61 protein-coding genes (2 of these 61 only partly in view) are annotated in these 57,671 nt (G+C 46.2%); 59 read left to right on the forward strand and 2 right to left on the reverse strand.

The window, feature by feature from the left end:
• From JNUCC31_RS26880 to trmD, 19 genes are all read left to right on the forward strand, one after another.
• Positions 1–71 carry the 3' end of a YceD family protein gene (locus JNUCC31_RS26880; RefSeq protein ID WP_192266234.1) on the forward strand. 436 nt of this gene lie to the left of the window's left edge, so the window shows 71 of its 507 coding nt (coding positions 437–507); the start codon falls outside the window, past its left edge; its stop codon occupies positions 69–71.
• Between the two features lie 65 nt (positions 72–136).
• Positions 137–310 carry a 50S ribosomal protein L32 gene (gene rpmF, locus JNUCC31_RS26885; RefSeq protein WP_017689233.1) on the forward strand — a complete coding sequence of 58 codons (174 nt, stop codon included), beginning with the start codon at positions 137–139 and terminating at the stop codon, positions 308–310.
• Positions 311–758: 448 nt separating this feature from the next.
• A complete protein-coding gene (gene fapR, locus JNUCC31_RS26890; protein WP_267132530.1) occupies positions 759–1,307 on the forward strand; it encodes a transcription factor FapR in 549 nt (182 codons plus the stop codon).
• Entirely contained in the window at positions 1,304–2,299 is a 996-nt protein-coding gene (gene plsX, locus JNUCC31_RS26895; protein ID WP_192266235.1) for a phosphate acyltransferase PlsX, read from the forward strand. Before fapR ends, plsX begins: the two co-directional genes overlap by 4 nt.
• A gap of 8 nt (positions 2,300–2,307) precedes the next feature.
• Positions 2,308–3,297, forward strand: coding sequence for a beta-ketoacyl-ACP synthase III (locus JNUCC31_RS26900; RefSeq protein ID WP_192266236.1), 990 nt, complete (start codon positions 2,308–2,310; stop codon positions 3,295–3,297).
• Positions 3,298–3,324: 27 nt separating this feature from the next.
• Complete coding sequence (gene fabD / locus JNUCC31_RS26905) at positions 3,325–4,266, forward strand: ACP S-malonyltransferase (protein ID WP_192266237.1); 942 nt, start codon at positions 3,325–3,327, stop codon at positions 4,264–4,266.
• 210 nt (positions 4,267–4,476) lie between these two features.
• Positions 4,477–5,226, forward strand: coding sequence for a 3-oxoacyl-[acyl-carrier-protein] reductase (fabG, locus tag JNUCC31_RS26910; RefSeq protein WP_192266238.1), 750 nt, complete (start codon positions 4,477–4,479; stop codon positions 5,224–5,226).
• Positions 5,227–5,378: 152 nt separating this feature from the next.
• A complete protein-coding gene (acpP, locus tag JNUCC31_RS26915; protein ID WP_024630176.1) occupies positions 5,379–5,612 on the forward strand; it encodes an acyl carrier protein in 234 nt (77 codons plus the stop codon).
• A gap of 180 nt (positions 5,613–5,792) precedes the next feature.
• Positions 5,793–7,031, forward strand: a complete 1,239-nt coding sequence (gene fabF / locus JNUCC31_RS26920) for a beta-ketoacyl-ACP synthase II (RefSeq protein ID WP_024630177.1) — start codon at positions 5,793–5,795, stop codon at positions 7,029–7,031.
• 13 nt (positions 7,032–7,044) lie between these two features.
• Positions 7,045–7,743, forward strand: a complete 699-nt coding sequence (gene rnc / locus JNUCC31_RS26925) for a ribonuclease III (RefSeq protein ID WP_192266239.1) — start codon at positions 7,045–7,047, stop codon at positions 7,741–7,743.
• Between the two features lie 190 nt (positions 7,744–7,933).
• Positions 7,934–11,503 (forward strand): chromosome segregation protein SMC, encoded by a 3,570-nt coding sequence (gene smc / locus JNUCC31_RS26930; RefSeq protein WP_192266240.1) that lies wholly within the window; start codon positions 7,934–7,936, stop codon positions 11,501–11,503.
• Between the two features lie 74 nt (positions 11,504–11,577).
• The gene (gene ftsY / locus JNUCC31_RS26935) at positions 11,578–12,591 is read left to right on the forward strand and encodes a signal recognition particle-docking protein FtsY (RefSeq protein ID WP_192266242.1); all 1,014 of its coding nucleotides are present in this window, start codon (positions 11,578–11,580) and stop codon (positions 12,589–12,591) included.
• Positions 12,592–12,725: 134 nt separating this feature from the next.
• The gene (gene trhA / locus JNUCC31_RS26940; protein ID WP_053783770.1) at positions 12,726–13,373 is read left to right on the forward strand and encodes a PAQR family membrane homeostasis protein TrhA; all 648 of its coding nucleotides are present in this window, start codon (positions 12,726–12,728) and stop codon (positions 13,371–13,373) included.
• Between the two features lie 262 nt (positions 13,374–13,635).
• Entirely contained in the window at positions 13,636–13,986 is a 351-nt protein-coding gene (locus JNUCC31_RS26945; RefSeq protein WP_192266244.1) for a putative DNA-binding protein, read from the forward strand.
• Between the two features lie 65 nt (positions 13,987–14,051).
• Positions 14,052–15,428 carry a signal recognition particle protein gene (ffh, locus tag JNUCC31_RS26950; RefSeq protein WP_024630183.1) on the forward strand — a complete coding sequence of 459 codons (1,377 nt, stop codon included), beginning with the start codon at positions 14,052–14,054 and terminating at the stop codon, positions 15,426–15,428.
• A 54-nt stretch (positions 15,429–15,482) separates the two neighbouring features.
• On the forward strand, positions 15,483–15,755 hold the full coding sequence (gene rpsP, locus JNUCC31_RS26955) for a 30S ribosomal protein S16 (protein ID WP_024630184.1): 273 nt from the start codon (positions 15,483–15,485) through the stop codon (positions 15,753–15,755).
• 23 nt (positions 15,756–15,778) lie between these two features.
• A complete protein-coding gene (locus JNUCC31_RS26960; protein ID WP_024630185.1) occupies positions 15,779–16,009 on the forward strand; it encodes a KH domain-containing protein in 231 nt (76 codons plus the stop codon).
• A 142-nt stretch (positions 16,010–16,151) separates the two neighbouring features.
• On the forward strand, positions 16,152–16,664 hold the full coding sequence (gene rimM / locus JNUCC31_RS26965) for a ribosome maturation factor RimM (protein ID WP_192266246.1): 513 nt from the start codon (positions 16,152–16,154) through the stop codon (positions 16,662–16,664).
• Between the two features lies 1 nt (position 16,665).
• Positions 16,666–17,433 carry a tRNA (guanosine(37)-N1)-methyltransferase TrmD gene (trmD, locus tag JNUCC31_RS26970; RefSeq protein ID WP_192266248.1) on the forward strand — a complete coding sequence of 256 codons (768 nt, stop codon included), beginning with the start codon at positions 16,666–16,668 and terminating at the stop codon, positions 17,431–17,433.
• A 403-nt stretch (positions 17,434–17,836) separates the two neighbouring features.
• On the opposite strand, the gene JNUCC31_RS26975 is transcribed toward trmD, so the two are convergent.
• Positions 17,837–18,802 (reverse strand): polysaccharide deacetylase family protein, encoded by a 966-nt coding sequence (locus tag JNUCC31_RS26975; RefSeq protein ID WP_192266250.1) that lies wholly within the window; start codon positions 18,800–18,802, stop codon positions 17,837–17,839.
• 388 nt (positions 18,803–19,190) lie between these two features.
• Between JNUCC31_RS26975 and rplS the strand changes: the two genes are divergently transcribed.
• From rplS to JNUCC31_RS27025, 10 genes are all read left to right on the forward strand, one after another.
• A complete protein-coding gene (gene rplS, locus JNUCC31_RS26980; RefSeq protein ID WP_024630190.1) occupies positions 19,191–19,532 on the forward strand; it encodes a 50S ribosomal protein L19 in 342 nt (113 codons plus the stop codon).
• Positions 19,533–19,789: 257 nt separating this feature from the next.
• Entirely contained in the window at positions 19,790–20,410 is a 621-nt protein-coding gene (gene lepB, locus JNUCC31_RS26985) for a signal peptidase I (RefSeq protein WP_192266252.1), read from the forward strand.
• Between the two features lie 180 nt (positions 20,411–20,590).
• Positions 20,591–21,454, forward strand: coding sequence for a ribosome biogenesis GTPase YlqF (ylqF, locus tag JNUCC31_RS26990; protein ID WP_192266254.1), 864 nt, complete (start codon positions 20,591–20,593; stop codon positions 21,452–21,454).
• A 427-nt stretch (positions 21,455–21,881) separates the two neighbouring features.
• Complete coding sequence (gene rnhB, locus JNUCC31_RS26995; RefSeq protein ID WP_192273371.1) at positions 21,882–22,553, forward strand: ribonuclease HII; 672 nt, start codon at positions 21,882–21,884, stop codon at positions 22,551–22,553.
• Between the two features lie 22 nt (positions 22,554–22,575).
• A complete protein-coding gene (locus tag JNUCC31_RS27000) occupies positions 22,576–24,627 on the forward strand; it encodes a TrbL/VirB6 family protein (protein ID WP_228469265.1) in 2,052 nt (683 codons plus the stop codon).
• Positions 24,624–24,932, forward strand: coding sequence for an EscU/YscU/HrcU family type III secretion system export apparatus switch protein (locus JNUCC31_RS27005; protein WP_094936429.1), 309 nt, complete (start codon positions 24,624–24,626; stop codon positions 24,930–24,932). Before JNUCC31_RS27000 ends, JNUCC31_RS27005 begins: the two co-directional genes overlap by 4 nt.
• Complete coding sequence (locus tag JNUCC31_RS27010) at positions 24,926–25,324, forward strand: YraN family protein (protein WP_192266259.1); 399 nt, start codon at positions 24,926–24,928, stop codon at positions 25,322–25,324. Before JNUCC31_RS27005 ends, JNUCC31_RS27010 begins: the two co-directional genes overlap by 7 nt.
• A 501-nt stretch (positions 25,325–25,825) precedes the next feature.
• Positions 25,826–25,987, forward strand: a complete 162-nt coding sequence (locus JNUCC31_RS27015) for a paeninodin family lasso peptide (protein ID WP_192266261.1) — start codon at positions 25,826–25,828, stop codon at positions 25,985–25,987.
• 66 nt (positions 25,988–26,053) lie between these two features.
• Entirely contained in the window at positions 26,054–27,274 is a 1,221-nt protein-coding gene (locus tag JNUCC31_RS27020; protein WP_192266264.1) for a carboxypeptidase-like regulatory domain-containing protein, read from the forward strand.
• 273 nt (positions 27,275–27,547) lie between these two features.
• Positions 27,548–28,099, forward strand: a complete 552-nt coding sequence (locus JNUCC31_RS27025; protein ID WP_192266266.1) for a nitroreductase family protein — start codon at positions 27,548–27,550, stop codon at positions 28,097–28,099.
• A 220-nt stretch (positions 28,100–28,319) separates the two neighbouring features.
• Here the strand turns inward: JNUCC31_RS27025 and JNUCC31_RS27030 are convergent, their stop codons facing one another.
• Complete coding sequence (locus JNUCC31_RS27030; protein ID WP_192266268.1) at positions 28,320–29,924, reverse strand: YifB family Mg chelatase-like AAA ATPase; 1,605 nt, start codon at positions 29,922–29,924, stop codon at positions 28,320–28,322.
• A gap of 437 nt (positions 29,925–30,361) precedes the next feature.
• Between JNUCC31_RS27030 and JNUCC31_RS27035 the strand changes: the two genes are divergently transcribed.
• The 30 genes from JNUCC31_RS27035 to fliR form a co-directional block, all read left to right on the forward strand.
• Complete coding sequence (locus JNUCC31_RS27035; protein WP_192266270.1) at positions 30,362–30,817, forward strand: MarR family winged helix-turn-helix transcriptional regulator; 456 nt, start codon at positions 30,362–30,364, stop codon at positions 30,815–30,817.
• A 246-nt stretch (positions 30,818–31,063) separates the two neighbouring features.
• Entirely contained in the window at positions 31,064–32,224 is a 1,161-nt protein-coding gene (gene sucC, locus JNUCC31_RS27040) for an ADP-forming succinate--CoA ligase subunit beta (RefSeq protein WP_024630201.1), read from the forward strand.
• Positions 32,225–32,303: 79 nt separating this feature from the next.
• The gene (gene sucD / locus JNUCC31_RS27045) at positions 32,304–33,233 is read left to right on the forward strand and encodes a succinate--CoA ligase subunit alpha (RefSeq protein WP_076289497.1); all 930 of its coding nucleotides are present in this window, start codon (positions 32,304–32,306) and stop codon (positions 33,231–33,233) included.
• Positions 33,234–33,477: 244 nt separating this feature from the next.
• The gene (gene dprA, locus JNUCC31_RS27050; protein ID WP_192266272.1) at positions 33,478–34,608 is read left to right on the forward strand and encodes a DNA-processing protein DprA; all 1,131 of its coding nucleotides are present in this window, start codon (positions 33,478–33,480) and stop codon (positions 34,606–34,608) included.
• Positions 34,609–34,728: 120 nt separating this feature from the next.
• On the forward strand, positions 34,729–36,819 hold the full coding sequence (gene topA / locus JNUCC31_RS27055) for a type I DNA topoisomerase (protein ID WP_192266274.1): 2,091 nt from the start codon (positions 34,729–34,731) through the stop codon (positions 36,817–36,819).
• 32 nt (positions 36,820–36,851) lie between these two features.
• On the forward strand, positions 36,852–38,186 hold the full coding sequence (gene trmFO, locus JNUCC31_RS27060; RefSeq protein WP_192266276.1) for an FADH(2)-oxidizing methylenetetrahydrofolate--tRNA-(uracil(54)-C(5))-methyltransferase TrmFO: 1,335 nt from the start codon (positions 36,852–36,854) through the stop codon (positions 38,184–38,186).
• A 26-nt stretch (positions 38,187–38,212) separates the two neighbouring features.
• Positions 38,213–38,755: an ATP-dependent protease subunit HslV gene (hslV, locus tag JNUCC31_RS27065; RefSeq protein ID WP_062326042.1), complete on the forward strand. Its 543-nt coding sequence runs from the start codon at positions 38,213–38,215 to the stop codon at positions 38,753–38,755.
• A 139-nt stretch (positions 38,756–38,894) separates the two neighbouring features.
• The gene (hslU, locus tag JNUCC31_RS27070; RefSeq protein WP_192266278.1) at positions 38,895–40,295 is read left to right on the forward strand and encodes an ATP-dependent protease ATPase subunit HslU; all 1,401 of its coding nucleotides are present in this window, start codon (positions 38,895–38,897) and stop codon (positions 40,293–40,295) included.
• 986 nt (positions 40,296–41,281) lie between these two features.
• Positions 41,282–41,689 (forward strand): flagellar basal body rod protein FlgB, encoded by a 408-nt coding sequence (flgB, locus tag JNUCC31_RS27075; RefSeq protein ID WP_192266280.1) that lies wholly within the window; start codon positions 41,282–41,284, stop codon positions 41,687–41,689.
• A gap of 5 nt (positions 41,690–41,694) precedes the next feature.
• Positions 41,695–42,147 carry a flagellar basal body rod protein FlgC gene (gene flgC / locus JNUCC31_RS27080; RefSeq protein WP_192266282.1) on the forward strand — a complete coding sequence of 151 codons (453 nt, stop codon included), beginning with the start codon at positions 41,695–41,697 and terminating at the stop codon, positions 42,145–42,147.
• A 59-nt stretch (positions 42,148–42,206) separates the two neighbouring features.
• Complete coding sequence (gene fliE, locus JNUCC31_RS27085; protein ID WP_192266283.1) at positions 42,207–42,518, forward strand: flagellar hook-basal body complex protein FliE; 312 nt, start codon at positions 42,207–42,209, stop codon at positions 42,516–42,518.
• Between the two features lie 138 nt (positions 42,519–42,656).
• Positions 42,657–44,240, forward strand: a complete 1,584-nt coding sequence (gene fliF, locus JNUCC31_RS27090; RefSeq protein WP_192266284.1) for a flagellar basal-body MS-ring/collar protein FliF — start codon at positions 42,657–42,659, stop codon at positions 44,238–44,240.
• Between the two features lie 2 nt (positions 44,241–44,242).
• The gene (fliG, locus tag JNUCC31_RS27095; protein ID WP_411835243.1) at positions 44,243–45,268 is read left to right on the forward strand and encodes a flagellar motor switch protein FliG; all 1,026 of its coding nucleotides are present in this window, start codon (positions 44,243–44,245) and stop codon (positions 45,266–45,268) included.
• The gene (locus tag JNUCC31_RS27100) at positions 45,261–46,121 is read left to right on the forward strand and encodes a FliH/SctL family protein (protein WP_192266285.1); all 861 of its coding nucleotides are present in this window, start codon (positions 45,261–45,263) and stop codon (positions 46,119–46,121) included. The genes fliG and JNUCC31_RS27100 overlap by 8 nt, the downstream gene beginning before the upstream one ends.
• A complete protein-coding gene (gene fliI / locus JNUCC31_RS27105; RefSeq protein ID WP_192266286.1) occupies positions 46,108–47,427 on the forward strand; it encodes a flagellar protein export ATPase FliI in 1,320 nt (439 codons plus the stop codon). Before JNUCC31_RS27100 ends, fliI begins: the two co-directional genes overlap by 14 nt.
• Positions 47,428–47,438: 11 nt before the next feature.
• The gene (gene fliJ, locus JNUCC31_RS27110) at positions 47,439–47,891 is read left to right on the forward strand and encodes a flagellar export protein FliJ (protein WP_192266287.1); all 453 of its coding nucleotides are present in this window, start codon (positions 47,439–47,441) and stop codon (positions 47,889–47,891) included.
• A 42-nt stretch (positions 47,892–47,933) separates the two neighbouring features.
• Complete coding sequence (locus JNUCC31_RS27115; RefSeq protein ID WP_192266288.1) at positions 47,934–48,872, forward strand: MotE family protein; 939 nt, start codon at positions 47,934–47,936, stop codon at positions 48,870–48,872.
• Between the two features lie 41 nt (positions 48,873–48,913).
• On the forward strand, positions 48,914–50,296 hold the full coding sequence (locus JNUCC31_RS27120; RefSeq protein ID WP_192266289.1) for a flagellar hook-length control protein FliK: 1,383 nt from the start codon (positions 48,914–48,916) through the stop codon (positions 50,294–50,296).
• Between the two features lie 20 nt (positions 50,297–50,316).
• Positions 50,317–50,874: a flagellar hook capping FlgD N-terminal domain-containing protein gene (locus tag JNUCC31_RS27125; RefSeq protein ID WP_192266291.1), complete on the forward strand. Its 558-nt coding sequence runs from the start codon at positions 50,317–50,319 to the stop codon at positions 50,872–50,874.
• Positions 50,871–51,254: a TIGR02530 family flagellar biosynthesis protein gene (locus tag JNUCC31_RS27130; protein ID WP_192266293.1), complete on the forward strand. Its 384-nt coding sequence runs from the start codon at positions 50,871–50,873 to the stop codon at positions 51,252–51,254. Before JNUCC31_RS27125 ends, JNUCC31_RS27130 begins: the two co-directional genes overlap by 4 nt.
• An 81-nt stretch (positions 51,255–51,335) precedes the next feature.
• Positions 51,336–52,154, forward strand: coding sequence for a flagellar basal body rod protein FlgG (gene flgG / locus JNUCC31_RS27135; protein WP_192266295.1), 819 nt, complete (start codon positions 51,336–51,338; stop codon positions 52,152–52,154).
• Positions 52,155–52,220: 66 nt separating this feature from the next.
• Positions 52,221–52,442: a flagellar FlbD family protein gene (locus tag JNUCC31_RS27140; RefSeq protein WP_056700597.1), complete on the forward strand. Its 222-nt coding sequence runs from the start codon at positions 52,221–52,223 to the stop codon at positions 52,440–52,442.
• Positions 52,442–52,903, forward strand: a complete 462-nt coding sequence (locus JNUCC31_RS27145) for a flagellar basal body-associated FliL family protein (RefSeq protein ID WP_192266297.1) — start codon at positions 52,442–52,444, stop codon at positions 52,901–52,903. Before JNUCC31_RS27140 ends, JNUCC31_RS27145 begins: the two co-directional genes overlap by 1 nt.
• Positions 52,904–52,942: 39 nt before the next feature.
• Positions 52,943–53,941: a flagellar motor switch protein FliM gene (gene fliM, locus JNUCC31_RS27150; protein WP_192266299.1), complete on the forward strand. Its 999-nt coding sequence runs from the start codon at positions 52,943–52,945 to the stop codon at positions 53,939–53,941.
• Positions 53,931–55,217 carry a flagellar motor switch phosphatase FliY gene (gene fliY, locus JNUCC31_RS27155; RefSeq protein ID WP_192266301.1) on the forward strand — a complete coding sequence of 429 codons (1,287 nt, stop codon included), beginning with the start codon at positions 53,931–53,933 and terminating at the stop codon, positions 55,215–55,217. Before fliM ends, fliY begins: the two co-directional genes overlap by 11 nt.
• A gap of 28 nt (positions 55,218–55,245) precedes the next feature.
• Positions 55,246–55,611 (forward strand): response regulator, encoded by a 366-nt coding sequence (locus tag JNUCC31_RS27160; RefSeq protein ID WP_017689175.1) that lies wholly within the window; start codon positions 55,246–55,248, stop codon positions 55,609–55,611.
• Positions 55,612–55,622: 11 nt separating this feature from the next.
• A complete protein-coding gene (locus JNUCC31_RS27165) occupies positions 55,623–56,159 on the forward strand; it encodes a flagellar biosynthetic protein FliO (protein ID WP_192273372.1) in 537 nt (178 codons plus the stop codon).
• Entirely contained in the window at positions 56,156–56,911 is a 756-nt protein-coding gene (gene fliP, locus JNUCC31_RS27170) for a flagellar type III secretion system pore protein FliP (RefSeq protein WP_192266304.1), read from the forward strand. Before JNUCC31_RS27165 ends, fliP begins: the two co-directional genes overlap by 4 nt.
• Positions 56,912–56,936: 25 nt before the next feature.
• Positions 56,937–57,206 (forward strand): flagellar biosynthesis protein FliQ, encoded by a 270-nt coding sequence (gene fliQ / locus JNUCC31_RS27175; protein WP_024630226.1) that lies wholly within the window; start codon positions 56,937–56,939, stop codon positions 57,204–57,206.
• A gap of 10 nt (positions 57,207–57,216) precedes the next feature.
• On the forward strand, positions 57,217–57,671 hold the 5' portion of the coding sequence (gene fliR / locus JNUCC31_RS27180) for a flagellar biosynthetic protein FliR (RefSeq protein WP_192266306.1). Its footprint extends 334 nt past the window's final position; the window shows 455 of its 789 coding nt (coding positions 1–455); the start codon lies at positions 57,217–57,219; its stop codon lies beyond the right edge, outside the window.

Raw genomic sequence — 57,671 nt, forward strand, 5'->3', positions numbered from 1 at the left:
AAGGTGACTGCGGTTGTGATAACCAAGTTATCGATCCGCGGCTTGCAGGGCTCAAGGATTTTTTTAAATGAGCATGAGTGAAAATCGAACGTAACAACTACCTGCAAAGGTTGATTTTGATAAGGAGGTGGGAATAATGGCAGTACCTCAACGGAGAACGTCCAAGACGCGTCGCGACAAACGTCGCACTCACTTTAAATTGGCTGTACCGGGCATGGTGAAATGTGAACAATGTGGCGAACTGAAGCTTAGTCACCACGTGTGCAAAGTGTGCGGAACGTACAAAGCAAGAGAGATCATCTCTCAATAATAGCTAGACATCAAGTAGCACTTCATTTCGATGAGGTGCTACTTTTTTTGGATTATAGAGTTGAAAAGTGTTCGCAAGTTGCTCGTTGTCTCTTCTTTGAGAAATCCCGGCAGAAGATTTTTAATGTTCATCCGTCTTGCGATCGGATATGTTAAGTACGTTGAAGCTAGGCTTTACGAAACGGGATTGTTTTTGCTCGGCCAGCCTTTCTTTTTGACACGGGATGAGATATACTATAGTTTAGTACCAGGTTCTAAGATTTGACGTTACATATACATGAACCATAATCCGTGTGAGAACGACCCTGCATAGGAACAGGGATGCAGTTATAGAAGCAACGAAGAAGAATGTTGAACTGACCGGATGGGCGGTTCCGTAAACGATACAGCGGGGGGTGTCAGGCATCGAACGTGTACCGAAGAGGCAGAGGCAGCAGCAGTTAACCAAAATGATCGAAGACAACCCGTTTGTGACGGACCAGGAACTTACACGCCAGTTAAAGGTGAGTATTCAGACGATCCGTCTCGACAGGCTTGAACTTGGGATTCCCGAGCTGCGGGAGCGGATGAAACTGATGGCGGAGCGTTCCTACGATCAGGTGCGCTCCTTGCCCCTACATGAGATTATCGGTGATATTGTAGACTTACAGCTGGACAAGAGCGGGATTTCCTTGTTTGAGATTAAGGAAGAACACGTATTTTCGAGAACAGGCATCGCTCGGGGACATTATGTTTTTGCACAAGCCAACTCGCTAGCTGTAGCCGTTATCAATGACGAGATTGCTTTGACTGCTTCCGCAGACATTCGTTTTGTTCGTTCGGTTCATTTGGCAGAGAAATGTATTGCGAAGGCTTATGTGAGATCGATCTCCGGTCAAAAAGGCAAAGCAAAAGTGGAAGTTTTCACGTATGTGGGTGAAGAAATGGTGTTTCAAGGCAACTTTGTAATCTACCGTTCAGGTGGAGAAGACAGCGTAGAAGGAGGTCATTTGGGATGAAAATCGTCATTGATGCCATGGGAGGCGATAACGCACCTGTGGCAACAGTAGAAGGTGCGATCGCCGCGGCTACGGAATGGGCGGATACACAGATCGTCCTGGTCGGCGATGAAGCCAAGCTGGAACCTCTTCTGAGTCAGTCAGGTGCCAAACCTGCTAATCTGACTATTCGGCATGCTTCCGAAGTGATCGGTTCGGATGATGAACCGGTGAAGGCGGTCCGTCGCAAGAAGGATGCCTCCATGGTGGTTGCGGGTCGGATGCTGAAGGAAGGCGAAGCAGATGCCATGATCTCTGCGGGCAATACCGGAGCGCTGATGACAGCCGGGTTGCTTGTGGTAGGTCGTATGGAAGGCATTGAGCGCCCGGCACTTGCGCCCATGATTCCGACGATCGATGATGTGGGTGTACTGGCACTTGATCTCGGCGCGAATATGGATGCGAAACCGGAACACCTTGCACAGTATGGTCTGATGGGTAGCTTATATCGGCAAAAAGTGCAGGGAATTGCATCGCCGAGAGTCGGCCTGCTTAATGTGGGAACGGAGCCGGGTAAGGGGAATGAGTTGACCAAACATGCATATCCTTTGCTGGAGCAGCTTCCGATTCGTTTTGTAGGTAACGTAGAGGCCCGTGACGTACTTACAGGCGCGTGTGATGTGCTTGTATGTGATGGATTTGCCGGTAATATATTGCTGAAATCGCTCGAGGGCACAGCAGGGGCCATTTTTGCTCTGCTTAAGGAACAATTCTCATCATCGCTCAAAAGTAAACTGGCTGCCGCGGTGCTCATGCCTGAGCTGCGCGGTTTGAAACGGAAACTGGATTATACAGAGCATGGTGGTGCACCGCTCCTCGGTTTGAGCAGACTTGTGGTGAAGAGTCATGGATCAGCTGATGGCAATGCCATCAAAAACGCTGTGCGCCAGGCACGGATTGCAGTACAGAACCAGCTGGTGGAGAGCATATCTAAGGAAATTAGCGGGAAGTGAGTGACGACATGAATAATTTACGCCCGGTAGGGGTTATCGGTACAGGTAAATATGTACCTGAGAAAATTTTGACAAACAGCGATTTGGAGAAAATGGTCGATACGAATGATGAGTGGATTGTCAGTCGTACAGGAATCAAGGAGCGTCATATTGCTGCACCGGAACAGGCAACTTCGGATCTGGCATACGAGGCGGCGATCAAAGCACTTGAATCAGCTGGTATGACTGGCAGTGATCTCGATCTGATTATTGTAGCAACCATCACACCGGATTCTTCATTCCCTTCTACAGCTTGTATATTGCAAGATAAGCTTGGTGCCAAGGGCGCTGCGGCATTTGACTTGTCTGCTGCCTGCTCCGGATTTGTATACGGTCTGGCCACAGCAACGAGTTTCATCCAAAGCGGTATGTACAACAATGCGCTTGTTATTGGTGCGGATTGTTTGTCTCGCATTACGGACTATACGGATCGTAACACCTGTGTACTGTTTGGCGATGGCGCAGGGGCGGTCGTTGTTGGAGAGGTGCCGGAAGGACGTGGATTCAAGTCGTTCGATCTTGGAGCCGAGGGGGCAGGTGGCAGCCTGCTTCAAATGGAAGGCGGAGGTTCCCGTCTGCCTGCATCCGCAGAGACGGTTGAGAATAAAAAGCATTACATTTACATGAATGGCCGTGAAGTGTTTAAATTTGCGGTACGGGTGATGGGTACAGCGACAATTGAAGTGCTTCGCAAGGCAGGTCTGGAACGTACGGACGTGGATCTGTTTGTTCCTCACCAAGCCAATATCCGGATTATCCAATCTGCAATGCAGCGACTCGAACTTCCTGAAGAGAAAGTTGTAGTCAACGTGGATAAATACGCCAACACATCCGCGGCTTCCATTCCGCTTGCTCTGGTAGAAGCTGCTGAAGAAGGCCGTATGAAAGCCGGAGATACCGTGCTTATGGTTGGTTTCGGCGGCGGATTGACGTGGGGCGCATCGGTACTCGTGTGGTAAACTAGACAGCTGGGAGAGATGAATGGGATGGGGAAAATAGCATTTGTATTTCCCGGACAGGGATCACAGGCTGTGGGCATGGCCAAGGATGCGTATGAGTCTGTGCCTGCGGCAACAGAGATTTTTCGCACAGCCGATGAAACGCTGGGTTTCTCGCTGAGTAATCTTGTTTTTGAGGGACCAGAGACCGAGTTGAAACAGACATCGAATACACAACCGGCTCTGCTGACAGCAAGTATTGCATTGCTTGAGGCTTTTAAAGAAAAAGGAATTCAGCCTGATTATACGGCCGGACATAGTCTCGGTGAATACAGTGCACTGGTCGCGGCGGACGTTCTATCGTTTGCGGATGCGGTAAGCCTTGTACGGGCACGTGGTCAATATATGGAACAGGCTGTGCCTGGTGGACAGGGTGCGATGGCTGCTGTTCTGGGTGCGGATCGGGAAGCGCTGGGGGTGCTTTGCCGGGACGTATCTGAAAGTGGCCATGTCGTTGAACTTGCGAATATAAACTGCCCGGGACAAATCGTAATTTCCGGTGTGAAGGAAGGGGTAGCTGCTGTCGCTGAACGGGTCAAAGAAGCAGGCGGCAAGCGTGCCATTACACTTGAAGTGAGCGGTCCGTTCCATTCTTCCTTAATGAAGGACGCAGCCGAGAAGCTGGCCGAGAAACTGAAAACTGTTTCGTTCTCATCCGGTACGGTCCCTGTAGTCGCGAATGTGACTGCCAGACCAGTGGAGGATGGTAAGCTTCAAGATTTGTTGACGGCACAGGTCTATTCTCCGGTTTTATGGGAAGACAGTGTGACATGGCTTATTGAGCAAGGTGTGGATACATTTATTGAGATTGGATCTGGCAGTGTATTGACCGGTTTGATTAAAAAAACAGATAAAACCGTTAAACTATACAATGTAAACAGTCTTGAGACGCTCGAAGCAACGGCAAGTGAATTAGAAGGAGTTATATGAGTTAAACTAAACTTTTTACACGAGAACGGAGAGGACAGAAAAAAACTGAAGAAGCGGAGCGTTCGCCTTTATCACCGGATTTTCCCTTTAGAAAAGGGAATCAAAAAATCTGGGGATAACAGCGATCGGAAGTTTATTCTGTCATCGGAGTGGCAAGTGTAAACATTCTTTGGTTGAACTGATATAGATTTGGGGAAAGGAGGAATGATTATGTCTAAACCACTGCAAGGTAAGAACGCGCTCGTTACTGGCGCATCCCGTGGCATTGGGCGCAGTATTGCACTGGCTTTGGCCGAGGCTGGCGCCAATGTGGCTGTGAACTATGCAGGCAGTCAAGCGGCAGCTGAGGAAGTAGCAGAAGCGATTCGTGCCAAAGGTGTTGAAGCGATTACGATTCAAGCGAATGTAGGCCTGATGGACGAAGCTGAACAAATGGTCAAAGCCACGATTGAAGCGTGGGGCAATGTGGATATCCTTGTCAACAATGCAGGGATTACCCGTGATAACCTGATCATGCGTATGAAAGAAGAGGAATTCGATCAGGTGATTGAAACCAATCTCAAAGGGGTGTTTAACTGCCTTAAGGCGGTTACACGTCCGATGATGAAGCAACGGTCAGGAAGAATTATCAATATTTCCTCGGTTGTGGGCGTACTCGGAAATGCTGGACAAGCCAACTATGTTGCTGCCAAAGCAGGGGTCATTGGTTTGACGAAGGCGTCTGCACGTGAGCTAGCTTCCCGCGGCATCACAGTCAACTGCGTTGCACCGGGATTTATTGAGACCGATATGACCAAGGAGTTGTCTCAGGAGTTGGTAGATGGCATGCTGAGTGGTATTCCGTTGTCCCGTCTGGGCCAGCCGGATGAAATTGCCGGTGTTGTCTCGTTCCTGGCTTCAGAAGCTTCATCTTATATGACAGGGCAGACACTGCATGTTGATGGTGGCATGTACATGTAATTTCTTCCCGGACTTGAACAATAGTCGGGGAACAGGCGCTGGACGATCCGAAATGCCGGAAAAAGGCCGGGTTCCCCGGCCGGGAGCCGCATATGTCTTCTATGGCATTTTGCCTGCGATTCTCGTATAATACCAAGGAGGAGGTGAACCGGATGTCCGATGTATTGGAGCGTGTAAAACGCATCGTCGTCGACCGCTTGGGCGCAGACGAAGCTGAAGTTACACTTGAAGCATCTTTCAAAGAAGATTTGGGTGCTGATTCTTTGGATGTAGTGGAATTGGTCATGGAATTGGAAGATGAATTCGATTTGGAAATCTCTGATGAAGATGCAGAAAAAATCACGACCGTAGGTGAAGTTGTAAACTACATACAATCTCATACCTAAAGTCAATTCAGTCCCGCACCTGTTTTCGAACAGGCGGGACTTCTCATCATTCATTGGTTTTTCTCATTCCGCAAGCGGGTACCGGTCAACGGATCTTCGGATCATGCTTGGCTAGACGTCTGCTTGCGGATATTCCCACAAAATACTTGCGTAATGCAGTCGATATAGAGGTGAGTCGGTTTGAAACAAAGAGTTGTAATTACCGGAATGGGCGTAATGACATCGCTCGGAAAAGATTTGGAAACGTTCTGGGGCAGTTTAATGGCAGGCAAGTCCGGAATCTCTCAGATTGAGGCGTTTGATGTAAGTGAATACACCACTCAAATTGCAGCCGAGATCAAGGATTTCAACCCCGAAGAGTATATGGATCGCAAAGATGCACGTAAAATGGACCGTTTTGTTCAATTTGCTGTAGCAGCTGGCTTCAAAGCCGTTGAAGACAGTGGTCTGAAAATTGACGAGAACATTGATGCAGAGCGTTTCGGTGTGTCGATCGGATCGGGTATCGGTGGATTGGGTACTTGGGAAGACCAACATAATGCCTTGTTGCAAAAGGGTCCTAAACGCGTAAGCCCATTTTTCATTCCGATGATGATCTCCAACATGGCTTCTGGCCAAATGTCGATTTCTCTTGGGGCGAAAGGACCTAATATCAACGTGGTAACCGCATGTGCTACAGGAACACACTCCATTGGAGACTCCTTCAAGCTGATTGCAAACGGAGATGCGGACGCGATGATCTGTGGTGGTGCAGAAGCGACCATCAGACCAACTGGTCTGGCTGGGTTCTGTGCAATGCGTGCCATGTCTACACGTAATGATGATCCGGCTAAGTCGAGCCGTCCTTTTGATACAGAACGTGACGGGTTTGTTATGGGCGAAGGCGCGGGAGTTCTGATCCTTGAATCCCTTGAACATGCTCAAAAACGTGGTGCCCGTATTTATGGTGAAGTCATTGGTTACGGTCTCACTGGCGATGCACATCACATGACAGAGCCTGATCCGGACGGAGCAGCTCGTTGCATGAAGATGGCTCTGCGTAATGCTGGTATCGAACCAGAAGAAGTGGATTATATCAATGCACACGGAACATCAACACCTGTAGGTGACAGATCCGAAACGCTTGCGATCAAAAAAGCGTTTGGCGATCATGCGTACAAGCTTGCGGTGAGTTCAACCAAATCCATGACAGGTCATATGCTTGGTGCTGCGGGTGGCGTGGAAGCCGTAATCTGCGGATTGTCGCTGACCCATCAGACGCTTGCTCCAACAATCAACCTGGAAAATCAGGACCCGGAATGTGATTTGGATTATGTTCCAAACGTTCCGCGTCAAACTAAAGTTAATATTGCCATGTCCAATTCATTTGGGTTCGGCGGTCACAATGCCACCATTATTCTCAAAAAATTTGAAGCATAAGGGGCTAGTTCGTTTGAGTGAAGATCTGAAGCAGTTACAACACAAACTTCAAATCAAATTTGACAACAGGCAGCTTTTAAAACAAGCGTTTACCCATGCTTCATATGTAAACGAACACCGATTCAGTCAGCATCAGGATAACGAACGCCTGGAGTTTTTGGGCGATGCGGTGCTGGAACTGACTGTATCGGAATACTTGTATCATTTGTATCCTAATCGCCCGGAAGGTGAATTAACTAAGCTGCGGGCATCCATTGTCTGTGAGCCTTCCCTCGTCAAATTTGCTGAAGCATTGGGTTTTGGACAGTATGTACTTCTTGGTAAAGGTGAGGAACTGACGGGAGGACGAACAAGGCCAGCTCTTCTGGCGGACGTGTTTGAATCTTTCATCGGTGCATTATATCTGGATCAGGGATTGGCGCCTGTCCGGGCATTTCTGGATCAGCATGTATTTCCGTTGATCGTTCTGGGCAGCAAGTTGCAAATGAGCGATTTCAAAACGGAATTGCAGGAACTCACTCAGCACCACAATATGGGAGCGCTGGAATACCGTATCGTTGAGGAACGGGGCCCTGCCCATGAACGGGAGTTTGTCTCCGAGGTCCATATGGGTCAAGAACGGCTTGGCAGAGGTACAGGACGTTCCAAAAAGGAAGCCGAACAACAGGCTGCATCCGCAGCACTGGATCGACTGAAACTTCCGGAAGCCTGAGCTTTACCGTAAGGCGCATAGACAAACGAAGAGCAAAGAGCAGCCCGCGGGTCCGCCTGGCGGAATTTATCGGCCGGACTGCTTTTTGCTCTTTTTTTTGTAAGGAGGTTCAGGAGCTGTTTTTCCTGATCGATAACTAGGCGCTGAATGCAACACTTGAAATTTGCAAGAGGAGGTGACGGGAGACCCTATGTTTTTGAAACGGATTGAACTGGGTGGATTCAAGTCATTCGCCGACAAAACGGAAATGGAATTTGTTCGTGGCATAACCGCGGTTGTAGGACCGAACGGAAGTGGGAAAAGTAACATTTCAGACGGCATACGCTGGGTTCTTGGGGAACAAAGCGCCAAATCATTGCGTGGCGGCAAGATGGAAGATATCATTTTTGCCGGTAGTGATGCACGCAAGGCTGTTAATTATGGTGAAGTTTCGCTGACGCTGGATAACGAAGATCATGCGCTTGCTTTGGATTTTGGAGAAGTAACGGTGACGCGTCGTGTACATCGCAGTGGAGACAGTGAGTATTTTATCAACAAGCAGTCGTGTCGTTTGAAGGATATTACGGAATTGTTCATGGATACCGGGATCGGCAAGGAAGCTTACTCGATTATTGGGCAGGGACGAATCGAAGAGATTCTGAGTACCCGTTCAGAGGATCGCAGGGGGATCTTTGAAGAGGCATCAGGTATTGTTAAATATAAATCTCGCAAACGGGATGCTACCCGTAAACTGGATGAGACAGAACAGAATTTATTGCGTATTCATGACCTGGTCACCGAGTTGGAAGACCAGATTGGTCCGTTAAAGGAACAATCGGAGAAAGCCATCCACTACAAGGAATTGCGTGGGCAGCTGAAGTCACAGGAAATCTCCATGTATGTGTATCAGATCGAACAGATTCATGCATCCTGGAGCAAAGCCAATCAACGGCTTGAATCTTTAAAACAGGAAGAAGTCGGCTTGGCCGCCATCGTGTCTACTCATGATGCGAAGCTGGAAAGTGACCGGAACGCACTGCGTACGCTGGAAATGGAAACAGAACAGCTGCAGTCGGCTTTATTGCAATTCAGTGAAGCAACAGAGAAGAGCGAAGGGCTTGGGGAACTGCTCAGGGAGCGTTCGCGCCATCTGCAGACAAACCAGGAACAGCTGAAAGTGACGCTTGCAGCAAGTGAAGAGAGACATCGGGAACGTGAAGCTGAGTTACTTGCATTACGCGAGAAGTTTGCCAACCTTGAGCTTGAACTAAGTGACGTAAGAAATCGTCTGTCCGAGGAAGAGGCCAAGCTCATCGGTGTGACTGGCGGGATTAGCCAACAGCAGGAGGAAAGCCTTAAAGGTAACTTGCTGGAACTGATGAATCAGATGGCTCAGACGCGAAATGAGATTCGTTATGCAGACCAGCAGAAAGAAACGCTGGAACGGCGAATGAATCGAGCTGCTGAGGAATCCGGCAAATGGGAAGGCCAGAAGGAAACACTGGAAGCCCGAAAAGCGGATATTGAGAAAAAGGTTGTTCGTCTGGGCAAGGAAATCAGTGATCTTCGCGGTGGCTATATTACGGAAAGTGAACGGCTTCAGTCGTTGCAGAAACTGCTGGAAGAAAGCAGGGGTACAGTCCGTAAATGGGAGCAGAAGCGTGAAGCCCAGGTATCTCGTCGCGATACAATGAAGGAAATGCAGGATGACTTTGACGGTTTCATGCTGGGTGTCAAAGAAGTTCTTAAAGCATCACGCAAAGGTACACTGAACGGGGTTCATGGAGCTGTTGCAGAGCTCGTTAAAGTGCCTGAGAAGATCGAGCTTGCGGTAGAGACAGCGATGGGCGCTTCCCTTCAGCATGTCGTCATGGAGAATGAATCAGTCTCCAGACAAGCGATCGCTTTTCTGAAACAACGCCAATTGGGCAGAGCTACGTTCCTCCCGCTGGATGTTATTCGTGCACGTACCATTGGTGCGGGTGAACGTTCGATGATCGAAGGCATGGATGGTTTTGTGGGCATTGGGGCGGATCTCGTACAATACGAATCCCGTTATGCTTCGATCATTGGAAGCCTGCTCGGAAATGTCATTATTGCGGAAAAGCTGGAGGATGCCAATAAAATCGCGGCTCGCTGCCAATATCGTTTCCGGGTGGTAACCCTGGAAGGCGATGTGGTTAACGCGGGTGGTTCAATGACTGGTGGTAGCCAGCATAAAAAAAATGTGAGTTTGCTCAGTCGAAAACGGCAGCTGGACCAGCTCGATCAAGATATTATGGACACTGAAAATCAGATTGTAAAACTGCATCGAAGTGTGGATGATGTAAAAACTCAACTGGAGCAGTGTCAGGATAAACTGGACGAACTGCGTCAGTCTGGAGACGACACCCGGAATGCAGAACAGCAGGCTTCAATGGAAATGAAGCAGGTTGAGCATGAGCTGCGTCACGTGCTGGAACAGGTTGCGGTAGCCGGGCAGGAAAAGAGCGGGTTTACCGAAGAAATCAAAGAGATGGATACAGCCCGCGAGGTCGCTGTGAAGAAGCTGGAGCAGCTTGAGGAAGAAGAGAAGGCGACTCATCGTGCCATTCATGCCGCAGAATTCGCGCGTAAAGCGAATGAATCTGCGAAGGAGGAATTGCAGACCCAGCTCACCGAACTGAAAGTGCGAGAGGGGAAACTGGATCAGGAGCGATTCTCCAACGAGGAGCAATTGCGGCGTCTGGAGCGTGAAGTGGATTCACTGGTGAAGGATTTACGTCAAAATCGCACGCTGCTGGCCTCCATGGAAGCCGATCTGAAGAAAACAGAGACTGAGAGTGTCAAACAGATTGAGGATCTCAACCAATACAAGCTGAAAAAAGCGGAATCTGCACAGGAGCTGGACTTCAAGCGCGCTGCCCGAAGCGAGCTGTCGAAGAAGCTTGAACTTGCCGAGAGTGAAACGAAGGAACAGCGCACACAGCTCAAAGCTGTGGAGGAGCAGATGCGCCAGACGGAAATTTCCGTGAACAGACTTGACGTTGAGTTAGAGAATATTTTGCGCAAGCTGATGGATGAGTATGAACTCGGCTATGAACTTGCCAAAGAGCGTTATCCTGTTCCGGAAGATGTGGAAAGCACACAGGCAGAGGTGCAGAAGCTGAAGCGAAGTATAACTGCTCTAGGTGATGTCAATCTGGGAGCGATTGAGGAATTCCAGCGGGTTAATGAGCGGTATGAATTCCTCAGTACGCAGAAGAACGATCTTGTTGAAGCGAAAACAACGTTGTATCAGGTCATTCGGGAAATGGAAGACGAGATGGCCAAGCGATTCAAGATGACATTTGATGCGATTCGTCGGGAGTTCGGCACGGTGTTTACCAAGCTGTTTGGCGGGGGACGCGCGGATCTGGTCTTAATGGACCCTGAGCGTCTGCTGGAAACGGGAATTGATATCGTCGCCCAGCCACCAGGCAAGAAACTGCAAAATTTGCAGCTCTTATCCGGTGGAGAACGAGCGTTGACTGCGATGGCATTGTTATTCGCCATTCTGCATGTGAAGCCTGTACCGTTCTGCGTACTGGATGAAGTCGAAGCGGCGCTGGATGAAGCCAATGTGGTGCGTTTTGCCCAGTATTTGCGTGAGTTCTCGGAACAAACCCAATTCATCGTCGTTACACACCGCAAAGGCACAATGGAAGAAGCCGATGTGTTATATGGCGTCACAATGGAAGAGGGCGGAGTATCCAAGCTCGTTTCGGTTAAACTGGAAGATGAGGAAGCTGTCATTGCCTAATCTTTGAGAGATTGTCACACATGAACTCATCTAATATCATTTAAACCAAGAAATGTACACGATGGAGGGGCTTTATGAGTTTTTTTAAAAAGCTGAGAGACAGCATTGCAAGCAAAACGGAGTCGGTCACCAAACAGTTCAAGGATGGATTGGAAAAGACACGTAAAGGGCTTGTGGAGAAGGTATCGGACCTCGTTATCCGTCGCAAAAAAATCGACGAAGAATTCTATGAGGAATTGGAAGAGATTCTGATTGGAGCCGACGTAGGTGTCAATACGGTCATGAAACTAATTGAAGACCTGCGTGATGAAGTCAAAAAACGCAAAATCGAGGATGCGGCCGAACTACAGCCTGTATTGTCCGAAAAACTGACGGATCTGCTCCGCGGCGAGCAGAACAACGAACTGAAAATGAACCCGGATGGGATCACGGTCATTTTGTTTGTCGGTGTTAATGGTGTGGGTAAAACAACAACGATTGGTAAGCTGGCCCATCGCTTTAAGCAGCAGGGCAAAAAGGTCATCATGGCGGCAGGCGATACGTTCCGTGCGGGAGCGATTGAGCAACTCGAAGTATGGGGGCAGCGTGCCGGCGTGGAAGTTATCAAGCAGCAATCGGGCTCTGACCCTGCCGCTGTAATGTATGATGCGGTCCAGGCTGCGAAGCAGCGGGGTGCGGATGTATTGCTCTGTGATACAGCGGGCCGTTTGCAGAATAAATCCAATCTGATGGATGAACTCAACAAAATCTATCGTGTTATCCAGCGTGAAATTCCGGAAGCTCCACATGAAGTACTGATGGTACTGGATGCAACAACAGGCCAAAATGCCTTGAATCAGGCTAAACTTTTCGGTGAGAAAAGTGGCGTGACTGGCCTCGTACTGACGAAACTGGATGGAACGGCCAAGGGTGGTATCGTTGTTGCGATCCGTCAGGAGCTGGACTTGCCAGTGAAGCTCGTGGGACTAGGTGAGAAAATCGATGATCTACAACAATTTGATTCAGAGCAATTCGTGCACGCTTTGTTTGCGGGATTGATCCAGGAACAGCCAGAGCAAAGCACTGAAGAAGAGAAATCCAATTCGTAGTCGTTCAATAAATCAATATGGTTGACCGTATTGCCACTGATATACGTGATAAGTGTCACGTGTTATATCAGTGGCAATACGTGTATAATGAAATAAAAGAGGCAATTCCAATAGGGTTAGAAAGGACGGTTGAAATGGCCAATACCTATACCTATTCCCGCCGTGAAGAAGTCGCCAATGCGGTGACACATGGTATCGGCGCTGCGCTCAGTGTAGCTGCACTGGTGCTATTGATTGTATTTTCCAGTATGAAAGGCACAGCTTGGCATGTGGTCAGTTTCACGATCTACGGGATCACGATGCTGCTGCTTTATACAAGCTCAACACTCGTGCATGCATGGAAAGATGGCAAAGTAAAAGATTTATTTGAAATTTTCGACCATTCTTCAATTTATTTGTTTATTGCGGGATCATACACTCCGCTTTTGTTTATTGCTGTTCGCGGCACGCTCGGCTGGAGCTTGTTCGGTGTGATCTGGGCAATTGCATTATTCGGCGTGATCTTTAAGGCGTTTTTCACGAAAAAGTTTCTATTCATGTCCACGATTTTCTATATTGCGATGGGCTGGCTCATCATTATTGCCTGGCAACCGCTTGTGGCTGCCATTCCTACAGGCGGAATCGTGCTGCTGGTTGCTGGAGGACTGATGTATACGCTGGGTACACTTTTTTATGTGTGGCGTGGTTTTCCGTACCACCATGCGATCTGGCATCTCTTCGTGCTGGCAGGCAGTATTCTACATTTCTTTATGGTATTAATATACCTGACCCCTCTTCGCTAAGGGCGTGGTAGGGAATCTGAAACGAATCGGCTCCACCTGTGGAGATGCGTTCGTTTTTTGTTCTATATAAAGGCACAAAACAGGGTGTTTCTTGTTGTAGAGAACTGCTGAACATCAGCCATGTGGAAACGAAATAGGCTTGCCAAATGAGAGTTTTTATTGTGACAAGTATTTTTGCTTGACAACCTGATTTGTTTTAGGTATTATTAGGAACGTTGCAAGAGTGTAAAGTGTTTTTCCTTGACGAAGGGAGTGCCCCGATATGAGTCAAGAAAACCGGCTTGAGAAGACAAACCGGATTAACTTGCTGTTTGCTTTCTATGAATTGTTACTTACCGAGAAACAGCAGACTTTTTTAAAGTATTACTTTCATGATGATTTCTCGCTGGGCGAGATTGCAGCCGAGTTCGAGATCAGCCGCCAGGCGGTATATGAGCACATCAAGCGTGCCGAACAAATGCTGGAAAATTACGAAAGCAAGCTTGGCTTGCTGGAGAAGCATGAACGGCGCAACCGTAATCTTGAGGATTTGCAAAATGCATTGGAGCGCGCAGGTGTTTCCATTGATAACAACCAACAAATAAACGATATCGTGCATCAGCTCAGAGAATAGTTCACAAGAGCGAAACGAAACGTATCGGTCCTGAAAACAGTATTACAGCTTAAGGAGGTGGGATCATGGCATTTGAAGGATTAACGACCCGATTGCAGAATGTGTTCAGCAAGCTGCGCGGCAAAGGCAAGGTGTCTGATGAAGATGTTGCCGAAGCGATGCGCGAGGTACGTCTGGCATTGCTCGAAGCGGATGTAAACTTCAAAGTGGTCAAGGAATTCATCGCCAAGGTGAAAGAGAAGGCTGTTGGCAAAGAAGTGATGGAGAGCTTCACGCCAGGAATGGTCATTATTGACATTGTAAACAAGGAACTGACGGATTTGATGGGTGGAAGCCAGTCGAAGCTGGCCAAAGCCAACAAACCGCCTACGGTACTGATGATGGTTGGTTTGCAGGGTGCGGGTAAAACGACCACATCCGGTAAATTGGCCAAGATGCTGCAAAAGCAAAATAGCAGACCGTTACTTGTTGCAGGAGATATTTATCGTCCAGCAGCAATCAAGCAGCTGCAAGTCCTCGGCGAGCAGATCAAAGCGCCAGTATTTACACTTGGCGACCAGACAAGCCCTGTAGAGATCGCACGTCAGGGTCTGCAGCACGCCAAGGATAATGGTAATGACTATGTCATTATCGATACTGCAGGACGTCTGCATGTCGATGAAGAACTGATGGAAGAACTTCGTCAGATTCACAGCGTAGTGAACCCGGATGAAGTATTGCTTGTCGTGGACAGCATGACAGGTCAGGATGCGGTTAATGTGGCGGAACACTTTAATCAGCAGCTTGATCTGACCGGAGTAGTTCTGACCAAACTGGATGGAGATACGCGTGGTGGTGCCGCGCTTTCAGTTAAAGCAGTTACCGGTTGTCCAATCAAGTTTGCCTCCCTTGGAGAGAAACTGGACGCACTTGAGCCTTTCCATCCAGAACGTATGGCTTCTCGTATTCTGGGTATGGGTGACATGCTCTCTCTGATTGAGAAAGCACAGTCCAACATTGATACCGAAAAAGCCAAGGAAATGGAACGTAAGATGCGTAATGCAGAATTCACGTTCGAAGATTTCCTGGAGCAGATGGATCAAGTGAAGAAGCTGGGGCCAATCGATCAGATCATGGATATGATTCCTGGAATGGGCAAAATGAAACAAGCCAAGGATCTGAAGGTTGATGATAAACAGATGGGCCGGATCGAAGCGATCGTGTACTCCATGACGACGGAGGAGAAACGTAACCCGGATATGATTAACCATAGCCGCCGGAAACGGATTGCTACAGGTAGTGGAACATCCTTGGCCGAAGTGAATCGTCTGATCAAGCAATTTGATGAGATGCGCCGCATGATGAAACAGTTCTCGGATATGATGGGACCTAAAGGCGGCAAAAACAAAGCGATGAAGCAGCTTAAGGGTCTGGGCAAAGGAATGAAATTTCCTTTCCGTTGATTCCAATTGCAGCTGAACGATATACAGATTTCATTGAAGGAGGTGAATTTTCAAATGGCAGTTCGTATTCGTCTGAAACGTATGGGTGCTCACAAAGCTCCTTTCTACCGCGTAGTGGTATCGGATTCCCGTTCCCCACGTGACGGTCGTTTTATCGAGGAGATCGGTTACTACAACCCGGTTGAACAACCGGCTGTTGTTAAGATCGATGAAGATAAAGCATTGCAATGGCTTCAAAACGGTGCGCAAGCATCCGACACTGTCCGCAACTTGCTGAGCAAAGCGGGCGTGATGAAGAAGTTCCACGAGTCTAAATTGACTAAATAAGGTGCTGATTCGGAGGGTCATCTATGGAAGAATTAGTAAGCATAATTGCTAAGGCTTTGGTCGATCATCCGGAAGATGTGGCGGTTCGGACGGTTGAGAAAGATCGGCTTGTCGTATATGAGTTAACCGTTCACCCTGACGATGTCGGGAAAGTGATTGGTAAACAGGGACGAATCGCAAAGTCTCTTCGTACGGTCGTCACATCAGCAGCAGTTAAGATGGATAAACGGGTAACCGTCGATATCATATCTTAAAGATATACGAAAGGGGGTTAGGATGCATGTCCTAGCCCCTTTTCGTGCATGCTGAAATTATTAATAAAACCCAAACCCATTAAATAGATTGATGCTAGGATTAAGGACTGGAATTTTATAGAATTAAAAGCAGGAGGAACTTATGGCAGAGTTTATGAATGTAGGTAAAATCGTCAATACACACGGCATTCGTGGTGAGTTGAGAATTATGCCTTTAACCGATTTTCCGGAAGTGCGGTTCGCTAAAGATGCAGAACTTTTTCTTTTTACACCAGATAATCATCCCGTATTGGTTAATGTGGAATCTGCACGATTGCATAAAAATATGTACATTCTTCGTCTGAAGGAATACGGAAATATCAATGAAGTGGAAAAGTTCAAGGGTGGCATGGCCAAGGTGTTGAAAGAAAATTTGGCTGAGCTGGAGGAAGGTGAATACTACTTCCACCAAATCATTGGGTGTTCTGTGATCACCGAAGAGGGTGAAACACTCGGAACGATCTCTGAAATCTTGACTCCAGGTGCCAATGACGTATGGGTTGTCAAAACGCCAGCAGGTAAAGAAGTCCTGATTCCGGTTATCGATGATGTCGTGCTTGATGTAGATATCGAGCAGCAGCAGGTCAAGATTCACTTGATGGAAGGGCTGCTTTAACATGAAAGTGGATGTATTAACCCTGTTCCCCGAAATGTTTGACGGCGTATTTGGAACCAGCATTTTGGGTAAAGCCCAAACCAAGGGGCTTGTAACCCTGGGAGCAACAAACTTTCGAAATTATGCGACCAATAAACACAATACAGTGGACGATGCACCTTACGGTGGTGGGGGAGGCATGGTGTTAAAGCCAGATCCTATCTTTGCTGCTGTCGAGGATGTATTGGAGCAACGTGGCGAAGCCGCGGCAACGATGAAACCGCCACGTATTATTCTCATGTGCCCACAAGGGGAGACGTTCACACAGGCAAAAGCAGAAGAACTTGTTCAGGAGGATCATCTGATTTTCATATGTGGACATTATGAGGGCTATGATGAGCGTATCCGTGAATTTCTCGTGACGGACGAATTGTCGATTGGTGATTACGTGTTGACTGGTGGCGAACTGCCTGCGATGGTAGCGATCGACAGCATCGTACGTCTTATTCCGGGGGTGCTTGGTAATGAGACGAGCGCAGTTACGGATTCATTCAGTACCGGATTGCTCGAATACCCGCACTACACACGTCCTCCTGAATTCAGAGGGATGAAGGTGCCGGATATGTTATTATCTGGACATCACCTGAATATTGAGGCATGGCGCAGGGAGCAGTCCTTGCTTCGGACGCTGGAACGCAGACCGGATATGCTGGAGACAGCAGACCTGACGGATAAAGAGCGAATTTGGATAAACAAACTTCGTTCCGATCGTGAAAATAGTGTGGAGTAGCCTTTTTACGGTACAAACATGAAGTAAAATTAGTTGAAAGATTGAAGGCCAGCCTGGTATAACTAGGTTGGCCTTTTGGTTATGGGAAATAGAAAGAACTGAATCGTACCCATACTTAAGTCATTGATGATGAAGCGAGGGCTGATGAAGGAGTAAGACGGTTCTATATCCATGACCCTTGAAAAACGACTTGAATTCCTAGAATGGATGAGGTCATAAGCCATATCAGGCTTGAGAGGGTAGTAGTACAGAAAAATGGAAGTATAGATCATCGTAATGTTCATGATCAGGCGTGCTGGGTTAGTCGGCAGAAAACCCGTTAGAGCCCAGCTTCAACCGAAAAGGCTGCATAGCTCGACTCTATCAAGGGTAGGGAGGTATTAAGCTGCGTTAATGATCAGAGTTAATGACTAATTTCTTCCACAGGAAGTGTGTCCTGTTGCTCTGTTTCAGGATGAAGCAATGCTGCCAGGTCTGTTCCAGTGGTAACGGTTAGTCGGGGCAGCTTCATGGGATTATCCCCTGGTCGTACAAATCCGGATCGAACGGAAAAGGCCATGCGATACCCATTTTGCTGCAGCTGATAGATCATCTGTGTGCTGGTATAGCCGAAAGGATAGGCCAGATATGGTGTATCAATACCGATGTCCTTCATCAGCTTGATGTCGTCATTCAGCAGACTTGTATCAAGTCCCACAGGCACGTTGTCACCGCAACGCATAAATCCTTTATGGTGCAGATTATAAGTATGGCTGTTAAACTCAAAGACATCCTTAGCCGCCTGCATCTCCTGCTTGGAAATAAATGATTTTTTGGCGGGATCAAAGTCCGAGGGCTGATCCTGAATTTTGCTGCCAATGACAAACAGGGAAGCATGGAAATTATACTTTTTCAGAACAGGGTAGGCTAACGTATAATTGTTCTGGTATCCATCATCAAAGGTGATAACAATGGATTTTCGGGGCAATGGGATCTGTCCGTTGACGTATTGCTCAAGTTGCTCCAGCGTAATCGTGTGATAACCTTCTTCATGCAGATACTTCATGTTTTCTTCAAAATCTTCCAGATTAATGATGGATTTGTTGCCTGTTTCACGATTGTTCACTTTGGGCTCTATGTAATGATACATCAGTACAGGAACTTCGGTTGCTGTGCCTTGTTTAATCTGAAAGGTAGCCAAATCCAGTACAGGCTTGCTGGAATAGTCGGAGTGAGACATTAGAAACGCCTTGCGCTTTACCATGTCCCAGGACGTACATGCTTTGTGGGATAGGGCATTGGTAGGGTGAGTCACGGCGTATGCGTACATTGTAACGGTGCAAGTCAGTAAAGCGAGTGCGGCAAGAATGATTTTTTTCCAGCGTTTCATAGGTTAACGGGTTCTCCTTTTACATTGTTATCTCTTCTTTATTTATTCGAAACATAAGTGCATAATCCAGCACGTAATCCAACAAGCTATATCATAGACGATCTTCCATAACATAAAGTTACAGGATTTTCCCATTTAAAAGGTTGACTTATTAAAAAACTGCTGATCATGGTGACCCCATAAGAATAAGTCACAACATATACGGTGCAAAAGTTGCAAAGTTGTGGCTGGTTCATAAGCAATATGTTTATTTATTCTTGTGTTTTGATATGCTGCGTGATACAATAAGTCTGTTATGTGGAATACGGCGGTCCTCTATGGATAATGAAGGAGACAAGGTGATCTCTGGAAGAAGTATGAACGCCTGTACGGAAGGAGGGAGTCATAGATGAATATCGTTCAAGCGATTACACAAGAACAACTTCGTAAGGATATTCCGAGTTTTCGTCCTGGTGACACTTTGAAAGTGCACGTTAAGGTAATCGAGGGAACTCGTGAGCGTATCCAATTGTTCGAAGGTGTTGTGATTAAACGCCGTGGTGGTGGAATCAGTGAGACTTTTACAGTTCGTAAAATTTCTTACGGTGTAGGTGTGGAAAGAGCTTTCCCGCTTCATTCCCCTAAAATCGATAGAATCGAAGTGGCTCGCCGTGGTAAAGTGCGTCGTGCGAAGCTTTATTATCTTCGTGAACTACGCGGTAAAGCAGCGAGAATTAAAGAAATTCGTTAATATAACGGATACCGGAGAGGGCTTGGAGACAAGCCCTTTTCGTTTTTGTCCGGGAAAAGTTGAACCGGGGGTACACTTCCGAGTAAAATGGTATGGCGGCACACGTACGAATAGTCCGGGAGGCTTGTAAAATCAGTTATTGAAGGACATTTGAATTGTGGATTGAATGTACTGGTAATGCTTGCGTGAGAGATTACATAACTGATGGATGTGTAAAAACTGCTATAACATGTACTGTGAAGAGAGGAAGATCATTAATGGAACAGGAAGTTCAACAAGACCAGGGCAATCCTGCCGAAGAGAAAGGCAGTCGATCCAAAAAGGCCAAAAATGAAATTGTTGAATGGCTCAAAGCCATCGTGATCGCATTGGTACTTGTCATTTTGATTCGGTGGTTGCTGTTCAAACCGTTTGTTGTGGACGGACCTTCCATGCAGCCGAATTTTCATACAGGTGAACGTGTGATCGTCAATGAGATTTTGTATGATATCAGGGAACCACAACGCGGAGAAGTTATCGTATTCCACGTGCCATCTGAAGGTCGTGATTTCATTAAACGTGTCATTGCTGTCGCTGGCGATACCGTTGAGGTTCAGGACGATACTGTTCTGGTCAATGGAAAAAAAGTCGATGAGACTTATATTCAGGGAGCTATTGATGCTGCAGAAGCGAATGGCGGAACCTATAACGTGAAGGACTTCCCGAATGAACAATTCCCGGATGGGAAAGTACCGGAGGGTCATGTTTTTGTCATGGGCGATAATCGTCCGAACAGTACAGATAGCCGCATGATTGGTTATGTGTCGCTGACGGATATTGTAGGTCGTGCAGATGTGATTTTCTGGCCGATCGGCGATATCAAGTGGATTAACCATTAATATGAATGCAGGATATATAAGCAAAATATAAAATGTGCACTATAAAGGTGAGGGCAGAGCCAATCTGATCATGTAGAGCGGAAAGCACTTGTAATAAAGCGGCTTCCAACGAACAGACTCGCCTTAATGTAGATTTTATGGTCCAGCTTGTATATCAACAAATAATGAGGTGAAGACAAGGTGACGATTCAATGGTTTCCAGGTCATATGACCCGAGCCAGACGCCAGATTCAGGATAAGTTAAAGCTGATTGACGTGGTCATCGAACTGCTGGATGCCCGTCTGCCTGTCTCCAGCCGCAACCCGATGATTGATGAGATTTTGCAGGGAAAACCCCGGATGATTCTGTTGAATAAATCAGACTTGGCGGATGCGAAAGTGACGCAAGAATGGATTGAATATTTCAAAAAAGAAGGAATCACTGCTTTTCCTGTAGATGCTTCGACTGGCACCAATGTGAAAGACATTCCAACACAAGCCAAGCTTCTCCTTAAAGAAAAAATTGACCGTCAACTGGCTAAAGGGATTAACCCTAGAGCAGTTCGCGGGCTGATTGTTGGTATCCCCAACGTGGGTAAATCCACACTTATTAACCGACTTGCCGGACGGAATATTGCGGCAACGGGGGATCGTCCCGGTGTTACAAAAGGACAACAGTGGATCAAGGTTGGTAAGGAAATGGAATTGTTGGATACCCCGGGTATTCTTTGGCCGAAATTCGAGGATCAAAACGTAGGGTATCGTCTAGCGGTAACAGGTGCGATTAAGGAAGAGATTCTAAATGCAGAAGATATCGCCTTTTTCGGTATTAGTTATCTGATGCGTTACTACTGGGATTCCCTGGAAGAGAGATATGGACTTCAGGAGTTCTCCAAGGATGCGGATGATTCAGACAGTGTCATTGCGATCATGGAACAAGTGGGTCGCATACGTGGTTGCGTTGTGAGTGGCGGGCGTATCGATTTGGAAAAAGCGTCGCGAGCTTTTCTGCGTGAACTGCGTGCAGGTAAAATGGGACGTTTCTCTATGGAAGCCCCTTATTAAATATAAAGCAATTGCCGAAAGAAGCGGCCGTTACCGGATTACCGGGAGCGGTCGCTTTTTAGCGTGCTGGTTTTATGGATCGGAGAATGTACGTGAACTGGAAGTGACTTCTAGAAAATTGTACTTTGTGGGATTGTCTTGCGCCGTATATCTGGGACACGTAAATCATGCTATGATGATTGATGAAGTTTTAGCCGCTCAATGCTGAATATCTTCAATTTAAACCATCAGATACCGATAAAATAATAACTCACCTTTGTATTATCTATATGATCAAAGCAGTTTATTTCTAGTGTAGTTGAATTTGGTAGAACAAACATCGGGAATTTACGTCTATATAATACAACGATATAAAAGTAATGTTAAAGCAAGATTGGGCAGAGGAGATGACACTGTAATGAATGAAATAAATGAGTTAACCGAATTGATGCAACTGGATGCTCTGGTTGAACCGAAAAAGAAGAAAAAGGAATCGGTGGAGCCTAAAGATCTACTCATCTATGAGCGTGAGTATTGGGAAAGTGGATTTGAACGTATTGCGGGAATTGATGAGGTGGGACGGGGATGTTTATTCGGGGATGTCGTAGCGGCAGCCGTTGTTTTGCCTCCTGATCTTGTTCTTGAAGGGGTCAATGATTCCAAAAAGCTAACGGAGAAAAAGCGGGACGCGTTGTATGACATCATCATGGAAAAAGCATTGTCCGTCGGGATCGGTTATGCGGACGCAGAGACGATCGATCAACTGAATATTAAACAGGCTGCACGACTTGCCATGAAACGAGCGGTGGAAGCACTGGATGGCGTTCCAGACTATTTGTTGGTGGATGCCGAAAAGATAGATGTGAATATTCCGCAGTTGTCCATTATTAAAGGGGATGCCAATAGTCAATCCATTGCGGCAGCATCCATTATTGCAAAGGTTACCCGGGACAGACTTTGCAAGGAGGATTGGGATACGTTATATCCGGAATATGGGTTATCGATACATAAGGGATATGCAACGAAATTTCACCGTGAACAAATTATGGCTCTTGGTGCTACACCCATGCATCGCCGGAGTTTTCTCGGTAATCTGCTCGGAGAGCACACTTTATTTTAATTAGACGTTACATGGAGGGAGGGTGAAGAGTTTGAACATAAGTTCCATGATTCGGGGGTTGCTGGGGGATAGTAAACCGGGAAATGCCAAGCCACTGGAGTTAAAGGAAGGTCAGGTTGTGCGGGGGTCTGTGGTTAGTGTATCGGATGATGGAGCAGATGCGGTTCTTCAGATTCAGGGTGTACAGGTACGTGCAAAACTGGAAACCCCGCTTCGACCAGGCGAAACGACATTACTTCAGGTACAGCCTCCAGGTGAGAATGGCGTAACGGTCATGAAACCACTGACGGGTACATTAGCCGAACTGCCACAGGCGTCTTTGAACAATTTGCTTCAGGAGGTCGGTTTGCCAGATACCAAGGGGAGTCGGGATCTGCTGTTAGCGATGCAGCGAAGTGGATTACCCTTAACCAAGGATAATGTAGCCATGGTTCAAAATATGATGACCGCCAAACCTGCGCAGGTTCCTGTTGAAGAGTGGGTGCAGGCGACAGGTATTGCTTTTCAGCGTGGTTTACCGGTTACAGTGGAAACAGTAAAAGGGTTGCATCAGGCTGTATTCGGTCCTCCGCTGCATCAGTTGTTGAAGGGCTTGGCTGAACAGCTTGAATCCATGTTGGCCCAAACTACGGGTAAACCGGCAGTAAGTGGAGAACAGGCAGCCACGGTAAAACCATCCGTAATGGGTGGAGTGCCCGTACCTTTAAGCGGAGAACAGACGAGTGAAACGTTAGCTGCTTCAGGCGGAGGGCGAGTGACAGGAGGAACGTCTGGATTGGCCGGGCAGCTCGTATCTGGGTTGTCCGCAGGTGCTTCTCCATTGGCTGAGGGATCAAAGGATACAGCTGCTGGTGCAGTGAAACGCGATGGGCAGACGGGTGCAGGACATGCTGAGACTGCCGGGCTTAAGGCTGGGGCCAGTAATATTGAAACTGCTGGCAAGATAGGGGCAGGTATTCCTGCGGGAACCGGAATACCTGGTGAGAGCCCGCGTATGGCTGACGCGGGCGTTGCTGGAAGCCGCCCGGGCATGCCGGGGATGGCTTTGGATGCTGCGGCTGGCCGAGTGGTTACGGGCCAGCCTGAGGGGGGCGCGGTCGGACGAACCGACGGCCGCGTCGAAACGCCTGCTGCTGCAGGGCCTCTCGCAGCAGGGCAGGCGGCGCCAGCAGCTCCATCGGCAGCGCAGCTGGCGCCCAAGCTGCTGGCGCTGCTGGACGCGCTGCGCAGCGCGTCCACAGCCGCACCGGCACAGCAAGGTGCGGCGACACAGCCCGCCCCTGCATCGCAGCAGGGCGGCCAGGCGGCTGCGGCTGCCGGAGGCGTGCCGCAGCCTTTGTCAGCCGGCGCGGATGCGCTGCCGGCTGGCGGAACTGCCGCAGCTCCCGCAGGTGCTGCGGCGGCGCCTGTCACCCACGAGGGGGACCCGTGGGTGGGGCGTGTGCTGAAGCTGCTCGGTGCGGAGCACGAGCAGCAGGCAGTGCACGGCGCGGCTGCGCAGGCGCGCGTGGGGGATGTTGCGAGTCCGGGAACCGCGGACACGCTTAAGGGCCTGCTGCTGCAGCTTGCCAGCAGCGATGGTGCACCGGCGGCGCTCAAGGATACCGCCGGTCAGGCCGTGCAATTTCTGACAGGTCAGCAATTGTTGCTGACAACCGACCGCAGTGCCACCTTTGCTCAGATGCACTGGTTTATCCCGATTACGGGACCCGATGGGGAAGAGACGGCTTCCGTCCAGATTCAGTCTCGCCGGGGACAACGTGGTGAGTTGGATGCATCCAATTGTCGCTTGTGGTTTGATCTGGATATGAAAAGTCTCGGTCCAACACTAGTGGATGTGCATGTGGTCAATAATATCGTCAGTCTGCGCGTGTTGAATGACCGCGAAGGAATGGGACCGCTCCTGGAGAGTGGGCGTGAAGAAATTCATCAAGCGCTGGACAAGTTGGGCTATCAGTTGCTGACCTTCAAGGCGGAACCCTGGCCTGTTGGCCAGGAACCGGGAGCTGAACGGAAAATGACTGCCTCGGACTACAGTCCTGAACGTTATAAAGGGGTGGACATGCGGGTATGAAAGAGGATTCGCAACCGGACCTGATGTCCAAAAAGGCTGTTGCCTTAAAATATGTCCCTGGTGAGAGTGAAGCGCCGGTTGTCGTAGCCAAAGGCCGCGGTAAAGTGGCAGAAGCTATTCTGGATAAAGCCAAAGAAAATGGTGTGCCTGTCCAGGAAGATGCTGCCCTTGTCGAAGTATTATCCAAGCTGGATTTGGATGAACAGATCCCATCAGAGTTATATCAACTGGTGGCCGAAGTGTTAACCTATATTTATCGAGCTGACCGTCTGGCTTCTGGACGAGAGGAAGAGGATTCATGGTAGAGCGCAGATCAGAACAGGGTCCGGCTTCAAAACTGACACGTCAGCAAAAGGGGCGATTGGGTGAAGAGGCTTCCTGTCACTGGCTACGGGAGCATGGATATCAAATTATCCGGCAAAACTGGCGTTGCCGAAGCGGAGAGATTGATATCGTTGCTTCCCATGAAGGCATGATCATTTTTATTGAAGTCCGAAGTAGAAGCGGAACTGGAAAGTATGGTACACCCCAGGAGTCGGTAGATATCCGTAAAATGCAGCAGGTTCGTGCAACTGCATCTGTATATTTGCAAATGACAGGAGAGACAAATCACCAAATCCGTTTTGATGTGATCGCAGTCATGCTGGATAAAGCAGGCGAAACCGTCTCGGTTGATCATATTATTAATGCATTTTAAGTTACTACTATATAAGCGATTCTTCTGATGTGTTAACCCACAAGAAAGACACTTGATAAAGTGACTCTCTTGTGGGTTGTTTTTTTGGGGACAGGTTAGAGGTAAGAAAGAAATTAAGAAAAAATAACTACTTTACATGTAATAATTTTGATACAAATTGTATCAAAACATAAGAGATTGAAATTATCCTCGTTGTTAATATTTCCTTTTCTGATCATTAACGGACTACATCAATGATTAATAATTCTCTAAATAAGAGCTCAAACGATGTGTTTCAATCCAGTCTATGCTACTGAGTTACCTGTTATAAAGTGCCTCTTCTCCTTACCATGCATATCTTCTTACCTAAGTTTGTTTTAATTCCATAAACAATGAAGCTTCGCTATGTTTTCTAACTTATTGCAAGTGACGAAAGAGATAGAAGTACTTAAAATAAATAGATACAAAATGTATCATTTATAATAAAATGAGAAAAGAAAATATGAAAAAGAGGTGTGAACTATGAGAGGAATTCAATGTGCTGCAGAAAAGAAAGAGAAACAGGTGTGGGAGACCCCTCGAATGGAAGTGCTGGATATTAGTGAAACCATGAACGGTGGCGAGGGGATTTGGCAATATGTATGGGGCGGGGAGTTTTGGAAGCTTGAAATGCTAGTCAGTTAGATCGATATAACGATTTCATATTGCCTTAGGTCTTACTACTATATTTGGATGAGGTGAACGATTGTCATGAGTAATCAATGGAAATGGATAGTTCGTTTAAGCGTATTATTATTATTTTCCGGAGGGTTTGGTCTGCTGCTTTCTGGAACTACATATGCTGCGTCCAAAGATGCTGCTGTGGAGGGGCAAGTTAATCGTCTTGCTCAAACTTCAAAAATTTATGGGGAAATTACCGATATGGATGGTTTTCCGGTGAAAGATGTAAATGTAAATATTAAGATGTACACATTCGAAGGCAGCGAAATAGCAACCAAAACAGTTAAAAGCAATTCCAAGGGAGAGTACAGTTTTGAAACAACGATAAGTGAAAGCATATACATCATTATTAGACCGATTGCCAAGGGGTACTTGGGAACCATCAATAATTATACTAACTTTTATTTGTTTCCGGGAGAAACAACGGAATTGAATTTTGTCCTCTATGAGCCTTCGACAATTGTAGGCAAAGTTACTGATCAATCAGGAAAACCTGTTGTGGGTGCTGTCATCAAAGCAACAACAGTCAGCCAATCTGTAAAGACAGACAAGGTGGGCAACTATGCGATTACAGGAATAGACAACTATGCCTTCAATGAAATTACGTTACAGGTTGATGCAAAAGGGTATGTGCTTTACACAACAAATGTATCTCCAGGTATTGGGAGGACAATGAAATTGAACATAGTACTGCAAGATGCGGCGGACGTTAGTGGCTTGGTGCAAGATGAACAGGGGAGGCCTGTGGCAGGGGCCACAGTAGCTATTAATAATCTCAAGACCAAAACAGACAATCAAGGAAAGTACTCTATGGACCGGCTTCCTCCCGGAACAAGCACAATCTCTGTTGAAGCGGATGGTTATATCAAGCAAACGATTAGAGTGACTTTAGTCAAAGGACCTAAAAATACATTTGATTTTATTCTTAAGAGCAATTCGGACAAAACCCCGCCTGTAACCAAATATGTTCTAGTTCCCCTGACAGAGGTATCCAATGGGAAACCATACATTAATGGATTTAACTTCAAGTTAAAGGCAACAGACGAAGTTAACGGATCAGGCTTGAAAATGATCCAGTACAGAATCAATGGCGGGGAATGGATCACGTTTATCGGACCCATAAAAATCTATGCTCCCGATGTCAAAACCGTGGAGTATTTCAGTACGGATGTCGCCGGCAACCAAGAGAAAATAAACAAAATGGATTTTGTGAATGGGAAGTTTGAAGGAGCAGGATCATACCCATATTGATTAAATAGCTACTTATAATGAAGGAAGGCGACGCCTGACTCTATGAATCCCTTTGTTGGGCAAGAGTCGTAGTCGTCTTTTTACATCCAATTTACCCAGTACGAATTTAATGTCGTCAGCAACCCTTTGAATCCTTTGAACCGATCAGTGTATAATCAAGATTGATAATCCAGTTTTGTTTGCATCATTTGATTTTTCATAAATGAGTCGATTCACATCGCAGGCTCTAGCTGCGGTCACGGATAATCTTTTTATAACCTGGGAGGTATGGTCATGAGTAAATCTACACAAACGGGTAATGCCGTAAGAGAGGCCATTCAAAATCGTCGTACCGTCAAAAAGTTTAAAAAAGAAGCCGTTCCTACACAACAAATTATTGATTTGCTGGACACGGCCGTATGGGCACCCAATCACAAATTGCGTGAGCCGTGGCGGTTTCTGTTGTTTAGCGGACACGGACTGAACAAGTTGGCAGACGCGATTGATGCAGAGATGGGTGAGGATAACAAGTTCTCGGCGAATATCAAGCAGGTTCCTACCGTTATGCTTGTAGTGATGGAAGAAGATCCGCGCCAAAATATTTGGGATGAAGATTTTGCAGCAGTTAGTGCACTGGTACAGAACTTCCTGCTCGCGGCATGGAGTGAAGATATCGGTACGTTCTGGGTAACCAAGCCTTTCTTGTATGCACCGAAATTCCGTAAATCTCTGGGCATTCAGGCTGGGGAAAAAATTATAGGGATGGTTTACATGGGGTATCCAGATGTAATTCCTTCTGCCAAAGAACGTACACCAGCCAAGGATAAGCTGACCATATTTGAATAATTAGTATCTTCTTTGCGTTATACATCCCAATATGATGCTTTACGAAAAGCCTCTGCAAGTATCCCTCTTTATACAGAGGAGAGATACTTGGCAGGGGTATTTGACTTGTTCGGATATGGAAAGTTGCGAACGCTCTCTACGCTAGCCACTTGAACGTAAAATATTGCTGAAGGTTTCGAGCAATATCCTCCTTTGGGCCGTGCATCAACGGGGCTGATTCTCAAAATAAATTCAAATCCAACTGGCGATATTGTATTGCTTCAGCTACGTGTGCTGTCAAAATTTCTCCCTCATGATCCAGATCGGCGATGGTCTGGGCCATCTTGATAATTCGATCATGCGCACGCATGCTCAAATTCAACGCTTGCAGCGTCTGTTGAAGCAAGTTATCAGCTTCTTCCGGAAGACGGATGGTTCGACGCAACAGGGTTCCTGATAGCTGGCTATTCCAGCGAACTGAACTTTTCGCATATCGTGCAGCCTGAATTTGATGCGCATGAATAACTTTGGTCTGCATTTCTGACGATGAAGGCGAAGCTCCAGACTTCCGCCACTCACTTGGGGGAGGCACCTCAACCTGAAGGTCGATGCGATCCAGCAGGGGTCCCGAAATTTTGGCACGGTAGGCGGCAACACGGGCAGGACTGCAAATACAGCGTTGCTCTTCCGATTGGGCAGACAAATAGCCACAGGGGCAGGGGTTCATCGAGCATGCGAGCATAAACTGCGCAGGGAAAGTGAACGCTGCTCTCGCACGGCTAATCGTAACTTTCCGATCTTCCAACGGTTGTCTCAATACTTCAAGAACTTGCCGCTGGAACTCGGGCAGCTCATCCAGAAACAATATGCCTCGGTGAGCAAGACTTACTTCACCCGGCTTAGGAATACCGCCACCACCAATTAGACCTGATGTGGATATCGTATGGTGGGGAGAGCGAAAAGGCCTGTCTGCGATGAGACCATGAGAGGTTTCCTTGAGCTTGCCTGCGGCACTTAGCACTTTGGTTACTTCCAGAGCTTCGTCTTCGGACAAAGGAGGAAGAATCGTAGGCAGCCGTTTAATTAACATGGTTTTCCCTGTTCCTGGCGGTCCGACGAGCAAAATATTGTGCATGCCTGCTGCGGCAATCATAAGTGCACGTTTCACATGGTGCTGTCCCAAGACATCACTATAATCATCATCCAGAAATGAAGTGTGTTTCGAGCGGTCGCGGTTATTCAAATCATCGTAATCTGGAACCCGAACAGAAAGGTGGGCGTAGTCTTTTAAAACAATAGACCCAGCAATTTGAACCGTTCCGTTCGTGCTCTTTGCAGCTGTTACGCTCTCTGGAACGATATCTTGTAAATGACGAATGCCATATACCTGAATACCCCGAATTAGTGAAGCCTCTTCCAGATTATCGGCGGGCAGAAGAACAGAGGTAAAGCCTTGCCGTTTCGCCAAATCTACCATGGACAAAATACCAGGAACGGATCTCACTGAACCGTCCAATGCCAACTCACCCACCACCAATGTCCGTTCCTGCACAGGAAGTACCAGCTGGCCACTTGTTGTAAGTAATCCAATTGCAATAGCAAGATCAAAAGAAGAGCCTTCCTTGCGCAGATCAGCAGGGGCCAGGTTAATCGTAATTCGCTGTAACGGGTACTGATAGCCACAGTTTTTGATAGCTGCACGAACACGTTCAACCGCTTCACGAATGGCTGAATCCGGTAACCCGATAATGGACGTCTGGGGTAATCCATTCGACAAATCTGTTTCCACTTCAATTAGAACTCCGTCAATTCCATACAAACAGGCACTATGCAGTTTTCCATACATAATAAAAAGAAACACCTCATTCCGTTCTTGGCGCGCAAAATACGGCCAGTTTACGAATTAAGGTGCTTCCTCATCTTCTAACAAGCATTGTATATAAAAGGAATCAGGGCGTCAACCCGTCCTCGTCATAGCTGCTATGTACCTCTCCCTGATCCCTGAATTGTTTAAAGATTACTTTATTAAGTGTAGTTTCTCGTGGAATTAGACATGGTTCTGTGCTGATTTTTAATATCGCACTATTATGTTTTACAAAACTTAATTTAACACTATTAAATAGAAAAGTAAAATAATTTGTGCTCAATTATTCTGTTTTTTTTTTAATTTGTGATAAGATAGATGAAGAGTTCCTAATAATGCGCATAATGTCTAGCGACAAAACAGGGGTGAAGACCTTTTTATTAGGAATTGAATGTACAATAGGTAGGTGAGACAATCATATGCAGACTGACAGTTTGAAGCTGGATAACCAATTATGCTTTGCCATATACGCTTGTTCACGTGAAATTACGAAGATGTACCAGCCCTATCTTGAGGTGCTCGGCGTAACGTATTCGCAGTATCTGGTCTTAATGGTGTTGTGGGAACGTGAAGAATGTACGGTTAAGGAAATCGGAGAAGCGCTATATCTCGATTCGGGAACGTTAACGCCACTTCTGAAACGTTTGCAGTCAGCAGGGCATATTCATCGTGAACGTTCAGCCCAGGATGAACGAAAAGTATTGATTACTCTCACTGAATCCGGGCGGGAACTACGTAATAAAGCTTTATCCATACCTGCATCGATTCAGGGAGATGCTTGCCTGAACAGTGCAGAGTTTGAGTCTTTACTGGGCCAGTTTAAGGGCCTTTTGAAAAAGGTCCATGAGACCAATACCAAAGAATCCAGAAAATAATTGGGTATAGCATTATAAACAAAAAACCTTGGCTATTTAGCTGAGGTTTTTCCATTTATATCCAAACATTCACATTATGGGATCATACTCATATCAAAATACTGTCTATTAACCATTACTTTTTTAAGGAAAGCGTTTTAAAAACGTGTTACAATGAATTGGGTTTAAGTGAAAATAGTCAACATTTGTCTTTTGTTAGTCTACCAACCCGCCTTGTTGCAGTCATGTTGATAGGAGGATTCGAGAATGAATATCCATGAATATCAAGGAAAAGAAGTACTGAAACAGTATGGAGTCACCGTTCCAAACGGAAAGGTTGCTTATACAGTCGATGAAGCGGTTGCGGCCGCAGAGGCACTGGGCAGTCCGGTGACTGTAGTCAAAGCGCAAATTCATGCAGGTGGCCGGGGGAAAGCCGGCGGCGTGAAAGTAGCGAAAAGTATCGACGAAGTTCGTGCTTACGCATCCGAAATTTTGGGAAAAGTATTGGTAACACACCAGACTGGACCTGAAGGTAAAGAAGTGAAGCGTCTTCTGATTGAAGAAGGATGCGATATCCGCAAAGAGTATTATGTGGGTGTTGTTGTAGACCGTGCCACAGGCCGCGTCGTAATGATGGCTTCCGAAGAAGGCGGTACAGAGATCGAAGAAGTAGCTGAAGCTACACCTGAGAAAATTTTCAAAGAAATCATTGACCCTGCAATTGGATTGCAAGTGTTCCAGGCACGTAAACTGGCGTACAGCATTCGTATTCCGAATGAGTTGGTGAACAAAGCAGTTAAGTTTATGCTTGCGTTGTACACAGCGTTTGTTGAAAAAGATTGCTCCATTGCCGAAATCAACCCACTCGTTGTTACCGGAGATGGAAACGTTATCGCGCTGGATGCCAAATTGAATTTTGATTCCAACGCCTTGTTCCGTCATAAAGACATTCTGGAACTGCGCGACCTGGATGAAGAAGACGAAAAAGAAATCGAAGCTTCCAAATACGACCTCAGCTACATAGCACTTGATGGCAACATCGGCTGTATGGTCAATGGTGCGGGACTTGCGATGGCGACGATGGATATCATCAAATACTATGGCGGCGACCCGGCCAACTTCCTTGATGTTGGGGGCGGTGCTACAACAGAGAAAGTGACTGAAGCTTTCAAAATCATTTTGTCTGACGCCAAAGTGGCGGGTATCTTCGTTAACATTTTTGGCGGCATTATGCGCTGTGATGTCATTGCCAATGGTGTTGTTGAAGCCGCGAAGCAGCTTGGCCTGACTAAACCGCTGGTTGTTCGTCTTGAAGGAACTAACGTGGAGCTTGGTAAACGTATTTTGGGTGAATCCGGCCTGAATATCGTTCCTGCTGATTCCATGGCCGATGGTGCACAGAAAATTGTTGCCCTCGTAAAATAAGTTCATTCCTGGGCAAATTGCTGCCTTAGTTCCGGAGCTGTCCGGCACTTGAAAAATAACCGTAAGGATGTGAAGCAACGTGAGTATTTTGATTGATAAAAATACAAAAGTCATTACGCAAGGCATTACGGGTTCAACGGGAATGTTCCACACGAAGGGCGCATTGGACTACGGAACCCAGATGGTAGGCGGCGTAACACCGGGTAAAGGCGGAACCAATGTTGATATTACGCTGGAAGATGGCAAAGTTGTCAGTCTTCCGGTGTTCAATACGGTACAGGAAGCGAAGGAAGCTACTGGCGCAACAGCGAGCGTCATCTACGTTCCCCCGGCATTTGCAGCGGATTCCATCATGGAAGCTGTTGACGCAGAGCTGGATCTCGTGATCTGTATCACCGAAGGTATCCCGGTACTTGATATGGTCAAGGTTGACCGTTTCATGGAAGGCAAAGATACCGTTCTGATCGGACCAAACTGTCCGGGCGTTATTACACCAGGTGAATGCAAAATCGGCATCATGCCGGGTTATATTCATATGCCTGGTCACGTTGGCGTGGTTTCCCGTAGTGGAACGCTCACGTATGAAGCTGTTCATCAATTGTCTGCACGTGGAATTGGACAATCATCTGCTGTTGGAATCGGGGGCGACCCGGTTAAAGGCTCCGAGTTCATTGATATCCTGAAACGGTTCAATGAAGATCCGCAGACGCATGCTGTCATCATGATCGGTGAAATCGGCGGTACAGCTGAAGAGGATGCTGCAGAGTGGGTACGTGAAAACATGACCAAACCAGTGGTTGGCTTTATCGGTGGTGTTACCGCGCCTCCGGGTAAACGCATGGGTCATGCGGGTGCAATTATCTCAGGTGGTAAAGGTACTGCCAAAGAAAAAATTGCGAAACTTGAATCTTGCGGAATTAAAGTTGCTCCAACGCCGGCCGAAATGGGCTCAACGCTGGTGAGTGTACTAGAAGAACGCGGAATTCTGAATTTGTGCACGACACATTAATTCTTTCCCGTTATAATAGAAGAAACGGTTCAGAGAGCTAAACTGTCTGGGAACCGACTATTGTTGATACGGAAAAGGTAAGCAACCTTTTGTCCATAACAGGACGAAGGGTTGCTTTTTTGCGTTTTTTTACAGGTGGTACATGAGAAGAAGGGTCCTCCTGCAAAGTAAACGCTTGCATTCTGTTGTCACTTACCACACAATATGAGGGAAGATTTTCTTCCCGCTTCGGGAGGTTATTGATATGGAAGAAAGATGGATTTTGATTGGTTTACATGAAACGGAAGGCGTTGGTAAGAAAACAATCTCCAAGTTACTATCAGGAAATCATCAACTGGCTGATCTATTGAGCTATGAAGAAGGGGACTGGACTGCTGCGGGTCTGCGTAAGGATCAGGCAGTGCGTTTAGCGAAGCAGTTCAATGCTGACTGGATTGAACAGAGACAAGCGTGTTTGTACAAACAAGGCATTGAGGTTATTACTTATCTAGACCATGACTATCCTATATTAATGAAGGAAACCGTTCAACCACCTTGGGTAATGTACGGTCGCGGCGACCTGAATTTGTTGCACAGCCAATCCATTGCAATGGTAGGGACCCGCATGCCTACGGTATACGGACGTAAAGTTGGTGAAAAACTGGCGGAGCAATTTTGCCATGCTGGGCTGACAGTTGTGAGTGGACTCGCCAGAGGAATAGATAGCGTGTGTCATGATGCTGCGCTGCGTGCCAATGGCAAAACCATTGCGGTATTTGGGACAGGAATTGACAATATTTATCCACCCGAAAATACAAGTCTCGCAGAACGGATTGCCGACAAGGGTCTGCTATTGTCGGAATATCCACCAGGTACACGTGCCCGTCAGGGCTTATTTCCAGAACGTAATCGGATCATCGCCGGTCTAACCCTGGGTACATTGGTTGTTGAGGCTGACATTCGAAGCGGCTCTTTGATTACTGCGGATGCCGCTCTTGAAGCGGGAAGAGACGTGTTTGCAGTCCCGGGACCCATAACATCTCCCAAGAGTCGAGGTTCACACAACCTGATTCGTCAGGGAGCGAAATTGGTAACTTGCGCCACGGATTTATTAGAAGAGTATCGATTGGACTTGCCAAATACGGAACAACTTCCTTACAATAGAGGACGTTCGACGCATAGCAGTGAAACTTCCAAACAGGGAATATTTCCAGTGGTAAAACTATCTTTGGATGAACGATGTGTTATTAATTTACTGGAGCAGGAGGAGCATTCTCTGGATCAACTTGTTGAACAGCTTCATTGGGATTTTGGACATTTGCATTCAGTTCTGTTATCTTTAATCATAAAAAAGCAGATTAGCCAATTACCTGGAACCAAATACGCGAGGGTATGACAGTGCTGCACTCAAGGTAGCATGTGAAAATAGATTATTAGCGGAAGTTAATCCTGCTGCTAAGTGATGGATGAAACAAAAAAACAAGCAGCAGTTTCATGACTGAGAGGAGATGAACCTATGGCGGATGCACTCGTAATCGTGGAGTCGCCCTCAAAGGCGAAGACGATCGGCAAATATTTAGGCAGCAAGTTCATCGTAAAAGCTTCGATGGGACATGTGCGCGATTTGCCAAAGAGTCAGATCGGCGTTGAGGTGGAGAATGATTTTAATCCGAAATATATTACGATCCGCGGCAAAGGTTCTATTTTAAAAGAACTAAAGGATGCACGAAAGAAAGTGAAAAAAGTGTATCTCGCAGCTGACCCGGATCGCGAAGGCGAGGCTATTGCATGGCATTTGGCTCATGCGCTTGAACTGGATGACACAGCAGATTGCCGGGTTGTATTTAATGAAATTACGAAACAGGCCGTCAAGGATGCGTTCAAAACACCGCGCAAGATTAATATGGATCTGGTAAACGCACAGCAGGCGAGACGTATTCTCGATCGGCTTGTAGGCTATAAAATAAGTCCATTATTATGGAAGAAAGTCAAAAAAGGTTTGTCTGCGGGTCGTGTTCAGTCCGTAGCCGTCAAAATCATTTTGGATCGTGAAAATGAAATTAATGATTTTGAACCAGAAGAGTACTGGAGTATTACAGCCAAACTGACAGCAGACGGAAATCCGTTTGAAGCCAAGTTCCATCAACTGAACGGTACCAAAACTGAACTTGGCAGTGAAGCCGAAGTACAGGCCATTTTGAAACAGATCGAGGGTGCTTCGTTTACCGTCAAGGAAGTTAAAGAAAAAGAACGTAGCCGTAACCCTTCTGCTCCGTTCACCACAAGTTCTTTACAGCAGGAAGCCGCACGTAAATTGAATTTTAGAGCTTCCAAGACGATGTCCGTTGCCCAACAACTGTATGAAGGGGTAGACCTCGGAAAAGAAGGCACAGTGGGTCTCATTACGTATATGCGTACGGACTCCACACGGATTGCAGCATCAGCACAGGAAGAAGCCAAGGAATACATTATAGGCAAGTATGGTGAGCCGTTTGCTCCTGAGACACCTAGAAACTATTCCAAAAAGGCAGCGAACGCTCAGGATGCGCATGAAGCGATTCGTCCAACTTCCATTTTGCGTGATCCAGATTCGATTAAATCGTTTATGAGTCGTGATCAGTTCAGACTGTATAAACTGGTTTGGGAACGTTTTATAGCAAGTCAGATGTCATCTGCGGTGCTGGACACTCTCTCTGTGGACATTGCTGCAGGAGATACAATCTTCCGAGCTGCGGGCTCCAAAGTTCGTTTTCAGGGTTTCATGAAGGTGTATGTGGAAGGTAATGATGACGGAACAACGGAAGAAGATCGCCTGCTGCCTCCTCTGAAAAGTGGAGACGTGCTGGAGAATCGGGAGATTGAGCCGAAACAGCACTTTACGCAGCCGCCACCACGTTACACGGAAGCAAGACTTGTTCGTACACTGGAGGAATTGGGTATAGGGCGTCCAAGTACATATGCGCCTACGCTGGAGACCATTCAAAAGCGCGGATATGTTGCCATTGAAGAGAAAAAATTTATGCCAACCGAACTGGGTGAGTTGGTCATCGAGCAGATGGAAGAGTTTTTCCCGGAAATCCTGAATGTGGAGTTCACCGCAAACATGGAAGGTGACCTTGACCATGTGGAGGAAGGTTCTGAGGATTGGGTTAAAGTACTCGCAGAATTCTACGAATCCTTTGAGAAACGGCTTGAGTTTGCGGAAGAAGAAATGAAAGAAATTGAGATAGAAGATGAAGTTTCGGATGAAATATGTGAGAAGTGCGGCAAACCGCTCGTTTATAAACTGGGTCGTTTTGGAAAGTTTCTCGCGTGCTCCGGATTTCCGGATTGTCGGAATACCAAACCCATTATCAAGGACATCGGCGTAACTTGTCCGAAGTGTAAAGAAGGTCATGTGGTTGAACGCCGCAGTAAAAAGGGACGTATTTTCTACGGTTGCGACAAGTATCCTGAATGTGATTTTGTATCATGGGATAAACCTTCAGCGAAACCATGTCCAAGCTGCGGATCGCTAATGATCGAGAAACGAAACAAACAGGGAACACGATTGCAGTGTACTTCATGCGATCATCAGGAGCCGGTGGAAGAACCGGAAGAAGAATGAACGGATTAGCATAATGGGGGTAAACGATTTCGATGAGTGAACAACAAGTAACAGTTATTGGTGCCGGGCTCGCAGGAACAGAAGCAGCCTGGCAGATTGCAAGTCGCGGCGTGCGTGTAAAATTATATGAGATGAGACCGGTTGTCAAAACGCCGGCTCACCATACGGATAAATTCGCTGAACTGGTATGCAGCAACTCGCTTCGTGCCAATGGTTTGACGAATGCAGTAGGCGTATTAAAAGAAGAAATGAGAATGCTTAATTCACTGGTCTTGGGTGCAGCAGATCGTCATGCCGTTCCGGCAGGAGGAGCACTTGCTGTTGACCGGGACGGATTCTCAGGGGAGATTACATCCACCCTTCATCAGCATCCACTCATTGAAGTGGTCAATGAAGAGCTGACTTCTCTTCCGGAAGACGGTATCGTTGTTGTAGCAACCGGTCCATTGACTTCTCCGGCATTGTCGGAGCAGATTAAGGCACTTATGGGTGAGGAATACTTCTACTTCTATGATGCAGCTGCACCGATTATCGAAAAAGATTCTATTGATATGAATAAGGTTTATCTTGCTTCACGTTATGACAAGGGCGAAGCAGCATACCTGAACTGTCCGATGACAGAAGAGGAATTCGATGTGTTTTATGAAGCATTGATTACGGCTGAAGTTGCTCAATTGAAAGAATTTGAGAAAGAAATTTACTTTGAAGGCTGTATGCCGATTGAAGTCATGATGAAGCGTGGCAAACAAACGGCTCTGTTTGGTCCGATGAAACCTGTAGGTCTCGTTAATCCACATACCGGAGAACTTCCGCATGCTGTTGTGCAGCTTAGACAGGATAATGCTGCTGGAACGCTGTACAATCTGGTAGGATTCCAGACACATCTGAAATGGGGAGAACAAAAGCGTGTATTTTCTCTGATCCCTGGACTTGAAAACGCGGAATTCGTTCGTTATGGCGTAATGCACCGTAATACATTTATTAATTCTCCCAAACTTCTCCGTCCAACGTATCAGTTCAAAGAGCGTCCAAACCTATTCTTTGCAGGTCAGATGACTGGTGTAGAAGGTTACGTAGAATCTGCGGCATCCGGTTTAATCGCTGGCATGAATGCAGCCAAAGCAGCACTGGGTCAGGAATTGGTGGTATTGCCGGTGGAGACGACGCTGGGGAGTATGGCGCAGTACATTACAACAGCTGATTTCAAACACTTCCAGCCCATGAATGCAAACTTTGGATTGCTGCCGAAGCTGGAAATCAAAATACGTAACAAAAAAGAAAAAAATGAAGCACTTGCCAAGCGTGCACTGGATGGCATTGCCCGTTTTGCTGCAGGAGAAGGTCTAACCGTTCCAGAACGCGTATAAATTATTCGTGGGAGGAGTCTGATAACATGGATATGTCATTTCATGCTACAACAATCTGTGCAGTTCGTCATAATGGCAAGGCAGCGATTGCCGGAGATGGTCAGGTGACCATGGGGCAAAGTGTTGTGATGAAAAATACAGCTAAAAAGGTAAGACGTCTCTATCGTGGTCAGGTTGTGGCTGGTTTTGCCGGTTCCGTAGCGGATGCGATTACCTTGTTTGAGAAATTTGAAGGCAAACTGGAGGAGCACCATGGTAATCTGCAGCGTGCTGCTGTAGAACTTGCCAAGGACTGGCGCCAGGATCGGATTTTGCGCAAACTGGAGGCACTTCTGATTGTAATGGATAAAACGGGAATGTTGCTCATTTCTGGCGGGGGCGAAATTATTGAGCCCGATGATGACGTTATCGCGATTGGATCAGGAGGAAACTTTGCCTTATCCGCTGCACGTGCGTTAAAACGTCATGCGGTGAATCTGGAAGCGAAAGACATTGCTCGTGAATCACTTCAGATTGCCTCTGAGTTATGTGTCTACACCAACAATAATATTATTGTTGAAGAGTTGTAAGCAAAAGCAATCTCCCGTAATGGGGCCTGAGATTCCTTCAGCTCCAGTTCATTCGTGGAGATTCTTTGTCCTTGTAGGTAAGCCTTTATAAAGTGGTATCTCTAAAACAAAGTTCGCATATTGGTAGGAGGGAAGCTATATGCATACTCAAGCGTTAACGCCCAGACAAATCGTTGCAGAGCTTGATAAATACATTGTAGGTCAAAAACAGGCTAAAAAATCGGTAGCAGTTGCTCTTCGCAATCGTTACCGCCGCAGCCTTTTGCCTGAACATACCCAAGATGATATTGTACCTAAAAATATCCTAATGATTGGACCTACTGGTGTTGGTAAAACAGAGATTGCACGCCGCCTGGCCAAGTTGGTTGGAGCTCCATTCGTAAAAGTAGAGGCTACGAAGTTCACAGAAGTGGGTTATGTTGGCCGTGACGTGGAATCGATGATTCGTGATTTGATTGAAACATCGCTGCGGATGGTCAAGCTGGAACGTACAGAAAAGGTCAAGGACAAAGCGGAAGAAGCTGCCAATGAACGGATCGTACATATTTTGGTCCCTTCACAATCCAAATCCAAAAATCAACGGAATCCGTTTGAAATGATTTTTGGAAATAATGGCAACACTACGCCAGAAACCGATGAGCAAGAACCGGATACGGGAGTAGCTGAGCGGCGGCGCAAAATCAAATTCGACCTGTTATCTGGTAAATTGGAAGATGACGTGATCGAAATTGATGTGGAAGATACGACGCCAAACATGATGGACATGTTCGCTGGTCAAGGGAATGACCAGATGGGGATGAACATGCAGGAGATGTTTGGCAGTTTATTGCCTCGTCGTACCAAAAAACGCAAGCTGGCGATTAAGGAAGCTCGCAAGGTATTGATTCAGGAAGAAGCTGGAAAGTTAATCGATATGGATGATGTTACGCAGGAGTCCATCCGCCGGGCGGAACAGACAGGTATCATATTCATTGATGAAATTGATAAAGTAGCCAGTCAGGGACGCGGTAGTGGCCCCGATGTATCACGGGAAGGGGTTCAACGTGACATTCTGCCTATCGTAGAAGGCTCTACGGTAATGACGAAGTATGGTCCTGTCAAAACGGATTACATCCTGTTTATGGCAGCCGGTGCTTTTCATGTAGCAAAACCCTCGGATCTCATTCCAGAGCTTCAGGGGCGTTTCCCAATCCGTGTAGAACTGAACAGCCTGACGCTTGATGAATTTGTTTCGATCCTCACGGAACCTAAAAATGCTTTAACCAAGCAGTATGTGGATTTGCTGCGTACTGAGAATATTGAGATTGAATTCTCGGATGATGCTATTCGTGAGATTGCCAAGCTCGCTGAGTCAGTGAACCAGAATACCGAAAATATCGGTGCACGTCGCCTGCATACTATTCTGGAGAAACTTCTTGAGGATTTATCCTTTGAGGCACCAGAGCTAACGCTGGAGCGCATGGTAATCACTCCGGAATATGTACGTGAGAAATTGAATGATATTGCACTCGATCGGGATCTAAGTCAATATATTTTGTAACTAACGATTATTGTTCTATTGAAGGCAACGTTGAAGTGTGAAGAACGGTATACAACGGATGGATGAAGATTTTGCAATTACACAGGTAAGGATATTTGATCCTCATTTTTGTGGAATTGGCTTCATCCATTCAATGTATACCGTTTATTTTTGCTGTGATCTAATATAATTTTGCCATATAACCGATAAAAGAGATGAAGTCGGCATGAGAGATGAGATGATCTAGGACTTGCGCCATATATATAGTTTATTTCAAACAGAAGGCATCCAAGACAAGGGATATTTTGAACATTCTAAAAATTCCAATAAAAGGATTTTTATTTTCCAAGTCTGGTCATCGGTTTAATCAGCAAGGAGAGAGGAACTTGCATAAATGCGCAAAATGAATGAGAGCGAATTATGGGGACGACAAATTTTTTTTGTGTTTTTAAAATCAACTTTACAAAGTTATAAATGTTAAGAAAGTGTTGCTTATAATTGGTGGATACTAGTAATATAAGATACGTTTTTTGTCAATTATTAAATTAACAGTGTGGAATAATAATAAATTATTTTAGTTCAAAACCTTATTCTTACGGTAAAAATTTCTAACAGGAACCAACATGAAAATTCTGGAATCTTCAACGAACCACTGATTAAAAACGCGATATGCATCAGAAACAGGCTTTATAAATTTTAAGAATGTTTTAGCAAATATTAGAGCAGTGTAAGCTTCCATTTGTTTTGGGCCTCAACATTTACGAAAAAATTCATAATTTGCAGAAAATACACAAAAAGCCCCGTCTTTCAGAAAAGATAGGGCTTTTTTCTTATTGTAATATATCCCAATCTCGAAGAAACTTATGTTATACGACAACATCAGAGTTAATTCTACTTAAGTCCTAGAAAAACGTGTAAAAGCGAATGTTTTTGTCGAAAAAGCATAAGCAACTTGAAGGAAAAAGGTTGAATCTTTTTCCATAATTTCTAAGGAGAGGAGGGAAAATATGAATCTTTTGAATGATATTAGTTTCCAAAGGTTACAAGGTGCACTCGATGCCTCCAACATCAGACAACGAACGATTGCTGACAACATCGCGAATGCCGACACCCCGTATTTCAAGCGTTCGGACGTTTCTTTCGAAGAAATACTACAGGATCAAATGAATGGAGATATGCCTGCTCTTAAAGGGAAAGTAACGGATTCAAGGCATTTTGTCATAGGTCCTTCCTCTTCCGTACCGACACCTGTAGTCAATATGGATCAGTCGACTTCCATGAATAACAACCAGAATAACGTCGATGTAGACAAGGAAATGAGTCTTCTGGCCGAGAACCAGTTGCGTTACAACGCTTATATCCAGCAAGTGAATGAACAGATCAAAATGATGCGTGTTGGAGTCGAAGGGAGATAGCTTAGGTGAACATCAGTAACAGTTTTAATATCAGTGCATCGGCTCTGACAGCTCAGCGCTTGCGAATGGACGTTATATCTTCCAACATCGCCAATGCAGAGACGACACGCGCAAGCGTATCCAATGGTGAAGCAGTCCCTTATAAGCGAAAGATGGTCGTACTTGAACCAAATAAGACTTCGTTCAACAGCTTGCTGCAAAATCAGATGAGAAATAATAGTTCCGGTGATGGGGTTAGAGTAACAGAGATTCGTGAAGATCAATCGCCTTTGAAACCTGTCTATGACCCTTCTCATCCGGATGCCAACGCTGAGGGGTATGTGTACATGCCTAACGTGGACATTGCAAAAGAGATGGTAGATATGATCTCGGCATCACGTTCATATGAGGCAAACGTCACAGCCTTAAATTCAACCAAGGCCATGATATCAAAAGCACTGGAGATTGGAAGGGCTTAGTTAACAGTTTAAGGATGGTCCATAAAACCGAAGTACAGAGATGAATGGGAGGGACATTAATGATTCAGAACAACATGTTTAACACACAGGCGATTCAACCGCTTCAGATGCAAAGTACGGCACAAAGTAAGCCATCCACACCAGCCGAAACCATTCAGAGCTTCGGTACATACCTACAGAATGCGCTCGGGTCTGTAGCTGCACAGGAGTCCCAAGCGCATGAAATGTCAAACCAATTCATGCTCGGAAAAGTGAACGTTGATCAGGTGATGATCGCTTCAGAACAGGCTCTGCTGAGTCTTCAACTTACGTCTCAAGTCCGAAACAAAGTGGTCGAAGCATATCAAGAGATTATGCGTACGCAATTATAAAAACGGCATACTTGCGCTTCGACAACAGCGCTGATCATTACAACAAGCAGCTGCATGCTGCTCCTGTCTTTAATCTTTTAGAACCTATAGTGATTAAAAACAGGACAGACTAAGCTAAGTTTCGGATGGGGTGACAGAGTGAATGAGAGAATTGCCCAGTACAGGGACAAGGTATCCCAGTATTGGAATAGTTTTAGCAAAAAGCAAAAAGTATTATTTATTTCAACCTTTCTGTTTTTAATTTTGGCGGCAGTCGTACTGACCATGCAATTGTCCAAGACAGAATATGAAGTTGCGTTTACGGATTTGAATGCAAGTGATTCTGCAGGCGTCATTAATTACCTGGATTCATCAAGTATTCCGTACAAATTAAGTGCAGATGGCAAGACCATATCCGTACCAAGCACGGATGTTGCGATTGCAAAAGTGAACATCGGGTCCCAAGGGATTATTCAGAATGGTTCATTAGGATATAAGTCATTCGAGGAATCATCATCACCCATTGGTATGACGGACAAAGAGTTTGATGTGAAGTATAACAACGCATTGAACGGAGAAGTGGAGCAATTGCTTCAACGGATGCAAGGTATACAAGATGCAAAAGTACTGGTCAATATGCCCAAAGATAATATCTTTGCTGGTTTGGAAGAACAGGATAAAGCGTCAGCATCGGTGGCTCTCCAATTTAAACCCGGTTATCACCCAAATCAGGCAGCAGTAGATGGCTACTTTAATTTGGTTAAAACCGCTATTCCGAATCTACCCATTGAGAATATCACGATCACTAACACGGATGAAGCGGAACTGATTCCAACAGCACGTGGTGGTAGTGGTGGATTATCTACTGAAGTACAGGAAAACATGGCTTTGCAGAAAAAATTTGAAAATGATGTTCGGAATAACGTGAAACAATTTCTTTCCCAGATTGTAGGTGAGGATAAAGTCAACGTTCTTGTGGCTTCCAAGCTGAATTTTGATAAAGAAACTCGGAAAGAAAATCTGGTTACACCGGTCGATGTAGACAATATGAAAGGCATCGAAATCAGTGTACAGGAGATTCAAAAAAGTTACACGGGGGCTAGTAATCCAACAGGCGGTGTTGCGGGTACCGGCCAACAGGATGTTCCGGGTTATCCATCATCGGATACATCAGGCAATGCGAACTCGGAAGAATCATCAAGCACCATCAATTATGAGGTTAATCGAATCGCTAAGGATATTATATCCAGTCCATATACTGTAAAAGACTTAACCATAAATGTCGCGGTTGAACCACCTGAAGGACAAAATGAATTGGCACAACCGGTCAAGGATGCTATTGAGAATATACTGGTCAATATCGTTCGGGCTTCGTTGGCCGACTCTGGCACTGTAATAAGTGACGCTGATTTGACCAAAAAAGTTTCTGTATTATCACAGGGCTTCCAGACTGCTGCGACAGCAAATACAGGCTTCCAGCTTTCCACAGGAATGATGTGGGGTGCAGGCGCACTGGTGGCAGCTTTGATTGCTGCGGTTGTTATTTTGTTAGTACGTCGTCGCCGCAAACAGAACGAAATAGAGGAAGAGGAGATTCCTCTACCAGTAGCAACAGAGTTTCCGTCCATTACGTTGGACAGTGTAACGAACGAAAGTCAAGTGCGCAAACAATTGGAGAGTTTGGCCAAGAAAAAGCCAGACGAATTCGTCAATCTGCTGCGTACATGGCTGGCTGACGAATAGAGGTGAACGCATTGGCGAAGGCAAGCAGTCAGGGGCTGACTGGAAGACAAAAAGCAGCAATTTTGCTCATTACATTAGGTCCGGAGGTATCCGCACAAATCTTCAAACATCTGCGTGATGAGGAGATCGAACAACTAACGTTGGAGATTGCCAATGTTCGCAAAGTGGATGCTTCCGAAAAAGATATGATTATGGCTGAGTTTCACCAGATCTGTCTTGCACAGGAATACATTTCTCAGGGCGGCATTACTTACGCAAGAGAGATTTTGGAAAAAGCACTCGGATCGCAAAAAGCACTTGAAGTTATTAACCGTTTGACGGCTACGCTGCAAGTTAGACCATTTGACTTTGCACGCAAAGCGGATCCAAATCAAATTTTGAACTTCATTCAAAACGAAAGTCCTCAAACGATTGCACTCGTACTATCGTACTTGCAATTTGAGCAGGCAGCAGCCATCTTGTCTTCGTTGCCACAAGAGAAGCAGGCGGACGTAGCACGCAGGGTTGCTGTGATGGACAGCACTTCTCCGGAAGTTATATCACAAGTGGAGCGCGTACTGGAACAGAAGTTATCATCCACTGTGACGCAGGACTACACGAATGCGGGTGGTATTGAATCAATCGTTCAGATCTTGAATGGAGTCGACCGGGGTACGGAGCGTACCATTCTCGACTCGCTGGAAATTCAGGATCCGGAACTTGCAGAAGAAATCAAGAAACGCATGTTTGTATTCGAGGATATCGTCAATGTGGATGATCGTTCAATTCAGCGCATTATCCGGGATATCGACAACGGAGATTTGCAATTGGCGCTCAAAGTGGCAAGCGAAGAAGTACGGGATGCCGTATTCCGGAATATGTCGAAACGGATGTCAGAAACGTTCAAGGAAGAAATGGAATTCATGGGACCTGTGCGGTTGCGTGATGTTGAGGAAGCTCAAACTCGTATCGTAGGAACGATCCGTAGATTGGAAGAAGCTGGTGAGATCATTATCGCTCGCGGTGGAGGAGATGATATCATTGTCTAATTTGATTAAATCTTTCCAGTATGTACCGGTCGATGACCGCAAACGACTCGAAAATCATCATCATTATGGTGGATCAGAGTCTGAATCGGAATTAAACGGTGAACGTGCTGAAGGTTCCGAAGCTGAGGTGCTGCAGGCACGCGTAGACGAGGAAACACAACGTCTTACTGCGGAGATGCTGGAGGATGCCAAGGAGTTTGCAGAAAAGCAGGTACGTGAAGCTTCGGAGGAAGCCGAGCGAATGCTTCAAGAAGCCCGTGAACAAATCGATACCTGGTGGCAGGAGCAGCGTCAGCAGGACGAACATCTGACTGAAGCGCTTCGTTCACAAGGCTTTCAACAGGGTTTTGAAGAAGGCAAAGTACAGGCTGAACTGGATCTCCAGGTGCAGATCGAAAAGATGATGAAGGAAGCCCGTGAGGTACTTGAGGAAGCATACGTAGCTAAAGATCAGATAATTCAGGAAGCAGAGCCTTTCCTTGTGGAGCTTGCCTGCGGTATTGCTGAGAAAGTAATAGATAAACAACTGTCTGTTGAACCGGAGCATACGCTAGAGCTGATTCGTCAGAACTTGCTACGCAAACGGGAGCAGGGCATGATCACTTTATGTGTGGCGCCTGATCAATTTGCTTTTGTTCAAGGCGCGCGTGAGGAGTTGGCTCTGGCGATTGACTCCCAGGCAGAATTGCAAATTTTGCCTGATGCTACGGTAAAAGACAAAGGATGTGTTATACGCTCTTCATTTGGAAGCGTAGATGCGAGAATCGATACACAGCTTTCTGAAATCAAAAAAGAACTGGTCCGCATAGCACTTGAGGATGAGGAGCGAAAAAATCAACATGAAGGTTCTTAGCTCACAACGTTATATGGAACATCTGCGGCAGTTTGATCCCGTTCGCATTAACGGCAAAGTTACTCAGGTCATTGGTCTTATGGTTGAGTCTGAAGGTCCGGATGCGAGTATCGGCGATGTATGTTATATCTATCCAGGCAAGTCCGCCAAGCCGCTTCAGGCAGAGGTCGTTGGATTTCGGGATAACAAAGTGCTGCTTATGCCACTCGGAGAACTTCAATCCATTGGTCCTGGATGTGATGTGGTCGGAACCGGGAAACCACTTGGGGTTCAGGTTGGATCAGAATTGCTCGGTAAAGTATTAGATGGATTGGGAAAACCTTTGGACGGATCATTGTTGCCATCTAGAATGCCAATGTACTCTACGTCCAATACGCCAGTAAATCCGATGGACCGACCTCGGGTACTCGAAACGATGGGTGTTGGTGTAAGAGCCATTGACGGTCTCTTAACGGTTGGCAAGGGACAGCGGGTCGGAATCTTTGCCGGATCGGGTGTGGGTAAAAGCACGCTGATGGGTATGATTGCCCGCAATACAGCAGCTGATGTCAACGTAATTGCTTTGGTTGGCGAGCGGGGACGTGAGGTTCGTGATTTTATTGAGCGGGATTTGGGCCCGGAGGGGCTGGAACGATCCGTCGTTATAGTTGCTACGTCCGATCAGCCTGCATTGATTCGAATCAAGGGTGCGGTCATCGCAACCACAATTGCGGAGTATTTCAGAGACAGAGGCATGAATGTGATGTTGATGATGGACTCCGTTACCCGCTACGCCATGGCTCAAAGGGAAGTGGGACTTGCCGTTGGAGAACCCCCTGCGATGAGAGGGTATACACCTTCTGTGTTTGCAAGTTTGCCCAAGTTGCTTGAGCGAGCGGGGACTGGGCCTACAGGTTCGATTACAGCTTTTTACACGGTCCTGGTGGATGGGGATGATATGAACGAGCCCATCGCGGATGCGGTGAGGGGGATACTGGATGGTCATATTGTGCTAAACCGGTCCATTGCGAATAAAGGTCATTTTCCTGCCATTGATGTACTTGCCAGCATTAGTCGTGTAATGAAGGATATCGCTCCTGAAGAGCAGTTGGAAGCTGTTAATAATATGAAGAGACTAATGGCTGTATATAAAGAATCAGAGGATTTAATTAACATCGGGGCCTACCAAAGAGGTTCCAATGCAGCCATAGATGAGTCCATAGACCAGATTGATAGCATTTGGAACTTTACAAGACAGAAAGTCGATGAAAAAGTAACGCTAAGTGAAGTACAGGAACGTTTGATTCTTGAATTTGCAAGGAGATGAAAGGGTAAACGATGAAATTTCGATATCATTTCCAGAAGGTTGTTGACCTGAAAAGCAATGAAAAAACGCAAGCGGAGTGGATGTTATCCACAGCAATTGGAAAACTGCAAACTGAGGAAGAGCATCTTTTACAACTTATGAATGATAAAAGGAAACTGATTGATGTCATTCAATCCGCTACGGAAAGCAAGGCTTCCGTATCCAGTATTCAGGAGATGCAGCGGTATGTCCATCATCTGGATGAGTGCATATTACGAAAAAACAGTGATGTTCGACATGCTCAGGTCAATGTGCAGCGGAATCAGACGTTTCTGAACGGAAAAATGATGGATGAAAAAGTGTGGGTTGGAGCGAGAGACAAGGCCAAAATCAAATTTCAGCAGGAGATGCTCCTCCGGGAACAGAACGATCTGGACGAGATGGCTACTGTACGCTTCGCTGCCAAAGCCGGACGCGCGAATTGATGTGAGCGGGCGCGAAGTTGTCTCGTGAAGGAGGAAAGAACCATGGCTGTTAAAGACACGGATTTGGAAAAAGAGTCGAGCGGCGGTTGGGAAAAGTTTTTGATGATTTCAATCCCCATTGTATTTACTGTGGTACTGCTGGGTGTACTGCTCACTCTATTTAATGTAGATATTCGCAATAATTTGCTTGAAGTGGCTAACAAAGTTCCTGTCGTGAAGAACTGGTTACCTGATCCTGTTTTAGACCCAGAGAAAGAGAAACTGGAGAAAAGTGAGCAGCAGGTCGAAAGTGCAGAAGCAACAATAGAAAAGCTGAAAGCACAAGTAAGTGCCAAGGAAACAGAGCTAAAAGAAGCGAAAAATGCCACGACGACTGAGGCAAAAAAAGCAACCGATCTGCAAAAAAAATTGGATGATGCCGAAAAAGTGGCTGAAACCGCTGCGTCGGCAACACCGGAGACTGAATCCGATTATCAGAAACAAATCAAAGATTTGGCTAAGATGTATGCGGACATGAGTCCCAGCAAGGCTGCACCGATTTTGCAAAATATGACGAATGAAGAGATGGTACTGCTCTTGAGTGCGATGCAATCCGCAGCGCGGACCAAGGTGCTGGAGAAAATGGATCCGAAAACAGCGGCTGATGTCACGATGATGATGAAGGATGCAAAACCATCCGGTGATCTGGCTTTGGATGCCATACAATCTCGATTAAAGAAAGAGACTGCAACAACATCAACGGCGTCTACGACCAACTCCAAAAATTTGGATAAAAATCAGCTTAGTCAAACGTTTGCTTCTATGTCGGCCTCGAGTGGCGCCAAGCTTCTGTTAGAGACTTATAAATTAAGTCCTGACAAAACCTTGACCATCCTGAATTCTGTGGACGATGCGACACGTTCTCAATTGCTTGAAAACATGTCGACAGAAAATTCGGTCGAAACTGCGAAAATTTTAAACAAATTAATGGGTAACAAGTAAGATTTGTGCTTCTGTTCACTATGGAGAGGAGGTGAAAACAAATGTCGATTGTATATCAAATGACATCTACGTCATCTGCCAAGACAACAGGTGCAGCTCAGACAGCAGGAACGGGGTCCAAAGGTGCAGTTGCTGGGACGAGTGGTGATTTTCTACAAACTCTGGCACAGTCTTTGAGTGGTGGTACAACAGAGGATAACAGCTCGGCTGCTTCAGGGAGTTTAACAGCGAATCCACTTATGTTTACATTTGCAACGAGTGATGATGGCGAACAAACGTCGATCACCGAAATCCTGAGTTCGCTATTCGCAGATTTGGATTCGCTTGACAAAGCTTTGGAGAATGATCCGTCACTACTAGAGGATTTACAAAGTCTGATTCAGCAGATGTACGCTCAATTAAATGCTAATTCAGGCTCTCAAGCAGAAGGTTCAGATGAGCCCACAACTGAAACGGGAAGTGCGGCATCTGCAATTGATCTAGCGGAGCATCCCGCAGCAGTGCGTTTTGTATTACAGGACGTGCTTACACAGTTGATTGCTGGAATGAATGAGCCGAATAGTGCAGTTGTCAAAAATGCGCCTGAATTCAAGCACCTGCTTCAATCTCTTCAAAGTCAGCTGCAAGATGCTGGTATTGACACCAGTATTACTAAAGGTTGGACAGAGCTCAAATCTATTCTGGACACCTTAGGGGCAGCTAAGGATCAGGCTGTTCAAGTCGCTCAAACAAATTCCGTTCAATCGTCCAAGCAAGACTCGGTGGTACCGCAAGTTCTTGTTGCGACGGCTTCAAATGCTGGGACTAAAGGTACTGTTGAATCGGACGTAACAGCTTCTTCAAAGGAAGTTGGGGAAATGGACCATTCAAGCATCATCACAGCAGGCGAGTTGTCCTTGCGTTCATCAGGTACAGCAGCAGGTAAACCGGCTGAACCTGTAATGCAAACATCTCAATTTGCAAAAGAGATGACACAGTTTGTCGTGAACAAATTGGACATCGTGCAGCAAAAAGGATTTTCGGAGGCGACCATCTCACTTCGTCCGGAACATCTGGGTAAGCTGGATGTGCAGATTACTTTGCAAAATGGACAATTGGTTGCACGTTTTATGACAGAACATTCGATGGCGAAAGACATGCTGGAACAGCAGATGATGCAGCTGCGTAGCTCGCTTCAGGCTCAGGGCATTCAAGTGGAACGGCTTGAGGTTACTCAAAACAGTTCATTAGGTTCACAGATGTATCAAGATGGCGGACGCCAGCCAGGAAGTAACTCACAGCAGCAACGTCGTTCACGTGAACGTGAAGAACAATCGGATGACGCTGTAAGTACAGCAAGCCTTCAGGAAGAATTACGCAACTGGCGCAGCGAGCATGAAGACGGAACTGACCTTCAAAGAGACACGTTTACCGCAGAAGCTTAAATCAGAAATGAGGTGAAAATATGGCTAATGAAGCTATTTCAACGAATAATACCTGGCCCAACTATTCGGCTGCGAATAAAGCTACAACAAGTGCTGCAACAAAGGAGCTGGGCAAGGATCAGTTTCTGAAAATATTGATTACTCAGCTCCAGAATCAGGACCCTATGCAACCAATGGAAGATAAGGAATTTATCGCTCAGATGGCCCAGTTCAGTTCGGTAGAACAACTGGTGAATATCTCGACTCAGCTTAAGACCTTGAATCAGTCTCTTGGAGCAGTATCTGGCATGATTGGCCGAGAGATCAGTTGGCTTTCTTCTAATAAAGAGGATAACGGAACCCTCCGTCAGGGTATTGTGGATTCCATCGTTGTAAGAGACGGTGTACAGTACGCGAAAGTTGGCAAGGACGAAATCAAGTTGGATGAAATTATTCAGGTAACCAATCCAGCACAGGCTGAAGGAAATGAACCGCCTGTTCAGAACGTCGCAGATGGAACTGAAGCTGAAGCGAACCAGGGCCAGAACAATCAACCGGAATCCTCAGCACAGCCTGAAGACAATGGAAACATATTATGAGTGATCGGATAACCGTAGGCCAGCTGTATACAGGTCCGATTACGCCCAATTTGCTTAATCGCTCCAAAACGGGAGACACATCCAATGGTCCTGAACGACCTTTTGCCCAGGTACTGGAAGACAATCTTCTGAAATTGAGTAATCATGCTGCCAAAAGATTGGAACAGCGTGGTATTGAACTCAAGACTGAGCAGATGCAGCAAATCGGAACTGCCTTGGATAAGGCCGCTGCCAAAGGAGCCAAGGAATCCTTGATTCTGATGCAGGATATGGCCTTTATCGTGAATGTCAAAAATCGCACTGTCGTCACAGCCATGGATAGTGAGAGCATGAAGAACAATGTATTCACTCAGATTGATAGTGCTGTAATCATTTCTTGACCGGCTGGCCCTTCTCGGGAGCCGGAATGCCGCTGACCGACTGATGCGGTAACCAAATTAAGGCTGGGAGGCTTTTTATAAATGTTGAAATCAATGTACTCAGGCGTTTCCGGGATGCGGGGTTTTCAAACAAAACTCGATGTAATCGGTAATAATATTGCGAACGTAAATACGGTTGGATTCAAGGGAAGTCGTGTTATGTTCAAAGATATTATGAGCCAAACGACAGCAGGGGTAACTGCTCCGACGGATACTCCAACCGGTGGTGTGAACGCAAAGCAAATCGGTTTGGGTGTATCTGTAGGTTCTATTGACACATTGCATCTTGCGGGAAGTCCTATGACAACAAACAATCCAACAGATTTGCGTATTAATGGAGATGGTTTTTTCCTGGTACGATTGAGCGAAGATCAGGAAGTTCCCTACCTTACTCGCGCCGGTGATTTCCACGTTGATGCGGCACGCAACCTTCTGACTTCAGACGGTCTGTTTGTAATGGACAGCGGTGGTGGCAACATTACCATTCCTGATGATGTTGTTTCATTCACGATTGGTCAGGACGGAACAATCAACCAGACTATGGCTGACGGAACGATCGAGCCAGGTCCACAGATTGGAATCGGTAAAGTAGTCAATCCGGAAGGACTTGAAAAAATCGGGGGCAACCTGTATCGCATGACTGCAAATGCCAATCCGGATGGTGCACTTGAACCTTTGACAGCCAATAGTGCAGAAGATGGAACAGGTTCAATTATTGCAGGACAACTTGAAATGTCCAATGTGGATCTGACTGGTGAATTTACAGAAATGATCGTAGCTCAGCGTGGATTCCAGGCGAACTCGCGGATCATTACAACATCCGATGAAGTGCTTCAGGAAGTAGTTAACCTGAAACGTTAATAACTGATTTGTAATATTGAATGCGTGGGGGAGCCTGCTCCTCCACTCTGATCGAGGGGGCTTAGCATGATTTCGGTTACGCGGTTAAATGGTTCTCCCATGTGGTTAAATGCGCTGATGGTTGAGATTGTAGAAGAAACACCGGACACGTATATTACTCTGGTAACCGGAAAGAGACTCATTGTGCTTGAAAAAGCGGATGAAGTCATTTCCAAAATTAAAGAATACAACCGTGAAATCGGGGTTCAGGCAGCCACTATCAAAGTGCAGCAAACGGAGGAGTCCTGATGAAAAAGATGTTGCCATGGCTTGCAACTAGCTTGTTAGCTATAACACTCATTGTGGTGGTTGTGTTTGTATTTATGCAAGGACAGAATGGGAATAAGGTTGATACACATACGGCAGCCGCTGCTGAAGAGAAGAAAATGACTGCAGATGAGATTGTTGAAGTTTCCTCAGAGCTTGGTGAAATCAAAACCAACTTGGCTGATATAGACCATGTTGTCGTTGTAAGTTTTTCTTTCAAATTGTCTGACAAAAAGGCTAAAGAAGATTTTGAGAAAATTAAGGAAATTACGGTGAAACCTATTATCATTCAGACTTTTGCGGATACCAAAACTGATGAGCTCGCTACAGCGAAAGGTCGCATTCAATTTAATAAAAATTTGACCGAGCTTATTAATGAAGCATTGCCAGAAGGTAAGCTTGTTAGCACTAGTTTTTCTGCTTTTGTGATGGCGCCGATGTAATGAACAGGACACGCTGTAAATCTGTAAGGGGGTGAGAACATGGTGGATGTATTATCACAAAATGAGATTGACGCCCTATTAGCAGCCCTATCCTCTGGTGAGATGGATGCTGAGGAATTGAAGAAGGAAGAAACTCAGAAGAAAATTAGATCGTACGATTTTAAGCGGGCAGTTCGATTTTCCAAAGATCATATTCGTAGCTTGACCCGTATTCACGAAAACTTTGCACGCTTTCTCACCACTTATTTTTCAGCCCAACTGCGGACGTTCGTTCAGATCAATGTCGTTCAGGTTGAACAGTTGCCTTATGACGAGTTTATCCGCTCTATTCCGAAGATGACGATATTGAACATATTTGAGGCGGAGCCATTACAGGGACGGATGGTGATGGAGGTTCATCCCAACGTGGGGTACGCAATGCTGGACCGCCTGTTGGGCGGAACGGGGAATGCACCAACAAAGATCGCATCGATGACGGAAATAGAGACGACGATTATGGAGCGGATTTTCAGCCGAGCGTTTGAGAGTTTGCAGGAAGCATGGAAGACAGTGTTGGATATTTCTCCAAGGATGGAAGCGCTGGAGACCAATCCGCAATTTATGCAGATTGTATCACCCAATGAGACCATTGCTCTGATCTCGCTGAGTACCAAAATCGGTGACACCACAGGCATGATCAATTTGTGTATCCCGCATGTCGTTCTTGAACCTATTATGTCCCGCTTGTCGACTCATCAGTGGTTTGTTTCGGAGAAAAAGACAAGAGCTCCAGAAGAGTACGATGCTCTCAGAGAACGAGTGAACAAAGCCAAACTGCCTGTCGTTGCGGAATTGGGAGAATCCAGGATATCGATTGCTGAATTTCTGGGTCTGTCTATTGGCGATGTTATCACGTTGAACAAACCGGTTGATGAGGGGTTGTCCATTAAAGTGGGCGATAGGCTGAAGTATATGGGGAGCCCGGGAACGATTAAAGATCGTGTGGCTGTGCAAATAGACGAGATTGTCACCGAAGGAGTTGAAGAATTTGACGAGTAAGGATTATTTATCCCAGGAAGAAATCGATGCTTTGCTCCGGCAATCGGAATCGATGAATAGTACAGAACCAGCAGAGAAAACGGTTGATGATTTTTTGACTGAGCTGGAACAGGATGCTTTGGGTGAGATTGGTAACATTACATTTGGTAGCGCAGCGACAGCTTTGTCCACGCTATTGGGCCTAAAAGTAGATATTACAACCCCTAAGGTTTCCATCATCAGCCGGACACAGTTTGAAGAAGCGTTTCCCAAGCCCCATGTTGCAGTTCATGTGAATTATGTGGATGGATTTGAAGGGATTAACTCGCTAGTAATCAAGAAGCGCGATGCTCAAGTCATAGCCGATCTAATGCTTGGTGGAGAAGGAAACCCAGTCGATGAAGAACTGAACGAAATCCATATTAGTGCAGTGCAGGAAGCAATGAACCAGATGATGGGTTCTTCTGCTACATCCATGTCCACGATCTTTAACCGTTTTGTGAATATTTCTCCTCCGGGAATTGATATTCTCAACATGGAAAGTGGTGAGGGGGTCAGTAACCTTCCAGATGATGAGACGCTGATCCAAGTATCATTCCGTCTATTGATTGGTGATCTGATAGATTCCAATCTGATGCAGCTCCTACCAGTGCATTTTGCCAAAGAGATGGTAGAGATGTTGATCGGGGGCGCCCAGGAGTCTACAGCGAATGCACCAGTTGTGTCAACACCTGAGCCAGCACCTGTAGCACCGCCAGCAGCAGCAACACCACAACCACCGGTTGCACATGAGCAACCTCCGGTTCAGCAGCAGATGCCGCCACAACCTTCACAGCCGCCTGCTCAGGACTATAACGGATATGGCCAGGCTCCGATGGGAATGCCTCAAGGGATGCCGCCACAACAGCCTTATGGCATGCCTCCGCAGCAACCTTATGGTGTACCACAGCATTACGGCGGTGTACCGAATAGGAATGTAAACGTACAACCGGTTCAGTTCGCCAATTTACAAAATGGGGCGTTCGGTCAGGTGGACGAAAACAATTTGAATTTATTGATGGACATTCCCCTTAAAGTCACCGTAGAATTAGGGAGGACCCAGAAGCAAATTAAGGATATTTTAGAACTGTCACAAGGTTCAATTGTCGAACTGGACAAACTGGCTGGTGAACCTGTCGATATTTTGGTAAATAACAAGTTGATTGCCAAAGGTGAGGTTGTCGTAATCGACGAAAACTTTGGTGTTAGAGTTATAGATATCGTAAGCCAATGGGACCGAATTCAGAAATTACAATAAGCACAATTTAGGGAGGACTTGAATCAAGATGGCAAACCGAATTTTAGTCGTGGACGACGCTGCATTTATGAGAATGATGATCCGGGACATTTTGTCCAAAAACGGATACGAGGTCGTTGGCGAAGCACAGGATGGATCACAAGCAATTGAGAAGTTTAAGGAGCTTCGTCCTGATCTGATTACAATGGATATTACCATGCCTGAGATGGATGGTATTGCAGCATTGAAAGAAATTAAAAAAATTGATGCTAACGCTAAAGTGATTATGTGCTCTGCAATGGGCCAACAAGCGATGGTTATTGATGCAATCCAGGCCGGAGCTAAAGATTTCATCGTGAAGCCGTTCCAATCTGACCGGGTTATCGAAGCAATCAGCAAAACGCTGGGCGTTTAAGAGACATGATGATGGCTCAGGATAAGATTCCAGAAGGTGTGGACACGGGAGTCAATTATTATTTTCAGCTTGTATGGGTGATTGTTGTCCTGGCCGTCATACTGGTTCTTATAGTCTATCTGATTCGTTTTCTAAACAAACGGAATCAGCGATGGTTCCGGAACGGCACAATTCGCATTCTGGGTGGGGTCGGACTGGGACCAAACAAGTCGCTGCAAATTATAGAAATTGGCGGTAGCGTTTATCTACTCGGTGTGGGCGATGACATACAGCTGGTGGATAAGGTTTCGGATCTTGAAGAGGCACAGCGAATCATTGATTCATTTGAACGGGATGCGTCAGCACAACAGGGGAGTCTTTCGCCTCTCATTGCAAAGTTGGCAGCTCGCTTGCGCAAAGATGAACCGCCCCGGGAAATGGAACTTGAGGATACAACCTCTTTTCACGAACTGTTTGAATCCAAGCTTCGGCAGATGCCTAACCGTAAAGAGAAGATGGAGAAGGTCCTGGAAGAAGACAATACTACAGATCGGTCGAGGGATTCATGAAGAAAAAGATTTGGTTAGCGTGTTTTTTCATAGGACTCATCAGTCTGGCATCCGTTACTGGTGCCTTTGCCGAACCGATTCCGAATATTGATATTCAAATTGGAAACGGGGATGGGGGCACACCAAGTACGAGCTCACTATCCATTATCCTATTGATCACGGTACTTAGTATAGCGCCAGCTTTGCTGGTACTGATGACCAGTTTTACCCGGATTGTTATCGTTCTCGGTTTTGTGCGGACATCCTTGGGTACGCAGCAAATGCCACCCAATCAGGTCCTGGTCGGATTGGCACTTTTTCTAACACTTTTTATCATGTCGCCAACATTGTCCTCCATTAATCAAGTAGCGCTTCAGCCCTACCTTAAAGGAGACATCACACAAACCGAAGCGTTGGAAAAAGCAGCAGATCCCATGAAGAAGTTTATGTTCTCTCATACTAGGGAGAAAGACCTACTTCTTTTTATGAAGTACAATCAAACCGAAAAGCCTAGCACATACCAGGATATTCCTATCACTGTGATGGTACCGGCATATGCAATCAGTGAGTTGAAGACAGCATTTCAGATGGGCTTTATGATTTTTATTCCATTTCTGGTTATAGACATTGTGGTCGCGAGTACACTCATGGCTATGGGGATGATGATGCTTCCGCCAGTCATGATCTCATTACCTTTCAAAATACTACTATTTGTACTTGTCGATGGCTGGTATCTGGTCGTGAAGTCACTGTTGCTGAGTTTTAACACTTGAGCCGGAATATTAAAGGAGGACGGTCATGACTTCGGAGTTTATTATCGGTCTGGCCGGGAAAGCAGTGTATACTTCACTGTTGGCCAGCGCACCCATGCTTATTCTAGCTCTGGTTGTAGGACTCATAATCAGTGTGTTTCAGGCAACAACTCAAATTCAGGAGCAAACACTGGCCTTTGTACCTAAAATCATTGCCGTTCTTCTGGCAGTACTGTTGTTTGGGCCCTGGATATTGAATATACTGGTCGATTTCACGTATAACATTCTCGATAATTTATACAGATACATAGGGTAGGCTTTTGCAGATGGAGACATTATTGCAAAGTTTTCCTGTCGCTCTGCTTATGTTTTGTCGAATAGCATCATTTTTTGTAACTGCGCCTATCTTCTCGGCTCGGAATGTGCCGAATTCTCTTAAAGTCGGTTTATCGGCATTTGTAACATTGACTGTATATATGGTATATGGCATAAACCAGGTCGTTCCTACAGATCTGAGCTATATCCTGCTGATCATCCGGGAAATATTAATCGGTTTGCTGCTCGGCTTTGTAGCCTATCTGATAATGACCGCAGTTCAGACAGCCGGAACATTTATTGATCTTCAGATTGGTTTTGGTATGGCCAATGTATATGATCCGATGACTGGTGCCTCTGCACCGCTTACAGGTAACTTCAAATATGCTTTTGCTGTGCTGCTCTTTCTGACAATGAACGGACATCATTATCTGCTTGATGCCATTGTATACAGTTATCGCTGGAT

The sequence above is a fragment of the Paenibacillus sp. JNUCC-31 genome (assembly GCF_014844075.1).
Lineage (GTDB): Bacteria > Bacillota > Bacilli > Paenibacillales > Paenibacillaceae > Paenibacillus.

Coding starts and splice junctions, on each gene's coding strand:
- ffh (WP_024630183.1), top strand. CDS start 14,052: ATGGCATTTGAAGGATTAACGACCCGATTGCAGAATGTGTTCAGCAAG.
- hslU (WP_192266278.1), top strand. CDS start 38,895: ATGCATACTCAAGCGTTAACGCCCAGACAAATCGTTGCAGAGCTTGAT.
- acpP (WP_024630176.1), top strand. CDS start 5,379: ATGTCCGATGTATTGGAGCGTGTAAAACGCATCGTCGTCGACCGCTTG.
- ftsY (WP_192266242.1), top strand. CDS start 11,578: ATGAGTTTTTTTAAAAAGCTGAGAGACAGCATTGCAAGCAAAACGGAG.
- flgB (WP_192266280.1), top strand. CDS start 41,282: ATGAATCTTTTGAATGATATTAGTTTCCAAAGGTTACAAGGTGCACTC.
- JNUCC31_RS26975 (WP_192266250.1), bottom strand. CDS start 18,802: ATGAAACGCTGGAAAAAAATCATTCTTGCCGCACTCGCTTTACTGACT.
- fliQ (WP_024630226.1), top strand. CDS start 56,937: ATGACTTCGGAGTTTATTATCGGTCTGGCCGGGAAAGCAGTGTATACT.
- fliJ (WP_192266287.1), top strand. CDS start 47,439: ATGAAATTTCGATATCATTTCCAGAAGGTTGTTGACCTGAAAAGCAAT.
- dprA (WP_192266272.1), top strand. CDS start 33,478: ATGGAAGAAAGATGGATTTTGATTGGTTTACATGAAACGGAAGGCGTT.
- rplS (WP_024630190.1), top strand. CDS start 19,191: ATGAATATCGTTCAAGCGATTACACAAGAACAACTTCGTAAGGATATT.
- JNUCC31_RS27165 (WP_192273372.1), top strand. CDS start 55,623: ATGGCTCAGGATAAGATTCCAGAAGGTGTGGACACGGGAGTCAATTAT.
- JNUCC31_RS26960 (WP_024630185.1), top strand. CDS start 15,779: ATGGAAGAATTAGTAAGCATAATTGCTAAGGCTTTGGTCGATCATCCG.
- fliI (WP_192266286.1), top strand. CDS start 46,108: ATGAAGGTTCTTAGCTCACAACGTTATATGGAACATCTGCGGCAGTTT.
- sucC (WP_024630201.1), top strand. CDS start 31,064: ATGAATATCCATGAATATCAAGGAAAAGAAGTACTGAAACAGTATGGA.
- JNUCC31_RS27030 (WP_192266268.1), bottom strand. CDS start 29,924: ATGTATGGAAAACTGCATAGTGCCTGTTTGTATGGAATTGACGGAGTT.
- JNUCC31_RS27130 (WP_192266293.1), top strand. CDS start 50,871: ATGAGTGATCGGATAACCGTAGGCCAGCTGTATACAGGTCCGATTACG.
- fapR (WP_267132530.1), top strand. CDS start 759: ATGATCGAAGACAACCCGTTTGTGACGGACCAGGAACTTACACGCCAG.
- JNUCC31_RS27005 (WP_094936429.1), top strand. CDS start 24,624: ATGAAAGAGGATTCGCAACCGGACCTGATGTCCAAAAAGGCTGTTGCC.
- rpmF (WP_017689233.1), top strand. CDS start 137: ATGGCAGTACCTCAACGGAGAACGTCCAAGACGCGTCGCGACAAACGT.
- JNUCC31_RS27125 (WP_192266291.1), top strand. CDS start 50,317: ATGGCTAATGAAGCTATTTCAACGAATAATACCTGGCCCAACTATTCG.
- JNUCC31_RS26900 (WP_192266236.1), top strand. CDS start 2,308: ATGAATAATTTACGCCCGGTAGGGGTTATCGGTACAGGTAAATATGTA.
- fabD (WP_192266237.1), top strand. CDS start 3,325: ATGGGGAAAATAGCATTTGTATTTCCCGGACAGGGATCACAGGCTGTG.
- fliP (WP_192266304.1), top strand. CDS start 56,156: ATGAAGAAAAAGATTTGGTTAGCGTGTTTTTTCATAGGACTCATCAGT.
- lepB (WP_192266252.1), top strand. CDS start 19,790: ATGGAACAGGAAGTTCAACAAGACCAGGGCAATCCTGCCGAAGAGAAA.
- JNUCC31_RS27015 (WP_192266261.1), top strand. CDS start 25,826: ATGAGAGGAATTCAATGTGCTGCAGAAAAGAAAGAGAAACAGGTGTGG.
- JNUCC31_RS27160 (WP_017689175.1), top strand. CDS start 55,246: ATGGCAAACCGAATTTTAGTCGTGGACGACGCTGCATTTATGAGAATG.
- hslV (WP_062326042.1), top strand. CDS start 38,213: ATGGATATGTCATTTCATGCTACAACAATCTGTGCAGTTCGTCATAAT.
- rimM (WP_192266246.1), top strand. CDS start 16,152: ATGGCAGAGTTTATGAATGTAGGTAAAATCGTCAATACACACGGCATT.
- trhA (WP_053783770.1), top strand. CDS start 12,726: ATGGCCAATACCTATACCTATTCCCGCCGTGAAGAAGTCGCCAATGCG.
- plsX (WP_192266235.1), top strand. CDS start 1,304: ATGAAAATCGTCATTGATGCCATGGGAGGCGATAACGCACCTGTGGCA.
- smc (WP_192266240.1), top strand. CDS start 7,934: ATGTTTTTGAAACGGATTGAACTGGGTGGATTCAAGTCATTCGCCGAC.
- fliE (WP_192266283.1), top strand. CDS start 42,207: ATGATTCAGAACAACATGTTTAACACACAGGCGATTCAACCGCTTCAG.
- fliM (WP_192266299.1), top strand. CDS start 52,943: ATGGTGGATGTATTATCACAAAATGAGATTGACGCCCTATTAGCAGCC.
- JNUCC31_RS27010 (WP_192266259.1), top strand. CDS start 24,926: ATGGTAGAGCGCAGATCAGAACAGGGTCCGGCTTCAAAACTGACACGT.
- rpsP (WP_024630184.1), top strand. CDS start 15,483: ATGGCAGTTCGTATTCGTCTGAAACGTATGGGTGCTCACAAAGCTCCT.
- JNUCC31_RS27020 (WP_192266264.1), top strand. CDS start 26,054: ATGAGTAATCAATGGAAATGGATAGTTCGTTTAAGCGTATTATTATTA.
- trmD (WP_192266248.1), top strand. CDS start 16,666: ATGAAAGTGGATGTATTAACCCTGTTCCCCGAAATGTTTGACGGCGTA.
- flgG (WP_192266295.1), top strand. CDS start 51,336: ATGTTGAAATCAATGTACTCAGGCGTTTCCGGGATGCGGGGTTTTCAA.
- topA (WP_192266274.1), top strand. CDS start 34,729: ATGGCGGATGCACTCGTAATCGTGGAGTCGCCCTCAAAGGCGAAGACG.
- JNUCC31_RS27145 (WP_192266297.1), top strand. CDS start 52,442: ATGAAAAAGATGTTGCCATGGCTTGCAACTAGCTTGTTAGCTATAACA.
- trmFO (WP_192266276.1), top strand. CDS start 36,852: ATGAGTGAACAACAAGTAACAGTTATTGGTGCCGGGCTCGCAGGAACA.
- JNUCC31_RS27115 (WP_192266288.1), top strand. CDS start 47,934: ATGGCTGTTAAAGACACGGATTTGGAAAAAGAGTCGAGCGGCGGTTGG.
- JNUCC31_RS26945 (WP_192266244.1), top strand. CDS start 13,636: ATGAGTCAAGAAAACCGGCTTGAGAAGACAAACCGGATTAACTTGCTG.
- fabG (WP_192266238.1), top strand. CDS start 4,477: ATGTCTAAACCACTGCAAGGTAAGAACGCGCTCGTTACTGGCGCATCC.
- JNUCC31_RS27120 (WP_192266289.1), top strand. CDS start 48,914: ATGTCGATTGTATATCAAATGACATCTACGTCATCTGCCAAGACAACA.
- JNUCC31_RS27025 (WP_192266266.1), top strand. CDS start 27,548: ATGAGTAAATCTACACAAACGGGTAATGCCGTAAGAGAGGCCATTCAA.
- JNUCC31_RS27035 (WP_192266270.1), top strand. CDS start 30,362: ATGCAGACTGACAGTTTGAAGCTGGATAACCAATTATGCTTTGCCATA.
- rnhB (WP_192273371.1), top strand. CDS start 21,882: ATGCAACTGGATGCTCTGGTTGAACCGAAAAAGAAGAAAAAGGAATCG.
- JNUCC31_RS27140 (WP_056700597.1), top strand. CDS start 52,221: ATGATTTCGGTTACGCGGTTAAATGGTTCTCCCATGTGGTTAAATGCG.